General features: G+C 42.3%; 43 protein-coding genes, 3 tRNA genes and 4 pseudogenes (2 of these 50 cut by a window edge). 27 read left to right on the plus strand and 23 right to left on the minus strand.

Features of this window, described 5'->3' with window-relative positions:
• Positions 1-802: the 3' portion of an NAD(P)/FAD-dependent oxidoreductase gene (locus GKR48_RS13145; protein WP_036951608.1), read on the plus strand. 614 nt of this gene lie to the left of the window's left edge; only the last 802 of its 1,416 coding nucleotides appear in the window; the start codon falls outside the window, past its left edge; its stop codon occupies positions 800-802.
• 156 nt (positions 803-958) lie between these two features.
• Here the strand turns inward: GKR48_RS13145 and GKR48_RS13150 are convergent, their stop codons facing one another.
• Positions 959-1,456, minus strand: a complete 498-nt coding sequence (locus tag GKR48_RS13150) for a hypothetical protein (RefSeq protein WP_154628395.1) — start codon at positions 1,454-1,456, stop codon at positions 959-961.
• Between the two features lie 201 nt (positions 1,457-1,657).
• Here GKR48_RS13150 and GKR48_RS13155 point away from each other — a divergent pair, with 201 nt between their 5' ends.
• The 4 genes from GKR48_RS13155 (at position 1,658) to GKR48_RS13170 (ending at position 16,138) form a co-directional block, all read left to right on the plus strand.
• Positions 1,658-1,981: a hypothetical protein gene (locus tag GKR48_RS13155; RefSeq protein ID WP_154628396.1), complete on the plus strand. Its 324-nt coding sequence runs from the start codon at positions 1,658-1,660 to the stop codon at positions 1,979-1,981.
• Between the two features lie 370 nt (positions 1,982-2,351).
• Positions 2,352-4,061, plus strand: coding sequence for a ShlB/FhaC/HecB family hemolysin secretion/activation protein (locus GKR48_RS13160; RefSeq protein ID WP_230088673.1), 1,710 nt, complete (start codon positions 2,352-2,354; stop codon positions 4,059-4,061).
• An 11-nt stretch (positions 4,062-4,072) separates the two neighbouring features.
• The gene (locus tag GKR48_RS13165) at positions 4,073-15,739 is read left to right on the plus strand and encodes a hemagglutinin repeat-containing protein (protein WP_305071511.1); all 11,667 of its coding nucleotides are present in this window, start codon (positions 4,073-4,075) and stop codon (positions 15,737-15,739) included.
• A gap of 6 nt (positions 15,740-15,745) precedes the next feature.
• Positions 15,746-16,138 carry an SMI1/KNR4 family protein gene (locus tag GKR48_RS13170; RefSeq protein ID WP_154628398.1) on the plus strand — a complete coding sequence of 131 codons (393 nt, stop codon included), beginning with the start codon at positions 15,746-15,748 and terminating at the stop codon, positions 16,136-16,138.
• A gap of 3 nt (positions 16,139-16,141) precedes the next feature.
• Here the strand turns inward: GKR48_RS13170 and GKR48_RS13175 are convergent, their stop codons facing one another.
• Complete coding sequence (locus tag GKR48_RS13175; RefSeq protein ID WP_154628399.1) at positions 16,142-16,684, minus strand: RNA 2'-phosphotransferase; 543 nt, start codon at positions 16,682-16,684, stop codon at positions 16,142-16,144.
• A gap of 461 nt (positions 16,685-17,145) precedes the next feature.
• Between GKR48_RS13175 and GKR48_RS13180 the strand changes: the two are divergent.
• The 4 genes and pseudogenes from GKR48_RS13180 to GKR48_RS13190 form a co-directional block, all read left to right on the plus strand.
• Positions 17,146-17,554 (plus strand): annotated as a pseudogene (locus GKR48_RS13180) (GTPase family protein); the annotation flags it as partial.
• Between the two features lie 11 nt (positions 17,555-17,565).
• Positions 17,566-18,519 carry a hypothetical protein gene (locus tag GKR48_RS17925; protein WP_230088674.1) on the plus strand — a complete coding sequence of 318 codons (954 nt, stop codon included), beginning with the start codon at positions 17,566-17,568 and terminating at the stop codon, positions 18,517-18,519.
• Between the two features lie 28 nt (positions 18,520-18,547).
• Positions 18,548-19,639 (plus strand): VENN motif pre-toxin domain-containing protein, encoded by a 1,092-nt coding sequence (locus GKR48_RS17930; protein ID WP_230088675.1) that lies wholly within the window; start codon positions 18,548-18,550, stop codon positions 19,637-19,639.
• Between the two features lie 9 nt (positions 19,640-19,648).
• On the plus strand, positions 19,649-19,993 hold the full coding sequence (locus GKR48_RS13190) for a DUF6572 domain-containing protein (protein ID WP_154628400.1): 345 nt from the start codon (positions 19,649-19,651) through the stop codon (positions 19,991-19,993).
• Positions 19,994-20,002: 9 nt separating this feature from the next.
• Here the strand turns inward: GKR48_RS13190 and GKR48_RS18310 are convergent, their stop codons facing one another.
• The gene (locus GKR48_RS18310) at positions 20,003-20,197 is read right to left on the minus strand and encodes a SymE family type I addiction module toxin (RefSeq protein WP_442959383.1); all 195 of its coding nucleotides are present in this window, start codon (positions 20,195-20,197) and stop codon (positions 20,003-20,005) included.
• 64 nt (positions 20,198-20,261) lie between these two features.
• On the opposite strand from GKR48_RS18310, the pseudogene GKR48_RS18315 reads away from it, so the two are divergent.
• The 3 genes and pseudogenes from GKR48_RS18315 to GKR48_RS13215 form a co-directional block, all read left to right on the plus strand.
• Positions 20,262-20,766, plus strand: a pseudogene (locus tag GKR48_RS18315) (hypothetical protein); the annotation flags it as partial.
• A gap of 177 nt (positions 20,767-20,943) precedes the next feature.
• On the plus strand, positions 20,944-21,627 hold the full coding sequence (gene can, locus GKR48_RS13210) for a carbonate dehydratase (RefSeq protein WP_154604216.1): 684 nt from the start codon (positions 20,944-20,946) through the stop codon (positions 21,625-21,627).
• A gap of 270 nt (positions 21,628-21,897) precedes the next feature.
• A pseudogene (locus GKR48_RS13215) lies at positions 21,898-22,325 on the plus strand (TOBE domain-containing protein).
• A gap of 88 nt (positions 22,326-22,413) precedes the next feature.
• On the opposite strand, the gene GKR48_RS13220 reads toward GKR48_RS13215, so the two are convergent.
• Positions 22,414-23,013 (minus strand): TetR/AcrR family transcriptional regulator, encoded by a 600-nt coding sequence (locus GKR48_RS13220; RefSeq protein ID WP_154628403.1) that lies wholly within the window; start codon positions 23,011-23,013, stop codon positions 22,414-22,416.
• A gap of 2 nt (positions 23,014-23,015) precedes the next feature.
• On the minus strand, positions 23,016-23,570 hold the full coding sequence (locus GKR48_RS13225; protein WP_336431166.1) for a dihydrofolate reductase family protein: 555 nt from the start codon (positions 23,568-23,570) through the stop codon (positions 23,016-23,018).
• Between the two features lie 271 nt (positions 23,571-23,841).
• On the opposite strand from GKR48_RS13225, the gene GKR48_RS13230 reads away from it, so the two are divergent.
• From GKR48_RS13230 to GKR48_RS13255, 6 genes are all read left to right on the plus strand, one after another.
• Positions 23,842-24,108 (plus strand): DUF2798 domain-containing protein, encoded by a 267-nt coding sequence (locus GKR48_RS13230; protein WP_154628404.1) that lies wholly within the window; start codon positions 23,842-23,844, stop codon positions 24,106-24,108.
• A gap of 62 nt (positions 24,109-24,170) precedes the next feature.
• Positions 24,171-24,494, plus strand: coding sequence for a YnfA family protein (locus GKR48_RS13235; protein WP_154604211.1), 324 nt, complete (start codon positions 24,171-24,173; stop codon positions 24,492-24,494).
• A gap of 351 nt (positions 24,495-24,845) precedes the next feature.
• The gene (gene fdnG / locus GKR48_RS13240; protein ID WP_154628406.1) at positions 24,846-27,893 is read left to right on the plus strand and encodes a formate dehydrogenase-N subunit alpha; all 3,048 of its coding nucleotides are present in this window, start codon (positions 24,846-24,848) and stop codon (positions 27,891-27,893) included.
• Positions 27,894-27,904: 11 nt separating this feature from the next.
• Positions 27,905-28,792 (plus strand): formate dehydrogenase subunit beta, encoded by an 888-nt coding sequence (gene fdxH, locus GKR48_RS13245; protein WP_195848254.1) that lies wholly within the window; start codon positions 27,905-27,907, stop codon positions 28,790-28,792.
• Positions 28,785-29,441, plus strand: coding sequence for a formate dehydrogenase-N subunit gamma (gene fdnI, locus GKR48_RS13250; protein ID WP_154628408.1), 657 nt, complete (start codon positions 28,785-28,787; stop codon positions 29,439-29,441). The genes fdxH and fdnI overlap by 8 nt, the downstream gene beginning before the upstream one ends.
• 133 nt (positions 29,442-29,574) lie before the next feature.
• On the plus strand, positions 29,575-30,108 hold the full coding sequence (locus tag GKR48_RS13255) for a GNAT family N-acetyltransferase (protein WP_230088677.1): 534 nt from the start codon (positions 29,575-29,577) through the stop codon (positions 30,106-30,108).
• A gap of 8 nt (positions 30,109-30,116) precedes the next feature.
• Here the strand turns inward: GKR48_RS13255 and GKR48_RS13260 are convergent, their stop codons facing one another.
• Entirely contained in the window at positions 30,117-30,554 is a 438-nt protein-coding gene (locus GKR48_RS13260; RefSeq protein ID WP_154628411.1) for a GNAT family N-acetyltransferase, read from the minus strand.
• A gap of 237 nt (positions 30,555-30,791) precedes the next feature.
• Here GKR48_RS13260 and agp point away from each other — a divergent pair, with 237 nt between their 5' ends.
• Complete coding sequence (gene agp, locus GKR48_RS13265; RefSeq protein ID WP_154628412.1) at positions 30,792-32,045, plus strand: bifunctional glucose-1-phosphatase/inositol phosphatase; 1,254 nt, start codon at positions 30,792-30,794, stop codon at positions 32,043-32,045.
• Between the two features lie 224 nt (positions 32,046-32,269).
• Here the strand turns inward: agp and GKR48_RS13270 are convergent, their stop codons facing one another.
• The gene (locus GKR48_RS13270) at positions 32,270-32,707 is read right to left on the minus strand and encodes a universal stress protein (protein WP_036951577.1); all 438 of its coding nucleotides are present in this window, start codon (positions 32,705-32,707) and stop codon (positions 32,270-32,272) included.
• 210 nt (positions 32,708-32,917) lie between these two features.
• Entirely contained in the window at positions 32,918-33,520 is a 603-nt protein-coding gene (locus GKR48_RS13275) for a tetratricopeptide repeat protein (RefSeq protein ID WP_154604205.1), read from the minus strand.
• A 731-nt stretch (positions 33,521-34,251) separates the two neighbouring features.
• Between GKR48_RS13275 and GKR48_RS13280 the strand changes: the two genes are divergently transcribed.
• A complete protein-coding gene (locus GKR48_RS13280) occupies positions 34,252-35,580 on the plus strand; it encodes an amino acid permease (protein ID WP_154628414.1) in 1,329 nt (442 codons plus the stop codon).
• 93 nt (positions 35,581-35,673) lie between these two features.
• Here GKR48_RS13280 and GKR48_RS13285 read toward each other — a convergent pair whose 3' ends face one another.
• From GKR48_RS13285 to ttrS, 7 genes and pseudogenes are all read right to left on the minus strand, one after another.
• On the minus strand, positions 35,674-36,081 hold the full coding sequence (locus tag GKR48_RS13285; protein ID WP_036951567.1) for an acyl-CoA thioesterase: 408 nt from the start codon (positions 36,079-36,081) through the stop codon (positions 35,674-35,676).
• Positions 36,082-36,221: 140 nt separating this feature from the next.
• Positions 36,222-37,028: a PhzF family phenazine biosynthesis protein gene (locus GKR48_RS13290; RefSeq protein ID WP_154628416.1), complete on the minus strand. Its 807-nt coding sequence runs from the start codon at positions 37,026-37,028 to the stop codon at positions 36,222-36,224.
• 145 nt (positions 37,029-37,173) lie between these two features.
• Positions 37,174-38,706, minus strand: a complete 1,533-nt coding sequence (locus tag GKR48_RS13295; protein WP_154628418.1) for a peptide MFS transporter — start codon at positions 38,704-38,706, stop codon at positions 37,174-37,176.
• Positions 38,707-39,084: 378 nt separating this feature from the next.
• Positions 39,085-40,308: pseudogene (gene mdtG, locus GKR48_RS13300) on the minus strand (multidrug efflux MFS transporter MdtG).
• 378 nt (positions 40,309-40,686) lie between these two features.
• A complete protein-coding gene (locus tag GKR48_RS13305) occupies positions 40,687-41,634 on the minus strand; it encodes a Kdo(2)-lipid IV(A) acyltransferase (protein WP_154628419.1) in 948 nt (315 codons plus the stop codon).
• Positions 41,635-41,701: 67 nt separating this feature from the next.
• Positions 41,702-42,298: a tetrathionate respiration response regulator TtrR gene (gene ttrR / locus GKR48_RS13310; RefSeq protein ID WP_006657911.1), complete on the minus strand. Its 597-nt coding sequence runs from the start codon at positions 42,296-42,298 to the stop codon at positions 41,702-41,704.
• Between the two features lie 113 nt (positions 42,299-42,411).
• Positions 42,412-44,157, minus strand: a complete 1,746-nt coding sequence (ttrS, locus tag GKR48_RS13315) for a tetrathionate respiration histidine kinase TtrS (RefSeq protein WP_442959381.1) — start codon at positions 44,155-44,157, stop codon at positions 42,412-42,414.
• 261 nt (positions 44,158-44,418) lie between these two features.
• Between ttrS and ttrB the strand changes: the two genes are divergently transcribed.
• The 4 genes from ttrB (at position 44,419) to trhO (ending at position 51,074) form a co-directional block, all read left to right on the plus strand.
• Positions 44,419-45,156, plus strand: a complete 738-nt coding sequence (gene ttrB / locus GKR48_RS13320) for a tetrathionate reductase subunit TtrB (protein ID WP_154628421.1) — start codon at positions 44,419-44,421, stop codon at positions 45,154-45,156.
• Positions 45,156-46,184 (plus strand): tetrathionate reductase subunit TtrC, encoded by a 1,029-nt coding sequence (gene ttrC, locus GKR48_RS13325; protein WP_195848255.1) that lies wholly within the window; start codon positions 45,156-45,158, stop codon positions 46,182-46,184. The genes ttrB and ttrC overlap by 1 nt, the downstream gene beginning before the upstream one ends.
• Complete coding sequence (ttrA, locus tag GKR48_RS13330) at positions 46,177-49,266, plus strand: tetrathionate reductase subunit TtrA (RefSeq protein ID WP_154628423.1); 3,090 nt, start codon at positions 46,177-46,179, stop codon at positions 49,264-49,266. Before ttrC ends, ttrA begins: the two co-directional genes overlap by 8 nt.
• 761 nt (positions 49,267-50,027) lie before the next feature.
• Positions 50,028-51,074, plus strand: coding sequence for an oxygen-dependent tRNA uridine(34) hydroxylase TrhO (trhO, locus tag GKR48_RS13335; RefSeq protein WP_154628425.1), 1,047 nt, complete (start codon positions 50,028-50,030; stop codon positions 51,072-51,074).
• A gap of 46 nt (positions 51,075-51,120) precedes the next feature.
• On the opposite strand, the gene GKR48_RS13340 is transcribed toward trhO, so the two are convergent.
• From GKR48_RS13340 to GKR48_RS13370, 7 genes are all read right to left on the minus strand, one after another.
• A complete protein-coding gene (locus tag GKR48_RS13340; RefSeq protein WP_154628427.1) occupies positions 51,121-51,714 on the minus strand; it encodes a LuxR C-terminal-related transcriptional regulator in 594 nt (197 codons plus the stop codon).
• A gap of 240 nt (positions 51,715-51,954) precedes the next feature.
• Positions 51,955-52,209, minus strand: a complete 255-nt coding sequence (bssS, locus tag GKR48_RS13345; RefSeq protein WP_154628429.1) for a biofilm formation regulator BssS — start codon at positions 52,207-52,209, stop codon at positions 51,955-51,957.
• A 218-nt stretch (positions 52,210-52,427) separates the two neighbouring features.
• The gene (gene pyrC, locus GKR48_RS13350; RefSeq protein WP_154628432.1) at positions 52,428-53,477 is read right to left on the minus strand and encodes a dihydroorotase; all 1,050 of its coding nucleotides are present in this window, start codon (positions 53,475-53,477) and stop codon (positions 52,428-52,430) included.
• A 190-nt stretch (positions 53,478-53,667) separates the two neighbouring features.
• Positions 53,668-53,743, minus strand: a tRNA-Asn gene (locus GKR48_RS13355).
• 307 nt (positions 53,744-54,050) lie between these two features.
• Positions 54,051-54,126: transfer RNA gene (locus GKR48_RS13360), tRNA-Asn, on the minus strand.
• 326 nt (positions 54,127-54,452) lie between these two features.
• Positions 54,453-54,528: transfer RNA gene (locus GKR48_RS13365), tRNA-Asn, on the minus strand.
• A gap of 136 nt (positions 54,529-54,664) precedes the next feature.
• Entirely contained in the window at positions 54,665-55,168 is a 504-nt protein-coding gene (locus GKR48_RS13370) for a YlaC family protein (RefSeq protein ID WP_154628434.1), read from the minus strand.
• Between the two features lie 480 nt (positions 55,169-55,648).
• Here GKR48_RS13370 and cspE point away from each other — a divergent pair, with 480 nt between their 5' ends.
• Entirely contained in the window at positions 55,649-55,861 is a 213-nt protein-coding gene (gene cspE / locus GKR48_RS13375) for a transcription antiterminator/RNA stability regulator CspE (protein ID WP_004909801.1), read from the plus strand.
• Positions 55,862-56,003: 142 nt separating this feature from the next.
• On the opposite strand, the gene GKR48_RS18025 is transcribed toward cspE, so the two are convergent.
• Entirely contained in the window at positions 56,004-56,132 is a 129-nt protein-coding gene (locus GKR48_RS18025; protein ID WP_255425044.1) for a hypothetical protein, read from the minus strand.
• Between the two features lie 211 nt (positions 56,133-56,343).
• On the opposite strand from GKR48_RS18025, the gene GKR48_RS13380 reads away from it, so the two are divergent.
• Positions 56,344-57,042 (plus strand): MgtC family protein, encoded by a 699-nt coding sequence (locus GKR48_RS13380; protein ID WP_036951537.1) that lies wholly within the window; start codon positions 56,344-56,346, stop codon positions 57,040-57,042.
• 146 nt (positions 57,043-57,188) lie between these two features.
• A protein-coding gene (mgtA, locus tag GKR48_RS13385; protein WP_154628436.1) for a magnesium-translocating P-type ATPase crosses the window boundary here: on the plus strand, positions 57,189-57,671 show its 5' portion. Its footprint extends 2,220 nt past the window's final position; 483 of the gene's 2,703 nt are visible here — the first part of the coding sequence; the start codon lies at positions 57,189-57,191; the stop codon falls past the right edge of the window.

Below are 57,671 nucleotides of genomic sequence, written 5' to 3' on the forward strand. Positions count from 1 at the left end.
TACCGCATTCGTTATGGCAGAGTATGCGAAGAAAATTGGTATTAAGATCTATACCAACTGTGCAGCACGTGGCTTAGAAACTCAAGCGGGTGTGATCTCTGATGTTGTGACTGAGAAAGGCGCAATCAAAACTTCTCAAGTTGTTGTTGCGGGCGGCGTTTGGTCTCGTCTGTTCATGCAAAACCTGGGTGTAGATGTTCCAACATTACCAGCTTATCAATCACAACAATTGATTAGCGCGGCACCAAATGCACCGGGCGGAAACGTTGCTCTGCCGGGCAATATCTACTTCCGTGAACAAGCCGATGGAACCTATGCAACTTCTCCTCGCGTGATCGTGGCGCCTGTTGTTAAAGAATCCTTCACTTATGGCTATAAATATCTGCCATTGTTAGCATTGCCTGACTTCCCTGTTCATATTTCATTAAACGAACAGCTGATTAATTCGTTTACTCAAGAAACCAGCTGGAAATTAGATGAAGTTTCTCCATTCGAGAAAAACCGTGATATGACGGCATTACCAGACTTACCAGAACTGAATTCATCTCTGGAAAAACTGAAAACTGAGTTCCCTGCATTTAAAGACTCTAAATTAATTGACCAGTGGAGTGGGGCGATGGCTATCGCACCAGATGAAAACCCAATTATTTCTGAAGTTAAGGAATATCCGGGTCTGGTTATCAACACAGCAACTGGTTGGGGTATGACTGAAAGCCCAGTTTCTTCTGAAATGACCGCAGATATTCTGTTAGGTAAAGAGCCAATCATTAACCCGAAAGCATTTAGCCTATATCGTTTCTAAGTACAGTTTGTTGTTGACATTAATGTTGATATAAAAATACTAAAGCCCTCATTTTTAGGGCTTTTTTGTATCGACAGAAAGTTAAAATTAGATCAAAACAGTGCAACCGTTCTTTTATCATTTCTCGACGATATTAGGTTTGACTGAAAAGCAACCTTACTCTAAATCACCAAAATGCTGGGTAAACTGCGTTTCATATTGACCAATAAATTGCTCTAGTTTTGCTGGGGCATCTCTAATGTTGGCTTCTGTAATCCCTGCTTTTGCCATTGCTGCTTTTAATTTGGCTTCAGTTCCTTCATTAATATCAATATTCGCAATAACAAGGAAAATGGTTTTTAAATCGTCACAGCCGCTTTTTGTTTCACAAATCTTCGCAATTTTCTGCTCATTAGACATATAAATAGAATAACTAAAGGCATCTTTGGTGCACACAACGTCATTTCTCTCTTCTGAGGTCATATATTTAGCTATGGCACTGAAAACGCTATTAGTGACCTCGGTATAATTTGCAAAAGAGGTACTATTTTTAGGGGTTGGCAAACCGCTTTTCGTTAAACTTTGATTAGTTATAGGCAAACAGGTTGAGTTAGCCATAGCGCCAGAAACAACCGTACCGCTTAAAATAAGGGATAAAAGTAATTTTTTAAACATAACAAACCTTTCATTTTTGAACTGATAAAGCAACGTACAATTTAAGTGCAATAGAGGATATAGGATTAACGGTATTCTTTAGATTTTATTTAGACTTTGTAATTGATATCTAATTATTTTGCATGATTAAGCATTTTTGGTGTCTATAAGGATTTTTTGAGCATGCCATTGACGCAATATTTTTATGAATAAAATGAAACTATGTTAGCAAAATACATATTAGGCACGATGGAAAAACAGGCTGTATGTGACGTTATCTTGGATCAGCGTCAGAAAGACACCCTGTCAGAAATTATGCAAGTTATTCGGCAGTGGCGTTTTCATGATGGTGTTATTCTTCAATGTACTGAAGAAATCGAGCTTTCCATTCCAGATAATGATAGCCAATGTCCTGAGCGCTGGATTATTTGGCAGGTTATTGATTCCGCGGAGTGTTCTGTTTTACCTCTCAAAAAAGAGTTTTTTAACCTATGCCAACAAACCTTTTGGTTAAAAATGCAAATGGCGAAAACGTTGAAAGATTGATATCTACCATCCGTACCTTCTTGAGAATATTCTGAGATACGCACGCTTTTATTAGATAAAACTGCGTAATTTTTCTTATATTTTAAATAAAAATAAAATTTATAATTTATTGAATTAGTTTAACAAGACGATAAGCAATCGGTTTTTTTTATATCCCGAAAATGGATTTTAAAACAGTGATTTCCATCAGGGTTTTGCTCTAACTAATTGAAAATAAACTTTAAATTAAGTTTATCCAAATTCCGCATTTAAGTTTCCTTTTTTCTTATTCCTTTAACAAAAAATGTGAATTTAGCTTATTGCCATTTGTAAGGATTAATGTAAAGTTTTGTCGTTTTTTAATAAACTCGACATGGATGTAAAAAAATTAATGATTAAGACTCGCTCAATATTTGTTGGATTAGTGTTTTTTCCATTCTGTTTTCCTACACAAGCTACAGCTTCATTGTTAAAACCAGACAACACAGACAACTTATTTAACCATCAGAATCAACAGCAGCAGGCTCAGCAGCAACAGTTTGAGGCTAAAGCCCCTGATGTGAGCCTGTCGGCTCCAATAACCCAGACGCAACTGCAGTTTCCACCGGAAACTCCGTGTTTCGTCATTCAACAGGTATCCATCACTGGACAAGAGGGATTGCCTCACTGGGTACCTGTTCAGCGCTTAGCCGATCAAGGTGTGGGTCATTGCCTTGGTGTCGATGGGATCAACCTGTTGGTCACTGATATACAGAATCGCCTGATTGGTCATGGGTGGATCACCAGCCGTGTTCTTGTTCCTGAACAAGACTTATCAACGGGTACCCTTAAGTTGGTGGTGATGCCGGGACATGTTCAAAAAGTGGTGTTCAAGGATGGCTCATCCAAATACAGTACCTTGTACACCGCCATGCCTGCGCGTGAAGGAAACTTGCTGGATTTGCGGGATATCGAACAAGGACTTGAAAATCTGCAACGATTACCGACGGTGCAAGCCTCTATGGAAATGGTACCGGGGGATGGCCCAGGTGAGACCCAAATCGTGATTAATCGCCAACAATCCCGCTTTTGGCATGCAGGCGCATGGGTGGATAACACGGGGACTAAAAGTACCGGAAAATACCAATCGGGTGTGATGTTGGCACTGGATAACCCAACGTCACTCAGTGACTTGTTGTATGTGACAGCCACCCGTGATTTGAGCTTCACAGACAGCAAAAACACCACTAACTACAGTGCCCATTATTCGGTTCCGTTTGGTTATTGGCAATTTGCGGCGACGGGAAGTGATTATGAATACACCCAATCTATCGCTGGGTTGAATGGGGACATTAAATACCGCGGTAAGAGCAAGAGCCTTAATTTCCAGCTGAGTAATGTGCTGTATCGCGATGCCACAGCAAAAACTACGGCATCCTATGACCTGTTTATGCGAGAGACTCGCAACTTTGTCCGCGATACCGAAATTGAAGGGCAAAAGCGCCGTACAACCGCATGGAAAGTGGGACTAAATCACCGTCAGTATGTGGGGCAATCAACCTTAACGGCGGGGGCAAGTTATCAAAAAGGAACCCGTTGGTTTGGTGCGATGCCGGCATTTGAAGAAACTAACGATCCCAATTCATCCGATTATGCGACTGCACTTGCTGAAATTATCCAATTCTCAGCCTCTGCTAGCGTGCCATTTAAAATCGCAGACCAATCCCTGCGCTTTGACACTCAATATCTACGCCAAATCAGTGACACGCCACTGACTCCACAAGACCAATTCAGCATGGGTAACCGCTGGACGGTACGTGGTTTTGATGGTGAACGAACACTCAGTGCCAACCGCGGATGGACGCTGAGAAACACGTTGTCATGGGTAACCCCAGTGCCTGAACAAGAACTCTATTTAGGCGCGGATTATGGGCAAATTGGTGGTCACGGTGCGCGTGACAGCTTAGGCACCACATTAGCAGGCGGTGTACTGGGGTTACGCGGCGCGATTTCGCCTACCAACCTGAGTTATGACTTATCCGTGGGTACCCCGTTCTCAAAACCTGACGGGTTCAAAACGGATCCGGCGACATTGACTTTTTCTGTTAATTGGAATTATTGAGGTCTATCACGATGAACAAATTATTTTATCGTTTAATTTTTAATGCTGCGCGCCAGATGGTGATGGTGGTTGCAGACATTACGCGTAGCCATCGTGCGGGACCAGCATGCCAAACAGATCATCCAGTTGCCGATGAAAGCCATTGTCGTATTCGTTGGGCTGTAAAACCTGTCGCCGTGACCTTATGGCTATCTCTGGGGATGGTGAATTTCCACGCACAAGCTTCGGAGATTAAAGCCGATGGCAGTGCGCCGGGAAATCAACAGCCGACGATTCTAAATACCCAAAACGGCTTGCCGCAGGTCAATATCCAAGCACCCAATCGTGATGGGGTATCGCGCAACCAATACAGCCAATTTGATGTGGACCAAAAAGGGGCGATCCTCAATAACAGCCGCAGTACCACCAATACACAATTAGGCGGGTTGGTTCAAGGTAACGAATGGCTGGCAAAAGGCGAGGCGTCCATCATTCTGAATGAAGTAAACAGTCGTAATCCAAGCCAACTTAATGGTTTCATTGAAGTGGCAGGAAAGCGTGCGGACGTCATCATTGCTAACCCAGCGGGGATCACTTGTAATGGCTGCGGGTTTATCAACGCGGATAAAGCTTTATTGTCAGCGGGTAAAACCCTGATTGAAAACGGTAAAGTTAAAGGCTTTGACGTTGATAAGGGCAACATCAATGTTGTTGGTAAAGGCTATAACAGCAACGGAACCAACTATACCGCGCTGATTGGGCGCTCGGTGAACATTAACGCCAAATTGCATGCAAAAGATTTAGTCATCACGACGGGAAAAAACACTGTCGGTGCAGACGGTCAAACCATCATCAAAACCGATAATAGCCAAACGGATGATGCCCCTGCATTTGCGTTGGATGTCTCTGCACTCGGCGGTATGTACGCCAACACCATCAAAATGCGCGGAACTGAGCACGGCGTCGGTGTTCGTAACGCCGGGCATATTGGGGCTGAAGCGGGCAATATCACCTTATCGGTAGACGGTAAAATCGGTAACACAGGGGGGATCACCGCGAGCCAAAACGTTGATATCCAAAGCCAACAAACAATTAATAACCAAGGTACCGTTCTAGCTAACCAACATGTCCAGCTCACCGCCAAACAGGCAATCACCAATACCGATAAAGGGCAAATTGTTGCTGGGCGTGATACTTCACTCAACGCGAAAGCGGTGACGAGCGATAACAGCGCACTACTGGCGGCTGGGGTGGATAGCAAAGGTAAACTCACATCATCCGGTCACTTAACGGTGACAGCGAATGAAAATGCCGCACTCAACGGCGAAATTGTAGCGAAAGATACGTTTACGGTTACCGCGGAACGTGTCGACCTCTCGAATTCCAATACCCTAGCGCACGATATTGTTGTGACGGCAACCCAATCGGATATTGCCACCAAAGCTGCGCATATTTTGGCGACGGACAATGCAACATTAACGGCCCAAAAAGGCCTGAATAATCAGTCCGGGGAAATTGTCGCGAATAATCTGACCATTACGGCACCCGATTTTATCAACAACCAGCAAGGTAAATTGGTTCAAAAAGGTCACTCCGCGAATCAGTTACACACGCAAACATTGAATAACCAGCAGGGTGAAATCAACCTTGCGGGTGACACCTCCATCAAAACCCAACAGCTTGATAATCAGTCGGGCAAGGTGATTAGCCGTGATGGCAAGCTCACAGTACAGAGCCAAACGGTGAATAACCAACAAGGCACCGTGTTGGCATCGGGCAAGCAAGGGATTGAGATAGCGGCTCAAAAACTGGATGGGCAGAAAGGGGAAATTCTAACTAACGGCGGACTGAATATTACGTCGTCGTCATTAAACTTAGACAATGCCACGACGCAAGCAGCCCAAGTGACGATGAAAGCCGATGATTTTTCTCATCGTGGTGGAGATTTACTGCAAACAGGAAGCCAGAACACGCGAATCGATGTGGTAAATCGTATTGATAACGCACAAGGTAAGATAGCGACGAAAGGAGACTTAACTCTTCAAGCGCAACAAATTGATAATTCAAAAGGTAAAATTTTTACCCATGATAATCATCAAATAAAAATCACCGCCAATAACAAACTCGATAATACCCAAGGGACAATCCAAACGGATAAAAACCTTGCGATAAACACGCTCAATCTTATTAATAAACAAGGGACGTTAAATGTTTTATCGGGTAATAGCCAATTAACGGCGAACAATATTGTCGGGGATGAGGGGGTTATTGCTGCAAAAGGCAATTTACGTATTGAGAGTCACCAACTTGACCTAAGTCGTGGTTTAACCCAAGCCAGTCAGATTACCGTGATGGCAGGGCAGTTTATTCATAACGGTGGTGTACTACTTCAAAGTGGTGAAGATAAAACAATCTTAAACGTTAAAGGTGCTCTGGAAAACAATAGCGGTGAAATTTCCACTCATGGTGAACTAGCGATTAATGCCAACAGTGTCAGCAACCAAGATGGCAAAATCATCGCCGCAAAATTAGGGAAACTGACTCTCAATATCCTACACAAATTTGATAATACCCAAGGCACCTTATTGGGGAATCACGGTATTCAACTCACCACTCAGCAGCTCAATAATCAATCTGGGAAAATCATTGGTAGCGAAGGCGATAACGTCATCACAACGCAGCAACTTAACGGGCAAAAAGGTGAAATTTTATCTAACGGTAAGCTGGTACTCCGTGGTGAACAGCTTAACCTTGATAATGCAATAACACAGGCAAGCCAGATAAATATTGAAGGTAAAAGTTTATCTCATCAGCATGGTGAAATGCTGCAAACTGGCTCATCGCAAGGCGAAATTAGCTTGATGGAAACCCTTGATAACCAATTAGGAAATATTAGCAGTCAAGGTACGTTGGAGATTAATGCCGAGCAGATTAATAACCAAAAAGGAACACTGGTCGCCTCAAAAGTAGGGGAACTGATTCTTGCAGCAAAACGAGGGGTCGATAACCAACAAGGCACACTGTTTGGTGAAAAAGGGCTGACTATTACATCGGCAACCCTAAATAACCTTGATGGTAAAGTGATTAGCAAGCAAGGTGATACGGTAATTACAACCCAATCGCTGGCAGGCAAGACGGGAGAAATTTTATCTCAAGGTCGCCTGACATTAACAGCAAGTGATGCCGATTTATCTCATGCCACCACTCAAGCGGATAATATCCAAATTACTGCAGAGACATTAAACCACCAAGATGGCACGCTGGTTCAATTGGGCGAGCAACAAGGCAACATTAATGTTAAACAAGGCTTGAATAACCAAGCAGGCGATATTAGCAGCAATGGAGCATTATCTATTTTTGCTCAGCAACTCGATAACCAAAGCGGTAAAATTTTTAGTGCCAAACAAGGGCGTCTAAACCTCGAAATTAAACAAGCGCTCAATAATACCGATGGCAGTTTGATTGGACGCCATGGCGTGTTTATCGAAACACAATCACTGATTAACCGTGCAGGTAAAATCATCAGTAATGTGGGAGATATAACCCTAAACAGTGAAACACTGGAAGGCGAAAATGGTGAATTGCTGGCTGGGAAATCGCTGAATATTCAAGGTAATCAGCTGATTTTAAACCAAGGCATAACCCAAGCTGAGCGTATTCAAATCACAGCAAACTCGCTTGATCACCAAGGCGGAAAACTGTTACAGACAGGCAACCAATCTGGTGTGATTTCCTTGACTGGTAATCTAAATAACCAAGAGGGTGAAATCGGAAGCAATGGTGATTTGCAACTGAAAGCCGCTGTATTGGATAACCAACGTGGCCAAATTATAACAGCGCAGCAAGGTCAATTATCGATTGATGCCAAAAATGAATTAAAAAACCAGCAGGGCGCAATTGTTGCAGAAAAGGAGATCAATCTCACGGCAAAACAGGTTGATAACCAACAAGGGAAAATTGTTTCTCGCCAAGGACAGGTTGATATCACGAGCGCACAAGCCGTGAATAACCAAGCTGGGTTAATTGCAGCGGCGCAGCTTTTACAGTTGAGTAATCAACTGATAAATAACCAAAAAGGTTATCTGCAAGGTGGACAGATTGATATCGACACCCACCAAGCGCGTTTTGATAATACAGATGGATATGTGTTAGCGACTCAAAATCTCACACTGAATTCAGGTAAAATCGACAACCACCAAGGCACCATTCAATCTGGCGGAAATTCCGTCATAGATACACACGGTACTGCGCTGATAAATACACAAAGTGGTGAAGATAAAGGTATTTATGCCCAAGGTAGCCTGTCACTGAAAACCGCCAATCTTGATAACCTATCTGGTCGAGTAGTGGCGAAACAGCAATTAACGCTCAAGAGCCAGCAACTGAATAACCAAAATGGCTTAGTGGGCAGTCAGGCTGACCTGCGTTTAGACGTCACTCAATTAGATAACACGGAAGGCGTTATCAAAGGTAAAAACGTTTCCATTGATACTCAAGGTCATCGCTTAACCAACCAAACTAAAAATGCGGGTCACGGTATTTTTGCGGGACAACATTTGGCGCTGATGGTCGGAGAAATCATTAACCGCCAAGGGCAAATTCAAGCCAATACGATAAGCCTAGATACTCAGAAAAAACAGGTAGACAACACACAAGGGGAAATTCTTGCGGCAAATAGTTTATCTGTACAGTCGGGGGAGATAGATAACCAGCAAGGGCGTTTACAAGCGGGCAATCAACTCAGTTTAAATACCCATGGGCAGCAAATCCGTAACCAAAACACGCAAAAAAGTGGTGGTATTTTAAGTGCTGGAAGCCTGACGGTAAATTCGGGTGACTTACATAATCAGCACGGTCAAATCCAAAGTGCGGAGGCATCGCATCTCACGACGATGCAATTTGATAACCAAAGTGGGCAAGTTTCGGCTGGCAATATCGTTATCAATACACAGAACCAAAACTTACTCAATCAGCAGGGTGTGATTGCGGGAAATGATCGCGTTGAGTTAAAAACGGCGGGTCTCGAAAATACCCAAGGCGCGATTCAAGGGAAATCAGACCTTGCGATTACGGCAAAGCAGGTGACTAACCAGCAAGGCACCGTATTAAGCCAAGGAACATTAAGCCTTACCAGCCAATTACTGGATAACCAAAAAGGCGTTATTCAGTCGCAAGGTACTCATCAACTTAATCTTACCCAGAGCCTGAACAACCAGAATGGACAGGTGTTATCAGGTGGCAAGCTGGCGATTAATGCGAATGAAATAGAAAATACGAGCGGTGTTTTGCAGAGCTTGAATGATGCAACGCTGGTGGCGAAACGCAATATTCTCAATCAACAAGGTTGGATCAAGGCGAACGAGTCTCTCGCCATCACAGCAAACCTGGTTGATAACCAAAATACCCATCAATCAGCTAAGGGGATTGAAGGGAAAAATGTTGATATACAAGCAAACTCACTGAATAGCCAAGCTGGTGCTATCCGTGCTGGGCTTGCCATTCGCGCTATTGTCACTCAGCAGATAAACAACAACCAAGGTATGTTATCTGCGGGATCATTATTGGCGCTAAATGATAATGCTAAAGGCAAGTTGCTGGATTTAACCAATCAGCAAGGTGTGATTGTCAGTAACGGTACTGCCGCGATTAATGCCAATCAATTGACAGGCGAAGGCAAAATCATTGCTCAGAAATCACTGGCATTAGATATTAATCAACAGGTTGAAAATACAGGTCACATTCAAGTCGGTGAAAGCCTCACTGCTAATTTTAGACAAGGTTTTACGAACAAAGGGCTGTTTTCCAGCTTAGGCGAGCTCGCCTTAACCACCACAAATATGATCAATACATTATCCGGTGAAATTAGTGGGCAAAAAACACACATTACCGCCAGCAGCAATACCCTCAACACTGGGCTAATTGACGGTGTTCAGACCTATATTCAATCACAATCGCTAAGTAACTTAGGGACTGGGCGCATTTACGGTGATGAATTGACGATTGCCACCAAGCAGTTAATCAATGACAAACAAGATGATAGAGCTGCGGTGATTGCGGGGCGTCAAAGTGTTAACTTGGCGGTTGATGACTTACTTAACCGAGACCATGCACTGATTTACAGTGATGGTGATTTAGTCATTGGTTATGCGCTTAATGACCAGCTACAAGCCTATGGTCACGCAAAAAGCGTGAAAAACCACAGTGCCAATATTGAGGCGGATGGCAATCTCACTCTACGTACCGATTTGTTGGAAAATAAAGATCTTTACTTGAAGCTGACAGAAAAGCCCGTTGAAGTGAGCCGTGAAAAATTTGATTGGTATGATTGGGGAAATGGGCGCCGTTATAAATTACAGCCACGTAACGGTAACCGCACTCGTTATGCTATTAATGAAGACGGTACAATCAATAAAAATGTGGGTATTCACTATGAGAAGTCAAACCGTTGGCGGATGTTTGAAAATGGTAATTGGACAAAAAATTTCTATGAGTACCAATATGACCGAATTATCTCTGAAACGCAGGTATTAGAGCGTGATGCTGCATTAATTACCAGCGGCAAGAATTTAAAGCTGGAAGGTCAACAGTTAAATAATGAAAACTCTCGCATTGTTGCTGGGCAAGATCTCATATTAACAGGGTATAAGCTGACTAATGATGAGGCTAAAGGGATCCGCCATACGCTTGATAAAGGCAATACAATCGAGCGTTATAAAGGGGGTAAAAAATGGAAGACGAAAACGCATACGTCTAAATACCAAGGACTTAACATAACTGAAGAGCTGCCTTTGTTCTTGTTAGAGGTCACCAAAAATGCAGGGGATATTGCTAAAACTGAGATTGGTAAAATTAATCTTCAGCAGCTGGGGGGCACTGCTTCCTCTGTTTCTGATTCCAATATTCAGAACAACCAAGGTGCTTTAGTCACACAACAAAGCCTCAAAAGGGGGACAAATGTTCCTTTAGAATTACAGGCTGGCCAGCAAGTTGAAGTGGCGCAATTGCCGAATATCAGCACAAAAGTGGATGTTAAAGACAATCAACATGTCGATAAATCAACGGATATTCACGGTGCTGATGTTAATCATGGTCAAGTGATTGGTGCGCAAAACGATGCGGGGCAAATACAAACCATAACGCCAGAAACGGCGTCTGAAACCAAAGATAATCTCAATACGGTGATCAGAACGGTAGGCCCAAACATCACGCTACCGGACAACAGTCTGTTTAACATCACACCTTCAAGTGATAGCAAGTATTTGATTGAAACCGATGCCCGTTTCACTAACTACAAAAAATGGTTATCCAGCATCGATATCGTCACTCATGATCAGCTCCATAAGCGCCTAGGTGATGGCTTCTATGAGCAGCGTTTAGTGCGTGACCAACTCATTGCCACCACTGGACAGCGCTTGCTAGGAAACTACCAAAGCGATGAAGAACAATATCGCCACCTATTAACCAACGGCGTTGCGTATGGCGAGAAGTTTAACCTCACGCCGGGGGTTGCACTGACACCGGAGCAGATGGCAAATCTGACAAGCGATATTGTCTGGATGGTGAACAAAGAAGTCACGCTTCCTGATGGGCGAGTCGAAAAAGTGAGTGTCCCACAAGTATACGTCAGAGCGCGTCAAGGGGACTTAAACGGCAATGGAGCTCTGTTGGCTGGACGCAATGTTAGTGTTGATATGGCAGGGGATATTCTCAACAGCGGAGAGATCAGCAGCCGAGAATTCACTGATTTACGTGCAGAAAACATTCAAAATAGCGGTAGCATTCAAGGCAAAAATGTTCAATTGAATGCATTAAAAGATATCCACAATGTTGGCGGAGCCATTCGTGGGTTAGATAACGTTTCGCTTTCTGCGGGACGCGATATCATCAGTGAAACTGCGCAGCGTACAGAGGGGGATGCCAAATGGCTCGACCGCCCAGCCAGTATTTATGTAACGGGCGATAATGGTCAACTAACCCTAACAGCCATTCAAGATATTAACTTGATTGCCAGTGATTTGGGCAATTTAGGGGTAAATGGTAAAACTCAGCTGATTACAGGGAAAGATATTAGCTTAACTACCCGTGAGGTCGCATCCTCTTTTGATTACACTCGAAATTCCAGTAACTATTATCGCGGAAAAACATCCGCGGAAGTCGGAAGTCATATCCAAACTCAAGGTGACTTGACGCTGAGCGCAGGCCAAGACTTATCTGCGAGAGCGGCTGATATTTCCAGCCAGCAAAATTTATCTGTCAATGTTGGGCGTGATATCAATATTACCGCTGGGGAGCAAACTGGGGATTTCGTCAAACACACGAAGAGTACTGAAAAAGGATTCTTATCGAGCAAAACGCAAGAAACTCATGATGCCGTGACGGATAACACCGCTATCAGCAGTACGTTGAGTGGGGATAAAGTCAATATCACAGCAGGGCATGATGTGATTGTGAGCGGCAGTAATGTGCTGGGCACTCAAGATGTGGCCATCAATGCGGGTAATCAGCTGAATGTCACGACAGTGGACGAAACCCAAGATGAAACTCATATCTCGAAAACGACAAAATCGGGGATAATGGGCACCGGTGGTATTGGCTTCACGGTGGGGAAAACGTCAGAAAAAGTGACCCAAGAAAGTGAGAGTAACCAGCAAAAAGGCAGTGTGATAGGCAGCACTGCGGGGGATGTGACATTAACGGCGGGTAACACGGCGAATATTCACGGCAGTGATGTGATTGCGGCGAAAGATATCAAGGTGACCGCCAGTGATATTCATATCACAGCGGTGGAAAATAGCCGAACCGACCTGACCAAAGTGGAAACAAAGTCCAGCGGACTGACTGTTTCATTGGGCGGTACCGCAGGCGCGGCTCTCGATAGCATGGTGCAGACGGCACAGTCAGCCAAAAGTGAAGATGATAGCCAGTTAGCCGCACTCAAAGGCATGAAAGCTGGCTTACAAGGCACACAAGCCGTACAAGGCGTTCGACTCTCTGAGGCTCAAAATAAGGCCCCCTCCATCGGCGTAAATGTCTCTTACGGCAGCAGTTCGTCTTCTTCAACCACCAAAACCGAGCAGCATACCGCTTCGGGTAGCAGCTTAAGTGCGGGGGACAATATCACCCTCACGGCCACAGGTAATCAATCCGGCAGCCAAGGTAATCTTGCCGTGCAAGGCAGCCAATTGGATGCAGGAAAAGATATCACGCTGATGGCAAAAAATGATATCGATTTAAACAGTGCGAAAAACACTCAAACTGTGGATGGTAAAAACAAAAGTTCTGGGATGTCTGTGGGGGTGGGTTATGGCACCGATGGATTTAGTGTTAACGCCAGTGTGAACCAAGGTAAAGGCTTTGAGAAAGGCAACAGCCAGTTCTATACCGACACCGAGGTGACGGCGGGTAAACAACTGACGTTAGAAAGTGGTAAAGACACCACACTGACAGGGGCACACCTCAAAGGCGAAACCGTCAAAGCCACGGTCGGCGGCGACTTAACCCTGTCGAGCCAGCAAACCACCGACCAATACGATTCCAAACAGACCAGCATGAGTGCCGGCGGCAGCGTTAGCCAAGCGGGTGGTGTGAACGGCAGCATCAGTGCCAGTAAAACCGAGATGCACAGCGATTATCAATCGGTGGACAAACAAACGGGTATCCAGGCAGGCAAAGGCGGCTTTGATATCACCGTCGATAAACACACCCAACTGGATGGGGCGGTTATCGCCTCGACCGCAGACAAAGACAAAAACAAGCTCGACACCGGTACGCTGGGCTTTGGGGATATCAAGAACCAAGCCGACTACAACGTTGACAGCCAAAGTGGCGGATTCAGCACGGGCAAAGTGCCTATCGGCGAGCAGTTTGTCACGAACGCGGCGGGCTCTTTATTGACCAATGTGAACGGCAGTGGCTCGGCGAGCAACACCACACACTCGGCGGTGTCTGAGGGTGAAATTGTTATTCGAGATAAGGATAATCAGCAGCAAAATGTGGCGGATTTAAGCCGCGATACGGACAATGCCCATGAAAAACTCAATACGATTTTTGACAAAGAAAAAGAGCAAAAACGGATTGAGAAAGTACAACTAATTGGGGAGATAGGTCAGCAAATTACCGATATTGCGGTAACGCAAGCGACAATCGATGCGACAAATGATGTGAACAAAAAGCACCCTGAACTGACTGGGCAAGCGCGTGAAGAGGCAATCCAAGCCGCGATTCAAGGTTCAGGCTGGGGTGTCGGAGGCGATAATCGTCGAATGGTGGAAGCGGGCACGGCACTGGTTCAAGGGCTTGCTAGCGGCGATGTTAACAAAGCCATTGCCAATGCCAGCGCGCCGTATATCGCCAATGAAATCGCCAAAAATATTGGGGAAGACAATAAAGCCGGTCGCCTTGCCGCCCATGCGATAGCGAACGTTGCATTAGCGCTAGCAAAAGGGGAGAATGCGGGAGCCCAATCGTTAGGTGCTTTTACGGGTGAAGCGGTTGGGATGTTATCCGAGAAGCTTTACGGTAAAGAGCCAAGCCAGCTGAGTGAAAGTGAAAAAGCGACCGTCAGCGCGTTCGCGAGTTTAGCAGCAGGCATTGCCGGTGGTTTAGTTGGCGGTGATACGTCGACGGCTGCCAATGCTGCGCAGGCTGGGAAAACGACGGTTGAGAATAATTTATTAAGTCCTGATGATAGAGATGCAAGAGATAGAGCACTTGAAGATCAAAAGGCGGGGAGAAACTTAAAGAAAGCCTCTCAAGATATTATTTATCTATCGGATAAAGATGCTTATACCGATAAGTTAGTCGATCTCTATCGTAAGGGAGAATTAGACAGTAAAGGACAACTTGAATTAACCGAGTACCTTGATGCCATTGGGATACAGCTACAATTAAGAGGCATGAGTGAAAGCGATGCGAAAAAACAGATAGAAATTATCTTAAAGTATCCTGGTGGGTTTAAAAATGATCGCTCCGCTTATTATGAAGCCTTAGGTCAATTGAGTGCGGAAGAAAGGCATGCATGGCAAGCGGCGATAGGTACGGATGCTTTATTGGCGGGTCCGGGTAGAGCTAGCCAAATAATGCGGTTGGCTTTGATTTCAGGAGGCTCTTATCAGACTGGAACTGGTCTTGCACAAATTGCAGATGGAAAAATAGCTGAGGGTAGTATCAATGTTGGTCTTGGTGGATTGGCGGTATCAGGTGGTTATTTAGGAAATAAAGTTACAGGTAAGCCGAATGTGAAACCTGATGTGACTCCACCAAAAGGAAATGCAATCTCATTTGACGCTAATGAAATTCGTTTTTCGCAAAATACAGTTTCATACAATAAAACAGAACTGGGTACTGGTGTGAAATATAATTACGATGATCTTGTTTCCAGCATGAAAAAAGATGGTTGGAAAGGTGCTCCCGTTGATGTTGTTAAAATGCCAGATGGAAAAATGACTAGTATAGACAATACTAGAATAAATGCGGCTAGGGATGCTGGTATTAAAGTTGAAGCTAATTTACGTAGTTTTGATGAAAAATTAACAGCCGCAGAATCAGCGCGGTTTTCCGATCCGAGAAAAGGGTTTGAGCCTAAAACTTGGGGCGAAGCCATTACAGGAAGAATTGATAAACAAAGCGGTGGTTTTAGTAAAAATAATCCATATGGCTCTAATGAGCCACCTAGGGTAACTGGAAAGCCAAAGGATTAATATCGTATGTCATGTTATATTTATTCATTAGATGAATTACCAAAAGGATTTCAATTTCCGCATACTTTTTTGGAAATCATAAATCAAGAGGTTATTTTAGATTTAGATCCTTGGTGGTTTTTATGTGAGTTTGAAAAATTTGCGAAATATTGGTTGCTTGAAATGAAGAATCAATACCCAACAAGAAAGCTAATCCCATTCGCAAAACTATCTTACTCTGATGATATTGTTTGCTTTGACGGGGATGATACTTCGGGAGATCCAAAGGTATTTTATGTTCATGCATTCGCCTCTGCTGGCTGGGAAGATAGAGGATACACTGATAATTTTACAGAATGGCTGAAAATAGCTCGTCTTGAGTCAGCCCGCTATAAAGCAGAGCAGGCAAATGATGAATAGTAGTTATTCTTGGATGAACTCATAAGGCACTTGTTCTGTTAACCAAACTCCATTATCAGCTTGATAAAATTTAAAGCCCTGTTCGTACATGTTCAGGGTTTTTATTTTCAGTAGAACTGGTTTTCCATGACGTTGACCTACTGAAATAGCAGTATTTTCATCAGGTGAAAGGTGAACATACTGTCGTGACATAGGGAGTAAACCTTGCTCTCTTATTGTAGGTAAAAATCGTTTAGTTGTTCCATGATATAAAAAAAATGGAGGGGCTTTTTCCTTATAATCAATATTTACTTGCTGAGAGGAATGCCCTTGCGAGGCTCTAATACGTGATCCATCATCTGAGATTGTAAAGCGCTTTTTATCACTATTATCAACGATATTACGAATAAGAATCTTATCAAGTACATATCCTTTTTTTGCAGAACAAAGAATAAGGTCATCTATAATTGCCCATCCTTCTTTGTCTAAAAATAAACCTATGGTTTCTGGTTGGTGACGTAATATATAACTTAAAAACTTACTAATATCTGTATGTTTTTCACTCATTTAACAACCTTAAACAATCTCGAATATTGCGGAGCTAGTCGGTGTCTATTATTGAATGGTACACAGCTTCATCAATATGTTATTGGTGTGGCAAAAGGAGATCCCAGCTCTACGCGGAGATCTCCTTAGCCATCTTATTCGCTCTCAGCTAACCGGATAATCAACTGGCCGGCTTGGCGAGTGAGGGTGTAGTGCGCGCCCACCTAAAACCATAACTCTTTCAGCTATTTACTGCTGATGATCATCTATGGACTGGGGTTGGGTCTTTGTCGATTCGGCAAGTATCCCACGGTATATCGTCTTGATTTTACCGTTTCTTCTTTAGCTCTCTGTGTCTTTACACTATAATCACGCTTAGACATCGTGACAACTCCTATTAATGAGTGCTGTTGTTGCAAATGATTTCAAATATATATTATCACCTTGATTAACTATGGTTTTATTTTATTTCAAGGAGTAATATGTCTCAGAACTCTCACTTTAAACCCCTATTATCTGCTCTACCCAATTCATTCCAAACCTCTTTTTTCAACCAACTCAACCACTTAATCAACTACTCCCCCACCATCGGTCTGATGGGCAAAACGGGAGCCGGAAAATCCAGCTTAATCAATGCCCTCTTCCAATCCCAGCTATACGATCACCTTTGTGGATTTACCCGGTGTCGGGGAATGCCTTGAACTAGATAAAGAGTACCACTCGCTATACCGCAACTTATTGCCAGAACTAGATTTCATCATCTGGGTACTCAAAGCCGACGACAGAGCGTGGTCTTCCGATGAACAGTGCTATCGTTTTCTCACGGAGCAATGTGGCTATCATCCTGAACGCTTTCTATTCGTACTGAACCAAGCCGACAAAATAGAGCCACTGTCGCTAGTGTGAAAGAACAAACCGGGATTTTTGCCGGCAAAGGCGGCTTTGATGTCAACGTCAAAGAGCACACTCAGCTTGATGGCGCGGTTATCGCGTCAGCCGCGGACAAAGATAAAAATCGCCTCGATACGGGCACATTAGGCTGGAAAGATATCGATAACAAAGCCGACTTTACCGCCGAGCACACGGGCGATTCGATTGGCACTGGTGGTCCGATAGGCAGTCAGTTGGTGACCAATGCCGCGGGTGGGTTACTCTCTAACGCCAATAACAGCAGTCATGCGGAAGGCACCACGCAATCAGCGGTCAGTGACGGTACTATCATTGTTCGCAATGACGACAAACAAAAACAGGATGTTAACGAGCTCAACCGCGATACCGAGCATGCCAATGACGGCAGCATCAACCCGATATTCGATAAAGAGAAAGAACAAAACCGCTTAAAACAATCCCAGTTGATTGGTGAAATCGGCAACCAGACCATGGATATCATCCGCACCGAAGGGGAAATTGCGGGCTACAAAGCCCAAAAAGACCCCGATGCATTAGCGGTCGCGAAGCAACAACTGGAAGCCGCAGGGAAAACACCCACCGAGCAGGCCATTAAAGACCAAGCTTATAACAACGCCATGGCACAATATGGCACGGGCAGCGACTTCCAAAAAGCGGCTCAAGCCGTCACCGGGTTGCTGCAAGGGCTAGCAGGTGATAACTTAGCGGGGGCACTGGCGAATGCCTCATCGCCGTACTTAGCGACATTGATAAAACAGCAGGTTGGCGAAGATAATAAAGCCGCGAATGCGATGGCACACGCAGTATTAGGTGCTATAGTCGCTGAGCTAAATAACCAATCTGCTGCTGCAGGAGGATTAGGTGCCGGTGGCGGTGAGCTGTCCGCTCATGTTATCTTGAACACCCTCTTCCCCGGGCAAGCAGGTTTCAGACTTAACCGAAAGTGAGAAACAGCAAGTCAGTGCACTGAGCCAATTGGCTTCAGGATTAGCGGGTGGTCTTACTACGGGTGATGTGGCGGGGGCAATTACTGGCTCGCAAGCAGCGAAGAATGCGGTTGAGAATAACCATCTATCAAATAAAAATGTCCTCGATTTAAGACAAGAATTAATTAAAGCAACAGAAACGGGTGCGGATAAAGATAAGATATTTGACCAGTTCCGCGCACTTAGTAAAAAGAAACGAGACGAAGCAGTCGCTGATGCGAAAGCGGGTAAAATTACTGATTCTATAGAGTCTTGGGGAGAACTCCTTGCCGGTGTAGATCAAGCAGACTCACTAAAATGGGCTGCATGGGTAGATTCATTAAGTGCTGAAGACAGAAAAGAACTGGTTAACTTAGTTAAAAATGAGAATGAGTTAACAGCCTCAGCAATTTTTAACGCAGCGACACCAGAAGTTAAAATTGCTTTAGGTGGTAAAGAAGGCCTTGATCAAATAGGGATAGCCGGTGTAGGCAAGAACACAGGTATTACTGTTATATCAACGGCTGTTAAAGGAAATAAAGGTAATACGGCTAATGAACAAGGAAAAGGTTCTAAATTACCGACAGGTTACAGTGCAAAAGATAATGCAATAGTAGGTCCGAAAGGAAGTACATATAGCAATACTGGCAAGACAGATGTATCAGGAAACACGGTTTATAGTAATAATGGTGGATACTATACCTTTGAAAATGGTGTTAAGACGAAAGTAGCATCACCAAATCCGCCAACAAATGTTCAGCAAAATAGTGAAAAAGGTAAGGAGTTTGAGAGCTCTATTTTTGATGAGATAAAATCAAATCCTAGTTTAAAAACGCCTTCAAGAGAAATCACTATAGAAACAAATAAAGGAACTAAAGTTAGAATTGATATAATGGCTAAAGATGAAAATGGAAATATTAAGTGTATAGAATGTAAGAGTTCTCAAACGGCTCCATTCACTAAAAACCAAGAAAAAGGTTTTCCTGAACTTAAAGCTGAAGGCGGAACCATTGTTGGAAAAGGAAAGCCTGGATTTGAAGGTGGAACTAAAATACCACCGACAGAAGTTGAAGTTGTTAGACCAAAAGCAACTGATAATTAAGGATATTACATGTCTATAGAAGATTTAAATAAAATCGATTTAATTACAGTTACTTGCGAAGACATAGTGCCTCCACAAGTTATATTAGTTATTACAGATCATTTACAGTGGTCAGAATATACAAATGAGCATTTATATAAATTACAAGAAAAAATTAATAAATATATAGAATTTGTTGAAAGTGGAGATATGTTAGAGAAATATCCAGATGCCTTTGGAAAGGAGGTTATGTTTAAAATTTACTTTAAGTATAGCATTCCTCATGAATGTATTGAGTTTATAAATCGAGTTAGTGAAATTTTGTCGTCTATTAAAATTCAACTGACATATGAAGAAAAAAATATTAAAGATTAAGTATTTGTACTATTTTAAGAACAGGAGATCCTCGCCACACACTAGGATCTCCTCAGCCAGCCGGATAATCAACTGTCCGGCTTGGCGGGTGAGGGTAAAGTGACTACCCACCTCAAATCTAATTTCCTTCAACCACTTACCGCTGAGTATCAGTTGTGGACTGGGGTTGGGTTTACCTCTGTTTGGGGGTAATCCACTGAATATCGTCTGGTTTTAATCGCTTCTTCTTTAGCTGTCGGTGTTTTACTTTGCCATCGCGTACAACTTTCAATCCCAAGGCAGCACCTTAAATGCCGGACAAAATCTGTCGATTACCACAACGGATAAAAATAAAGACAGCAGCCCAGACAGCACTCACACCGAAACCACACTGGATGCGAAGCAACAAGATATGAGTGCGGTAGGCAGCTTTACCTACGGTTCAATGAGTGGTTCAGCGAACATCAGTGCCAGCTAAGATAAAATCAAGAGCAACTATGACAGTGTGAAAGAACAAACGGGTATCCAGGCAGGCAAAGGCGGTTTCGATATCACCGTCGATAAACACACTCAACTGGATGGGGCGGTTATCGCCTCGACCGCAGACAAAGACAAAAACAAGCTCGACACGGGTACGCTGGGCTTTGGGGATATCAAGAACCAAGCCGACTACAAGGTTGACAGCCAAAGTGGTGGATTTAAGCCGTGATACGGACAATGCCCATGAAAAACTCAATACGATTTTTGACAAAGAAAAAGAGCAAAAACGGATTGAGAAAGTGCAGCTAATTGGATGGAAGTCAAAAAAACACCTATATTCAGAAAATAAGCTATCTACAGATTACTTTTTGCATATTTACCGATTGAGAGTAATCTTCTGGTAAATTTAGGGACATTAATTAAATTAACTGCGTTTTTATAAATAAGTTTTAAATATCATATATAGCAAGATTTGTAAGTGAGCGTGCCACATGGCGATGGATAAAATTAAAGAACTATTTGTGAATAACAGAGAATGGGCAACGTCGATTAAAGAACAAGACCCCGGCTTTTTTCGACAATTATCAAAAGACCAACAACCTAAGTTTTTATGGATTGGTTGCTCTGATAGCCGAGTACCTTCTGAAAAATTAATTAAAGTTGGCCCCGGCGACCTGTTTGTTCATCGAAATATAGCGAATCTCGTGGTTCACACTGATCTCAATTGTTTATCTGCTATCCAATATGCTATTGATGTGCTTAAAGTGGAGCATATTATTGTCTGTGGGCATTATGGCTGCGGTGGTGTTGAGGCTGCGATTAACAATAAGGAATTAGGTTTAATTGATAATTGGCTGCTGCATATTCGAGATATTTGGTTTAAACATAGTCGAATGTTAGGTGAGCTTAAACCAACAGAACGTATTAATCGTTTATGTGAATTGAACGTGATTGAGCAAGTTTATAATCTGGGCCACTCCACCGTATTACAATCTGCTTGGAAAAGAGGGCAGGATATTATGGTTCACGGTTGGATCTACGGTATTAATGATGGTTATTTGGTGGATCTGGATATTACGGCGGATAGCAGAGCAAAACTGGAGCTTTGTTATCGTGAAGCGATAGCGGCTTTAACCACAAAGGCACCGTTTACGACAGGCTGCTCCGCGGACTAATATAATACTTATAAATTAATTTTACGAAAAAGCCCCATTGATAAATGTATATCAGTGGGGCTTTTTTAAGTGTATTTATTAAAAAATAAGAATTCAATATTTAACAATTGAGTCTTTTTTCATGAGAACAATAGAGTTTATGGCTTCAAAGCCTAAATGTGATTCGCCACTCATTTGTAAGGGTCAAGAATTTTGACTGTTTGTAAACAATATTTAAAAAGCTTACTATCGCTTCAATATTCACTGGTCTTCCATTAAATGAGGTTTTCTATGTCAATTTCAGCACGTAATCAGCTTACAGGAACGGTCGAATCAGTTTTGGCTGGTGAGTTAATGATGAAGTGGTTTTAAGCTTAGGTAATGGTGAAACAATTTCTGCAGTGATCACGAAAAATAGCACCCAGCTGCTAGGTTTGGCAAAAGGCAAGCAGGCTGTTGCCATTATTAAAGCGCCATGGGTTGTCTTAGTTTCGGATGATCACGAGTATCTCTTTTCGGCTCGTAACCAGTTCACTGGGCGTATTGATGCGATTGAAACGGGCAGTGTGAATGCAGTTGTCCATTTGACGACTGGGGCAGGCACTAAATTATCTGCAGTGGTAACAAATAACAGTGTTGCTGAGATGAAATTGGCGGCAGGCAGTAAAGTCACGGCTATCGTGAAAGCGTCTAGTGTGATTTTAGCAATGAAAAAGTAAGTTAATGAGATGAAGAGAAAGAGGAAACCGCTCTTTATCTTTATCTTTATCTTTATCTTTCTCTTTTAATTTTTATTCTTTTATTCTTTTATTCTTTTATTCTTACCAATAAATTATCAATAGCTTGATGATAATAGATCAGCTCATTTTCCTCTCTATTTTCTTCTGTATTAGTTTTCCTTTTTGCTACTGCTAGTGCAGAACCATGAGTAAAATCAACCAAAATATGTACCCAAAGTGTGGCTTGCTCTAGAGAGTATTTTAATTCCATCGCAAGCTTGATAAGGGTATTGGTTATTCGCAGCGCCTCTTCAGGAAAAGAATTTGGGTGATTAAATATTGATAACGTTAATTCAGGATAACGCACAATACGTTCTCGGTATTCAGTTAATAGGTACTTTATTTGTTCGATGGGTGTTCCCGATAAACAAGGCATTACCTCAGCGTAAACCTGGTTGGCAATCGCTTTGACTAAACACTCTTTGTCTTCAAAATAGTAATAAATTGTCATAGGGTTAATGCCCATTTCTTTGGCGAGCGCTCGCATACTGAGTGCTGAAAATCCATGGGAATCAATAAATATTATTGCCGCACTGACAATCGCCTCTGCTGATATTTTTGGTTGTTTCTTATTTGGGCGTCCTACCGACCTCACTGTTTGTGTTTTTGCTATCAATGCGTGATCCATTATTATTGGCCTTCATTAGAGGACTGTTTTATTTCATAGTGGGATTGGATAAATCCAGAATCAAAGATTTTAGTTTGTGTATGGTATAAGTGAATATCGTTAGAAATTTTACCAAACAATGGGCGACCAGCACCCAATAAAATGGGGACCCGAGTGATGATCAGGTCACTGATCAATCCTTCAGAAATAAAAGATTGAACCACTTTTCCACCATCAATATAGGCGTGATGATATCCCTCTGCTTTTAGCATCTGCATGACTTCTTTAGGGGATAGGTCAACGAAGCGTACTTTTTCTATTAATTCTTCAGGGATAGCTTCTTGAGCGAGTATTTTTGATAGCACAATGACCGGACGATTATAAAACCAAGGTTGAATATGTTTTATTGTCTCGTAGGTGCCTCTACCCATAATAATCACATCAATATTAGCAATAAATGCATCATAACCGTGATCTTCTCCAGTTGAATCTAATTCAAGTAACCAGCTGATATCGCCGTTTTCACGGGCTATAAAGCCATCAAGGCTGGTTGCAATAAAAACATGTCCAGTAGTCACCACTGCATTCTCTCTCTAATTTATTATACGGCGTATAATAAATGGGTAGGTAGAATTTGCAATAGTGAAGTGCTTAATTTTTTATCAGGATAATCTGCATAAAATTGAGTAAATAAGATGTTAAAAGGTGTATTGACAAAATATCATTAAAGATTAGAATGATTCTCAATTGGTCTCTATGACTCGTAAGCGTTTACGTTAATCAACGCATATAACTTTGTTGCACCAACAGTTATATGCTGTTGTGTATCCGCTGATTAATGGAGACTGTATGTCCTTTCAAGATCGTAACTATATTTTAGGTATTCCTAAACTTCCTATGCGCGCCCTGTTTTTTCTGGTGCCTTTCTTTTTATCTTTGGTGATGAGCGGTATTGTTTCACTAATAAGTACTCTTCGTGCACTGGGATTCACCTCCGAAATTTATGCGCCTTGGATGAGTTCATGGGCTATTTCATGGATGATTGCATTCCCAACCGTATTATTTGTTTTGCCTATTGCAAGACGCGTATCACTGCTATTTGTTAAGCAAGCTTAAACAATATGCCGCCTCTTATTAGGTGGCATAAATAGTGATTTTATTGAGAAGAAAACATTTTTATGTCATTAAAAATTATTGGATTATTTTTTTTAACTGCGCTAGCAGAAATTTTAGGTTGCTACTTCCCTTATTTATGGATGAAAAAACAGGGGAGTATTTGGCTGTTAGTACCCACAGTACTCAGCTTAATGCTGTTTGTTTGGTTGTTAACGTTACACCCGGAAGCCAGCGGACGTATTTATGCCACTTACGGTGGAATTTATATTGTCACGGCATTGATCTGGCTAAAAGTCGTTGATGGTGTTTCTCTTGCTGCTACAGATTGGATTGGTGCGCTGGTCGTTTTACTTGGCGCGGGTATTATTATTAGCGGTTGGAAATAATAACTACCCATATATTAAGTTAATTTTAAATATCTAGCTTAATATATGGATTGGTTATTTATTTTAATGTAGGTATAAACCACAATATAAAAAACATTTTCTAATCTAATTAAAATTCATTTGCATTATCTTTATTTAACTTAATTTGTTACTTAATTCAAATAATCTATCTAATTGATCCAAATCAATTTAACAATAATTACTCATTAAGTAGTATTTTTAATGGCTAATTAACTACCTAAATGATATTAATTAACCTTTATTTTCACTTTCATTGATTTTAGGCAATATCTAATTACAAGTGACTGATATTCTCTCCCGCGAATATACAAAAATAAAAAGAGGTTAATAATGAACGTCAGTCGCAGAAAGTTTTTTAAAATCTGCGCCGGCGGGATGGCAGGTACAACTGTAGCTGCGTTAGGTTTTATGCCAGGAATGGCAATGGCTAATGTACGTGAAAATAAATTATTGCGTTCGAAAGAAACGCGTAATACTTGTACCTATTGTTCCGTGGGTTGTGGATTGCTGATTTATAGTATGGGTGATGGGGCAATGAATGCTCGCTCTGCCATCTTCCACGTCGAGGGTGATGCCGATCATCCAGTGAATCGCGGTGCTCTGTGTCCGAAAGGGGCAGGGTTACTAGATTACATTCGTAGTGACAGTCGTTTACGTTATCCTGAATATCGTGCACCAGGCTCGAATAAATGGGAACGCATTAGTTGGGACGATGCCTTTACGCGTATTGCCCGCTTAATGAAAGATGACCGTGATGCCAACTTTATTGAAAAAAATGAACAAGGCGCCACTGTCAATCGCTGGTTATCGACAGGGATGCTTTGCGCCTCTGCGGCTAGCAATGAAACGGGGATGTTAACCCAAAAATTCGCACGATCGCTCGGTATGTTAGCGGTCGACAACCAAGCGCGCGTCTGACACGGACCAACGGTAGCAAGTCTTGCTCCAACATTTGGTCGCGGTGCGATGACCAACCACTGGGTTGATATTAAAAACGCCAATGTGATTATGGTGATGGGCGGTAATGCCGCTGAAGCTCACCCTGTCGGATTCCGTTGGGCGATTGAAGCGAAAAACAATAATGATGCAACTCTGATTGTGGTAGACCCGCGTTTCACGCGTACCGCATCGGTGGCCGATCATTACGTGCCAATTCGTTCAGGAACGGATATTACCTTCCTTTCTGGTGTTCTACTTTATCTAATTGAAAATAATAAGATAAATGCGGAATACGTTCAGAACTATACCAACGCATCTTTGATTGTCAGAGATGATTTTGACTTTAACGATGGCTTATTCAGTGGTTATGACGCTGAAAACGGTCGTTATGACAAAACCAGTTGGAACTATAAGTTTGATGAAAATGGTCATGCATTACGTGATGACACGCTGCAAGATCCGCGCTGTGTTTGGAATCTGCTAAGAAAACACGTTTCCCGCTATACCCCTGAAATGGTTGAACGGATCTGTGGTACATCGCAAGCAGATTTCTTAAAAGTGTGTGAAATTCTGGCAACCACGAGCGCCGCAGATAAAGCGGGGACATTCCTGTATGCATTAGGTTGGACTCAGCATACCGTGGGCGCACAAAACATTCGTACCATGGCGATGATCCAGTTGCTTTTAGGCAACATGGGGATTTGTGGTGGTGGGGTGAATGCGCTGCGTGGACACTCAAATATTCAAGGTTTAACGGATTTAGGTCTGCTATCGACGAGCCTTCCGGGCTATTTAACACTGCCATCAGAAAAACAGTTAGATGTTGATAGCTATTTAGCCGCGAATACGCCAAAAGCCACATTACCTAATCAGGTTAACTACTGGAGCAACTATCCGAAATTCTTCGTCAGCTTGATGAAGTCATTTTACGGTGATGCTGCTCAGCCAGAGAACCAATGGGGCTTTGATTGGCTACCTAAATGGGATCAAGCTTATGATGTCATGAAGTATTTCGACATGATGAGCAAAGATAAAGTCACCGGCTACATCTGCCAAGGCTTTAACCCAGTAGCCTCGTTCCCAGATAAAAACAAAGTGGTTAGCTGTTTAAGTAAGCTGAAATATCTAATCGTGGTTGACCCATTAACCACCGAAACAGCGAATTTCTGGCAGAACCACGGCGAAATGAACGATGTTGACCCTGCTTCCATTCAAACGGAAGTTTTCCGTCTACCTTCAACCTGCTTTGCGGAAGAAGACGGCTCCATTGCTAACTCTGGTCGCTGGTTACAGTGGCACTGGAAAGCAGCGGATGCCCCGGGTGAAGCACGTAACGATGGTCAGATCTTAACGGGTATTTTGCATAAAATCCGTGAGATGTATGAACAAGAAGGTGGTAAAGGTCGCGAGCCATTGCTGCAAATGCGTTGGGATTATAAACGTCAATTCCATCCGGAATCGGAAGAAGTGGCGAAAGAGAACAACGGGGTTGCACTGGTCGACTTATATGATGCGGATGGCAACTTACAAGCGAAAAAAGGCGAGCTTCTGAATTCATTCGCACTGCTACGCGCTGATGGTTCAACGGCGTCTTCTTGCTGGATCTACACTGGTAGCTGGACTGAGAAAGGTAACCAGATGGCGAATCGCGATAACAGCGACCCATCCGGTATTGGTAATACATTGGGTTGGGCATGGGCATGGCCATTAAACCGCCGTGTTATCTATAACCGCGCCTCTTGTGATACCAAAGGTAAGCCATGGAATAAAGATCTGGTTCTGATTGAGTGGAACGGTAAGAAGTGGGTCGGAAACGATGTGCCTGACTTTAACGCGTCAGCTCCAGAAGTTGGTACAGGGCCATTTATTATGCAACCAGAAGGTTTAGGTCGTCTGTTTGCGATTGATAAAATGGCAGAAGGTCCATTCCCTGAGCACTACGAGCCATTTGAAACGCCATTGGGAACTAACCCTCTGCATCCAAATGTGGTCTCTAACCCTGCTGCGCGAATTTTTGAAGATGACAAGAAACGTCTTGGCGATCATAAAGAATTCCCGTATGTCGGAACCACTTATCGCTTAACGGAGCATTTCCACACTTGGACGAAGCATGCACGCTTGAACGCCATTGCTCAGCCGGAGCAGTTTGTGGAAATCAGTGAAACCTTAGCGAAATCCAAAGGCATCGCTTTGGGTGATAAGGTTAAAGTCAGCAGTAAACGTGGCTTTATTAAAGCGATTGCTGTGGTAACACCACGTCTGCAAACCCTGATGGTAGACGGTAAACCGATTGAAACCGTCGGGCTTCCTATTCACTGGGGCTTTGAAGGTGCAACGCAAAAAGGCTTTATTACCAATACGTTGACGCCATCTGTGGGGGACGCTAACTCTCAGACTCCTGAGTATAAAGCGTTTTTAGTTAACATTGAGAAGGTGTAAGGGAGGGAACTATGTCCATGCAATCTCAAGACATTATTAAACGTTCCGCGACCAATAGCATTACGCCTCCACCACAGGCGCGTGACGATAAATTTGAAGTTTGTAAGCTCATTGACGTGTCATCCTGTATCGGTTGTAAAGCCTGTCAGGTGGCATGTTCGGAATGGAACGATATCCGTGATGAAGTCGGGCACTGCGTTGGGGTTTACGATAACCCAACCGATTTAAGTGCTAAATCTTGGACGGTGATGCGTTTTAGCGAAATCAGTGAACAAGGTAAATTGGAATGGCTTATCCGTAAGGATGGCTGTATGCACTGTGCCGATCCTGGCTGCTTGAAGTCATGCCCATCTGCGGGTGCGATTATTCAATATGCTAACGGTATTGTGGATTTCCAATCGGAACACTGTATTGGTTGTGGTTACTGTATCGCGGGTTGTCCGTTCAACATTCCTCGATTAAATCCAAAAGATAATCGAGTGTACAAATGTACGTTATGTGTTGACCGTGTCGCAGTGGGACAAGAACCCGCTTGCGTGAAAACCTGCCCAACAGGTGCGATTCGTTTTGGTACTAAAAACGAAATGCTGGAATACGGCGCTGAGCGTGTTGAAAAACTGCAAAAACGTGGTTATGCCCAAGCTGGCATTTATGATCCGGAAGGGGTTGGGGGAACCCATGTGGTGTATGTGTTACATCATGCGGATAAACCTGAGCTGTATCACGGGTTACCAAAAGATCCACAGATTGATACCCCAATTAATCTATGGCAAAGCATCCTGAAACCATTATCGGTAGCGGGCTTTATCGCCACATTTGCGGGGCTGATTTTCCACTATGTGGGTATTGGTCCAAACAAAGAAGTGGATGATGAAGAGGAGAAAGATGACCATGAGTAAAAAGAGCAAAATGATCGTTCGGACGAAATTTATTGACCGAGCGTGCCACTGGACAGTGGTTATCAGCTTCTTCTTAGTTGCATTGTCAGGGATTGCGTTATTTTTCCCAACCTTAAAGTGGCTAACCGAAACATTCGGTACGCCACAAATGGGTCGAATTCTGCATCCTTTCTTCGGTGTGCTGATTTTTGTCGTACTGATGTTTATGTTTGTGCGCTTTGTGAAACACAATATTCCAGATAGAAAAGATATTCCTTGGATCCTGAATATTGTCCAAGTTCTCAAAGGCAATGAACATGAAGTGGCTGATGTGGGCAAATATAACGCGGGTCAAAAGATGATGTTCTGGAGCATCATGAGTATGATTTTTGTACTCTTGGTCACCGGTATTATCATGTGGCGCCCTTATTTTGCACATTTATTCCCAATTTGGATGGTGCGTTGGAGTATTTTGGTTCACGCATTAGCAGCGATTATTCTGATCCATGCAATTTTAATCCACATGTATATGGCATTCTGGGTTAAAGGATCTATCAACGGCATGATTGAAGGTAAAGTGAGCCGTCGCTGGGCGAAGAAACATCACCCACGTTGGTATCGTGATGTTGAAGCGAAAGAAGCCAAAGCGGAAGCTGAAAAAAGCCAGTAATTTGGCTGTCAATTAAGTAATATAAGCCACTGTTGTTGACGTTACCGAAAAGGTTACACAATGACAGTGGCTTTTTTATGTTTAAAGAATGTCATGTTTTAGATTGATTATCTTGAGTGATTTCGGAGGGAAAATGGTTGAACTGGTAAGAATTTCTGCAAATGATAAACACGATAATGAATTAATTAATGCGCTATACGATATTTCCTTCCCTGACCACGAACAACGTTCTTATGCAGGAAGAGCGGCATTACTTCCGCTAGAACAATACTATTTATATAAAATTACTGATAATAATCAGTTTGTTGGGTTTATCGGGGGGTGGGCTATTGATGCCTTTTTCTACATTGAACATTTTGCTATTGACCAACACATTCGTGGGGCAGGTTACGGTCAAAAATCGTTGACCGCACTGTGCCAGTTGTACCCACAGATAGTGTTAGAGATAGACCCATTAGTTGATGAGGTTGCGAAAAAACGCCTTCATTTCTATGAAAAAAATGGTTTTGTTAGAAATGACTATGTCCATCATCACCCATGCTATAACACCCAGTATTCACCTCATAAGCTGGAAATTTTAAGCTTAAATACGCCTTTCACACAGAGTCAGTATGACGTATTTAACCATTTTCTGGTGAATACAGTGATGAATAGTCAGTATCTATAAATCTGTCGCTATTTAGCTAATCGCATATGCAGTAAAGGAAATGGATTTCCTTCCCCATCAAGTTCAGAACGCGCATATTGAACAAATCCCATATGTTGATAGAAACCAACCGCTTGCGGATTTTGTTCATTCACATCGACTTCATTAACACCTAGCTGCTCAATGGCGTAATTCAGCAACTGTTTACCGATGCCAGTTCTTCTCGCTTGCGGGGAAATAAACAGCATTTCGAGTCGATTTTCCCCAGCCCCTAAAAATCCAGTGACTTCACCTTGTGGATTTAAAGCGACAAAAACAGACAAATTAGGTAAGTATTGTTCCCTAATGGGTGTTTTTAGCATTTCAATATTCTTTTCTGGCAGAAAATCATGGGTTGCTCTTACTGAAGCTTCCCAAACACGCATGATTTCATCGTAATGATTAGCGGTAGCTGGTTGAATATTCATTGCATTTTATCCTTATATAGAGAATTTATCTTAGATTGTCAGGCTTGAAAGTTAATATTTGATGGCTATTTTAGTTAAGGGGCGTTTTTGGGATATTACTCTCAGAAAAAAAAGATAACTGCTTCATTATTAGAGGATATGTCCCCGAAATTCATATAAGCACTATACTTTATTTTATTGCAGTGTTTATTGCTTGATTATGTTAATCAATTTAAAAACCATGGTAGGAGTATGCTGATGAAATATAAAATGCTAACAGTGTGTTTATCGGCGGCGTTATTCGCACCAATAGCCCCCGCACTTGCAAGTACAGATAATTCACAAAATATGGAATTAGACCAAGTTTTAGTCCTAAGTCGTCATAATTTACGTACTCCTATTGTTAATACAGGGATCCTGACTGAAATAACGAATAAAAAGTGGCCCGCATGGGATGCAGAAAGTGGCTATTTAACGACAAAGGGCGGGGCGCTCGAAGTGTATATGGGACACTATTTTAGAGAGTGGCTCGACAGCAATAAGCTCTTTGCTAATGAATTATGCCCAACCAGCAGCGATGATGTTTATGTTTACACCAACAGCCTACAAAGAACCATTGCAACAGCCCAGTTCTTTACTGCGGGAGCATTCCCTGGGTGTAAAGTGAATATCCATCACAAGCCAGAAATTGGCACGATGGACCCTGTATTTAATCCAATTATTACTAACAGTTCTCCTGAGTTTAAAAAGCAAGCAATCGATGCGATGGAGTCCCACCTTAAAGGGTTAAACCTGAAGCCAGGTTACGATGAGCTTGGCAATATTCTCAATATAAAAGATTCGAAGAAGTGCGTGACGGACAAACTGTGTAATTTAGCCACGCCAAAAAATAGCTTTATCATTGAAGCCGATAAAGAGCCGGGTGTGAGTGGGCCTTTGAAGATGGCTAACTCTGCCGTCGATGCAATTGACCTGCAATATTATGAAGGTTTCCCTGAGAAAGATGTGGCATGGGGAATGGTCAATAGCGATGAAAAATGGCAAAAGCTGAATACCTTAAAAAATGGTTATCAAGAAACGTTATTTTCACCGAAAATCATCGCAAAAAATGTGGCACATCCAATTTTGAGCTATATGGATAAAGGTTTTGTTTCTGTCAATAAAGGCGAAACTGCTAAATTTATTTTCTTAGTGGGACATGATTCAAATATTGCTTCAGTGCTGTCTGCGATGGATTTCAAACCATACCAATTACCTCAACAATATGAGCACACACCGATTGGCGGTAAATTAGTATTCCAACGCTGGACAGATAAAAAAGAGAAAAAGGACTATGTGAAGATTGAGTATGTGTATCAAACCGCAGATCAGTTGCGAGACAATGCTTACCTCTCTTTAGCAACTCCGCCAAAACACGTTACCCTTGAATTGAAAAACTGCCCGATTGATAAAAATGGGTATTGTTCATGGGAAGATTTTGAAAATGTGATGAAATCGGCGTTGAAACAGTGATATTCAATGGCCAATAATGCTTGAATGAGGCATAAAAAACCCTGCTCTGAGGAGCAGGGTGTGAAATAGTCACGAAAATGTTTATGAGCCTCTAATCTACCTTAAGTATCGAATGAATGGGCTTGTAAATTGTATGGAATTGCCCTTTAGTGTAACAAGCTTTAACCCTAACCATTCGACGAGTTAAAATAGAGTTTTCTGTGGTTGTTAACCCTTTATGTGGATTAGCGAACCACTAATACGCTAGTTTTCGCATAACGTACAACAGAGGCCGCATTCGAGCCTAATAAGTAGGTAGACATACTTGGGCGACGTGAACCGAGTAGAATAACATCCGCTTTAATATCTTCAGCTGTTGCCAAAATTTCATCTTTAACTGAACCTACAACCGCTTTTACTTGCACTTTATCTGCAGGGATAGAGAACAGTTTAACTTTCTCTTGCAGCTCTTTCAGAATGATATCAGCTTGTTTTTGATCATCTGGAAAGTCACCTGGCAAAATAGTGCCGCCATAGCGTAAGTAATTGGAAATGGGTGCAGTCACAGCTAAAAAATGAACAGTAGAATTGTTTAGTTTCTGCATTGCATTAACATGCGGAACTAACATTTTGGTGAGGTCGTCTTCGGTAACATCAATAGGAACTAAAATTGTATTGTACATAATATCTCCTTTTTTCTTTTATATTATAAGTTTAGAACATTTTAATCATTTTTCATATTGATTGTTAATAAATTAATATTAACTGAGTTGGATTAAAAATGATGTGAGCGGGAGTACGCAATTGACGGGAATAAAAAATAGATAATAGAAATAATGACAATAGAAAACGGCAATACATGAGGGGGGTATCACCGCTTTTCAAGGAAAATATTATTTTTTAGGCGCTTTAGGTTTTGTGGTTTCTTTTTCTGGGCAGGCAGGTTTTAATCCACCTTTACACGCTTTATCAATATATTCAGCACCGAGTTTTTCATTAAACTCAGTTCCTTCACCATTTTGTAGCATTTTTCCTAATTGATATTCAGCGGGTGGGAACTTTTTATCTGCTGCTTTTTGAAACCACTCAAAAGCCACGAGATAATTTTGTTTTACGCCGGCACCTTGGTAATAGAATTGGCCCATATAGTTTATGGCTTCAGGATTTCCCTTATTCGCCGATTTCTCAATCCAACCATAAGCTGTTTCAAAATCAGATTGAACGCCATTACCATTAAGATACATATCACCTAGAAATAGTTGAGCATCCGCATTGCCTTTATTGGCGGCCATAGTAAGCCATTTCTTGGCCTTCGGATAATCTTGCTTAATTTCGTTACCGACATAGTAACCAATGCCCAGCATAACCTGAGCCTTAACATCCCCTTTTTGTGCTTGTTGCTCAATTTGCTTAATAACTTCGGGAGGAACAGGGGCAGCGAAAGTTAAATTCGTTGAAAATATAAATAAAGAAATGAAGGTCAATAATCGTAACATAAGGCTTTCCGTATCTTAAGTTGGCTATGAATATCCTTATTTCAAGATAAACTCGAAACGGTGTTAACAGTTATTAACGACAGGATATAACCATCAACGCATTAAATACTCTACTTCTATAATTTATAAATATCAACGCTCCATCGAAAATACAGAGTAAACGAGCTTTTTACTCTTCAGGAGTGAATATTCAAAATGTTTTTCTTCATTAATAAGCCTGCAGCGATTCTCTTTGACGCGATAAATGGGTAAAAATTAAATATTACTCTCAATAGCGAACTAGTTATTTATATCGAAAATTAACAAGAGAAATACAAAATACGGAATTATTGCAAAGAATAGTAGTGGTTATCATGGTGTCTTGTGATGTTTAGCACGAAATAAAAGGATAATTGTTGAAATTGTTAATAATCACTAATGGGTTATTAAAAGGCTAACACCTTTAAAAACAAAGAGTTATAATTATTGAGGTCAAAAACAATTAATAGGGATTATTTCCGTCGATAGATAGAGATATTTACGTCGGATTGCTCTTTTTAGAGAAAATTATTCTCTTTATTGGGGGTTTTATAGGTTAATAAAGAGATAATTTTTCTCTCACATATCCTCTATGATGGAATCATTATAATAGCCTGCAAATAATTAAGGTTATTGAAAGAAATAACCACTTAAGTCGCATCTAAAACAAAAAAATTCTCTTTTAAGAGTTCAACAATATTAAGTGAGTAATTATGGCTACGATCCCTACAATAGATAATGTCGATGATGGAAAAGCTTCTACGGCTGCTTCTCGCGCAGGTATGACTCAAGAACAATGGCGTGCTGCCACTAAGTTTGATGGCACAGATGTTGGTTGGGTGATTATGAGTATCGGGATGGCGATTGGTGCAGGGATTGTTTTTCTCCCTGTACAAGTTGGCTTGATGGGCTTATGGGTATTTTTGCTCTCATCCGTTGTCGGTTATCCTGCAATGTATTTGTTTCAACGTCTGTTTATTAACACGCTGGCGGAATCACCAGAATGTAAAGATTATCCAAGTGTGATCAGCGGATATTTAGGTAAAAACTGGGGTATGCTGCTTGGCGCGCTCTATTTTATTATGCTGGTGATTTGGATGTTTGTTTATTCAACAGCAATCACGAATGACAGCGCATCTTATTTGCAAACTTTCGGTGTAACGGATGGGTTATTATCTGAAAGTCCTTGGTATGGCCTAGTTCTGATTTGTATTTTAGTCGCCATTTCTTCTCGTGGTGAAAAACTGCTCTTTAAGCTTTCAAGCTTTATGGTTCTGACTAAATTATTTGTGGTTGCTGCATTGGGTCTTTCCATGGTCGGGATGTGGCACTTATATAATGTGGGTTCATTGCCGCCAGTTGGACGCTTGTTTAAAGAGGCAATCATCACATTACCTTTCACATTAACATCGATTCTGTTTATTCAAACATTAAGCCCAATGGTGATTTCATTCCGTAGCCAAAACGTGAACCGCGAAGTAGCACGTTATAAAGCCCTGCGTGCAATGAATATTGCGTTTATTGTTTTATTCTGTACCGTCTTTTTCTACGCAGTATCATTTACGTTAGCGATGGGTCATGACGAAGCAGTGAAAGCCTATGAGCAAAATATTTCTGCATTAGCCATCGCGGCGAAATTCTTCCCGGGTGGTTGGGTGACTGTCGTCAGTGTCATGTTAAATATCTTTGCCGTCATGACCGCGTTCTTTGGGGTTTACTTAGGTTTCCGTGAAGCAACTCAAGGTATTGTGATGAACATATTACAACGCATGATGCCGGTTGAGCGTATTAACGAAAATTGGGTGAAGAACGGCATTATGATTTTCGCTGTGTTATTAGCTTGGGGTGCGATTATCCTGAACGCACCAGTGCTGAGTTTCACATCCATCTGTAGCCCAATTTTCGGGATGGTAGGTTGTTTGATTCCAGCGTATTTAGTCTATAAAGTCCCAATGTTGCATAAATATAAAGGTATCTCTTTATATCTGATTGTTTTTACTGGGATTTTACTGTGTATCTCTCCATTCCTAGCATTCGCTTGATGTCGAGAATATGAATAATGTGCGCTCTATCTTAATGATCGGGCGCACATTTTTTATTTACCAATGAGAATGGTGGTAAATAGAGAGCCGTGATTACTGTTCAAATAACGGGGTTGGTTTGCCATTTTCATCAATAGCCACGAAATTAAACTGCCCGTGGATCACTTCTTCTCGTCCCTCAGCGTACATATCTTCTAAAAAGATAGAGACATTAACGGTAAGGCTAGTGCGACCAACTCGGATCACTTCCCCAACTAATTCAACGATGGTGCCTGATGGGATAGGGTGGGTAAAATTGATTTTTTCTGTGGAGACGGTCACCAATCTTTTGCGGCAAAAACGGGTCGCGGTAATGAAGGAAACTTCGTCCATCCATGCTAATGCAGTACCACCGAATAGGGTGCTATGGTGGTTAGTAGTGGTTGGGAATACCACTTTAGAAACATGGGTAACAGATTGTTCAATTTTTTGTTTGATTACATCATCAACATCGGAACGCATATTTAAGCCTTACTTTCTTTGAATTCTCACTATTTAAAAACTTGAACCGGTAAAAATAATTACTTACCGGAACATTTATGTACATATCATTAATGTTGCCGATAAGTGTAATCCCGATCACAAATAAATACAGTGATTAATCAAAATTGAATCGTTCCGGCTAAAAAGAGTGTTGCTTTTCCGGTCATCTTGACGCGATTTTGTTCAATTAAGCAGTGTATTTTTCCACCTCGAGCCGAAATCTGGTGACCTAATACGGGGTTTTTCTGTAATCGTTTAGCCCAAAGTGGGGCAATCGCGCAGTGAGAGGTGCCAGTGACGGGATCTTCATTAACACCTTTGGCCGGTGCAAAATAGCGAGATACAAAGTCACACTGTTCGTCGTGAGCTTGGTTATCGGCGCTTTTCGCGGTAATGGTTAATCCCTGCAAAGGTAATTGTGCAAGGCGTAACATATCTGGATGGCAATTCTGCACTTGCTCTGGCGAATCAACAAAGCAGATATAACGGTCTTTGGCTAAATACAATTCGGAAATAGGGGTACCGAGGATCTCGCTTAATTGTGGATACTGGCTTATATCGGCAGGTTCACAATCTAAAATAGGGAAGTCTAACGTGAAGCCTTCTTGATTTTTATGAACCGTCAGTTCTCCAGATAAGGACTGAAATACAATAGGGTTTGCCGGGTGCTGCTTAAACTTGTTTAGAATATACGAAGCGGCTAGGGTCGCATGACCACACAATTTAACTTCCATTACGGGTGTAAACCAGCGGATATGTTCACCGACCAGAAAGGCCGTTTCAGATAAGTTAATTTCGGCGGCGATAGCGATAAGCTTGTCATCAGGAAGCCACTCATCAAGTAAAACGATAGCGGCTGGGTTGCCATGAAATAGGGTATCAGTGAACGCATCGACATAATAAACCGGAACAGACAGTGTGCTCATCGTAAAAGATCCTTGAATGGAAATAATTCATTATGATTAGAAAAGTGAGGGAAGAGTAGCACGAGATTTGCGGTATTGAGGAGAGGTTGGCGCAATAATTGTTGAGATTATTACGCCAACAACGACTATCTAATAACGAATAATATTATTTCGCTTTTGCTTCGTTTTTATCTGCGTTTTGCAGCATTTTTCTGACTGGAATAATCAGGGCTGCTAGCACAACAGCACAAATAACCAGTGCGATAGAAACGTGGGAGAACAGGTCTGGCATTGAATCCAGTTGGTCTTTACGGATATTACCACCCATGATACCTGCAGCTAAGTTACCCAGCGCACTTGCACAGAACCATAATCCCATCACCTGACCGCGCATTTTTTGTGGTGCAAGTAATGTCATGGTTGCCAGGCCAATTGGGCTTAAGCACAGTTCACCTAATGTCAGTAATAAAATACTGCCGACTAACCAGAATGGTGAAACGCCAGTTTGTGTTGCCAGAACGTGGTTAGCTGCAACCATCATGACCGCAAAGCCACCCGCGGCGAACAGGATACCAATAACGAACTTCGTCATGCTGCTTGGGTTCAGATTACGCTTAGCCAAAGAAGGCCAGAACCAGCTGAAAATAGGCGCTAACAGAATGATGAATAAGGCGTTGATTGACTGGAACCAAATCGTTGGGATTTCGAAGTTACCCCATTGGCGATCGGTATAGTCACGCGCAAAAATGTTAAATGATGTTGGCTTTTGTTCAAAGGCAGACCAGAAGAACGCCGCAGCAATTAACAGAATTAAACATGCCAGTAAGCGAGAGCGTTCACTGCTGTTCAAACCTGCACAGAAGAACATGAAAATAAAGTAGATGCCCACACAGGTTGAGATAATGTAAGCCGAGCTTTTTGCGATGACTGAAGGGTTGAATGGGATGGTACCGTTATTGATTAACACCACCAGTACAGCCAGTGCAGCCATGGCAACTGCAACCCATTTACCGACGTTTTTACGTTGAACGGTAGGGTGATTCCATGTGGAATCTAAACCGACTTCTTTGTCATAACGACGCATTTGTGGAATAGCGTAGAAACGGAAGATAAGCAGGGCAACTAACATACCCAAACCACCTAAACCGAAGCCTAAATGCCAGCCATATTTTTCATGTAATGGGCCGATAATTAATGGGGCAACAAATGAACCCATATTGATACCCATATAGAACAGAGAGAAACCACCATCACGACGTGTATCTTCTTTCTTATATAGGGTTCCAACCATGACGGTGATACAGGTTTTAAATAAACCCGTACCTAATACGATCAATAGTAGTCCCACGAAGAAGAAGGTATTGGTAAATAACGCAGACAGCGCTATCGACAAGTGACCCAATGCAATGATCAAAGAACCATACCAAACGGCACGACGCTGACCTAACCAGTTATCCGCGAGCCAGCCGCCCGGTAATGATGTGATATAAACACCACCCGCGAAGATACCCACGATAGCAGAAGCTTGTTCAATCGGCAGCCCCATGCCACCTTGCAACAAAGTTGCACTCATAAAGAGGATTAAAAGAGGACGAACACCATAGAAAGAAAAACGTTCCCACATTTCGGTGAGGAAAAGCGAACTCAACGGGTAAGGATGCCCGAAAAAAGTTTTAGTTTTAGTCGCAGAATGACTCATCTGTGAACTCCAGTACGTTGTGACTTAAGAGGTTGTGCCGAATTGTGAATGTGGAGCAAAAGCGCCATCACTGTTTTTTATTGATATGTTAATGCTGTGTTGCAAACATATTTTCGGCATACATTATTATAAAATTGCTAATAAGCAGAATGAATTTATCGTAAGAAAGTCAGTTTTAAGATGAAAATTCGATGTAACTCTCATTCTTACGATAAGGGGGCACAGAATAACGGATTTTTATTGACAATAAAAGAATGTTTTTTGAATCGATTAAGTTGATTAAAAACAGTATGTTACAAAATATTTTTTGCGCTTATAAACTTTTCGTGGAAAAGATAATAAAAAGTTATATTTTGGTGTAAAAGGGATACATTAACATTACTCTTTAGAGGGAGATGCTCTTAGACCATCAGATTGTTTTCTAATGATAAGCCAAGAGTAAATGAGGTTGACCAACACTAATACGGCTGTGAAGAAGAACACGGCTCTAAAGCCGTATGTTGCTGCAACAAAGGAACCCATTAAAGGACCCGTGACATTCCCCACATCCCGTAATGCTTGGTTGTAGCTAAATATGCGTCCAGTGATTTGGTGAGAAATATTATAAATAATTAAGGTTTGTACGGCAGGTAATAGCGCGGCGTTAAGGGCGCCGAGTAAGAAGCGCAGGGCGCCTAATTCCCAATAGCTACTGACTAATCCCATCGGGAATAAGACAAAAATGGATGCGCCAAGTACTGCCAATAGAACGCGGTCGGGTCCAATTCGGTCACTCAGTTTACCGAGCATAGGGGCACTAATCAGCGCGGCAACGCCGGGAATGGATGCAATAATCCCACTGATAAAAGCAAGATTATCAATCGAGTCTGAAAGCTCCCGAACATACAAAGTGATCACCGGGTTAATCGAACCAATTGATGCTTGGATGATCATCGTGGTGAAAAATAGGCTGATCACTAAATTTTTATTACGTAAAGAGGCAAAAACTTGTTTTCCGGATAGGGCATCTTTGCGTGAAACAGGAGTAAAACGCTCACGAACGTAGAAAAGTGTGACAAAAAAGCAAATAAACAACACGCTAGCGGTAATAAAGAATACTGGACGCAAGCCATATTGGTCGGCAAGTAATCCACCAATCAGTGGACCAATCAATGCACCGCTAACCGCACCGGTTGCCAAAACACCCATTGCCCATCCGCTTTTATTCACGGGTACCTGTGTTGCAATTAGTGCATTAGCATTCGGGACAAACCCGCCAAGTAAGCCTAAAAGGGCGCGCAAAGCTAAAAGTTGCCAAATATTCTGCGCAAAGCCAATCAACACCATCACAATCGCCATACCAAGGGCAGAACGCAGCAACATTAATTTACGACCGCGGCGGTCAGAAAGGCGCCCCCAAAAAGGGGCGGCAATAGCGGAAAAGAGAAAAGTAATACTGAAAACAGCACCGGTCCATAAATTCAATGAAGTATGGTCAGTAACGCCAAGCTCTTCAATATAAAGAGGGAGGAAGGGCATGATCAGGCTGAAGGCTGCGCCCGTTAGAAAGCAGCCGAACCAGACAATGTAGAGGTTTTTTTTTCAGTAAGTACTTTTCTTCATACATTCCCTTCATACTTCGTGCCGTAGCGTTGTTGGCTTCACTCCCGTCATATTTTCGTGCCGCAGCGTTGTTGGCTTCATTCGCGGACCCCAGTCACATACTTGTGTATGCTCCTGGGGATCCACTCATTTGCCGCCTAGCTGCAACACGAACTATTTTGGGGGGGCTCCCTTCATATTTCGCGCCGCAGCGTTGTTGGCTTCATTCGCGCACCCCAGTCACATACTTGTGTATGCTCCTGGGGATCCACTCATTTGCCGCCTAGCTGCAGCACAAACTATTTTGGGAGAACCACCTAGCTACTATATGAGTTGTTTCGAAAATGTGCAGCTATAGGGTGATTCACCACACACCAACAATGTCGGGAATTACATAGCCTAGCGGTGGTGGATTTTATCTAAATCGCCGTACAGGGACGGTTCTCCCTTTGGACGCGTTTTAAAACGGCGGTGCATCCACATATATTGCTCTGGCGCCCGTAAAATTTCTTTCTCAATGACCTGATTCATCATCGTCGCGGTGGCGACGTTGTCGTCCACAGGGAAATCGTCCACGGCAGGCTGGATCAGCAATTTATAACCTTTACCATCGGGTAAGCGGATAGCTGAAAACGGCACAACGAGTGGATTGCCAAGAGATAATAAGATCTGTGAGCCATTGGTGGTTGCCGCTTTTTCCACCGCAAATAATGGCGCGAATGAACTGTTTCGAGGACCGTAATCATGGTCAGGGGCATACCATAAAATTTCCCCTTCTTTTAATGCGCGGATCATGCCTTTAACGTCTTTACGGTCGAGCATGTATTTATTAGATTTCAAACGTCCACGAGTTTGTAGCCAATCCATCAGTTTATTATCGTTAGCGCGATAAACACCAATGCCGGGGTTCAACATACCAAATGCACGACCGCCGATTTCCAACGTTAAGAAATGGACGCCTAACACAATAATGCCACGACCGGTTTCTTGAGCGGTGAGCATATTTTCACGACCTTCAACTTTAAGCCAACGGCGCACTCGCCAATCAGGCCAGAACCACGCCATTCCTGTTTCAAAAACGCCCATACCAACGGATTCAAAGTTTTGATCAACTAGTTTTTTACGCTCTTCTTGGCTCATTTCGGGAAAGCACAGTTGTAAATTGCGATCGGCAATGAGAACGCGTTTCTTTAAAAAGCGCTTGGAGAAACGCCCCAAACGGGTGCCTATCCAATAAATGGCTGGATAAGGAAGTAGGACTAGCAGGTATAGCACGCTAATGCCAAACCAAACTAACCAATAACGGGGATGTAATAAACTTTTCTCAAATTTTGGTGCTGGGATCATTGTTTTTTCGGTTTCTACTTTAGTGGATTTCAATTAAAAATAGCTTGTTAATCTGAATGATATCAAATTAATCAGCAAAAAGTTGCGCGGCTTGCATCGTGCTCATTAATTCCGCAAGGTTTCTAACTGCCATTTTTTCCATCACTCGAGAGCGGTGGACTTCGACGGTACGTACAGAAACACAAGCAACCTCTGCAATTTCACGGTTTATCAGCCCCTGAAGCACATAGCCACACACATCTTTTTCTTTGGGGGTTAACGTTTCATAGCGCTGTTGAATTAGAAAACGCTCAGTCGCTTTAATAGTTTGCAGACGAGCTTGCTCAAGAGTTTCAGCAAGTTGCTGGCTATCAATAGGTTTCTGTAAAAAGTCGATAGCGCCTAGTTTCACTTGCTCTACTGCCATTGGGATATCGCCATGCCCAGAAAGAAAAATGACGGCAAGTGTACTCTGTTGCTCTTTGAGATATTGGTGAACTTGGCGTCCATCCAGTTTTGGCATCCGCATATCGAGCAATACCACACCTTCTTCATGTAAAGGCGCTTGTTGAACAAACTGTTCACTGTCGTTCCAAACAGTGACGCTATAACCTAGCGTTTCAAGTAAAAACTGACAGGAATCGGTGACATCGCTGTCATCGTCGACAAGGTGAATGACAGGCATTAACTCATTCCTCGTAGCTTATTTCTTATTCATATAAATGGTTTTGAAAGCATTGTCACATATAGTTATTGGGAATGTTATCTTTTGTGTGGCAAAACATGCGCTATTTCTGATTATCCCGAATAATTAAAAATCAAAGTAACGCGCAGACCATCTTTCCCATCTTCATTACGTTGATTTTCAATATGAATATCGCCACCTTGGCTTTGAATTAATCGCTGGCAAATCACCAAGCCTAGCCCCAATCCCTCTGGTTTCGTCGTAGCAAACGGTGTGATCCCTTGACTGAGTTGTTCGTCGGGCATTCCACCAGCATCATCTTGTAATACGAGCAAAAATCGGTTTTCAGCAAAGTGGAAGCTAAACGTTAATGTGTTGGCTCCTGCTTGGAGGCTATTACTAATCAGATTGGATAATAGTTGGTCGAGTAGGGTATCTGGCAACAAGAGTTGCACATCAGGGCTATCAGGTAGCTGTAAACGAGCCATTGGGAAGTGTTGCTCAACTTGCAACAGTTGCCAAATGTGATTGATGGTTTGTTTGACAGAGTGCTGGCGAAGTGTCAGAGGAGACTCTTGCCCTGGCTTCCCTGCCCATAAACGGAGGTTTTGAATAATATCAGCACCCCGTTGAGCCTGTTCATCAATCTTACTGATCGCACCAAGAAGCGGGTGGCTTTCAGACTCTTTTTTTAATCGTAAAATGGAGCCTTGGGCATAGTTACGGATTGCCGATAGGGGCTGGTTAAGTTCATGGGCAAATCCAGATGCCATTTCACCTAATATATTGAGTCGTTGCGCTTTTTGTAGGTTAGTTTCTTGCTGTCGCAAGCGGTTATGCGCGACTTCCAATTGTTGACTGCGGCGGCGAACTAAGAAAGCAATCCAGACGTGATTAATGCCCAGTAGCACAAAAGCTAAGGCGATAATTCCAATGGTAATTTGGTGTTGGATGGTCCAACTGACGATATCTTGCCAAATTTCTCTTTGTTGTGGGTGTTGGTTAACGTCGCGCAGTAAGTTTTCAACTTGTGTGATGGATGCGGGAGCTCCCCAGCGCATGCTTGGTGCATCGCCAGATAATAAAACCTTGGTGACTTTATCCACCAAATTATCGGGCACTTCACTTAACGCGGCAAATGACCAGTTAGGGTATAGCTCAGTGCTTGTTAAGCAGGGCAATGCACTCTCTTTTTGAATCAGTGGTCGGAATTGGTGTTTATCAATCAGTCCTTCGCTATCCATGTTTTCTAATAAACAAACAGGGACAATTGCCGCAGTCAATGATTTATCCCGTAAGGCGTATAATAGTGCGTCGGCAGGAAAGCCTAAAAATTGCATTCGAAAATCTTTTTCCGCGTCATACCCCAAGTCTCGTAGCACTTTATAACCCAATAAATATCCCCCAAAGGCATCCGTCGAAATGGCACCGACCTTTTTACCAATGAGTTGGTTTGCATCGTGAATATCGCTGTCATTGCGTACCAAGATAAGGCTACCAATCACGTTGCGGGTTGTACTGTTCGGTTCAACATCAGAACGCAAAGAGAGCAACCAACGCAGATGGTAACGGTTATCAAGCTGAATAAATTGTGCAGGATTAGTCAGCAAAAAATCGATTTTGCGATTGGAAATCGCCTCTTTCATTTCTTCAAGATTCAGGGGCTTTAGGATAAAGCGTTCATCCGGAATGGACTGATTAAGCGTATCGACCAAAGGCTGCCAGTGCAACTGTGTGAAATTCGGTCCACGTAAGGCGAGAACACCAATGGTCCATTGTGCCGCGCCCGCGGGTATGCACCATAGCAGCAAGGTCATTAAAAGTATGTGATACAACGGCATAGACGATTTTTTTAACATTTGGGGTTTATTCGTTGCGTTAGATCAATATCCCTTCGGGTATGTGGTAAACCACAATAGGGGTACAAGGCTTTTATTCTTACTATGGCATCAGAATCATTCGAGTAGCACAAAGATAACACACCGATTTTAAAGAGAAATAAGAATTTAGTGGTTATCAGACATCGGTAACACGGTGTTACCCAAACGTAAGATAAACCAATAATAGATTGATTATTAACTTTTATTTTCGCATTAGCAATGTCAATACTGGAGCCGATTATGGATCTGAGTAAACGAAAATTCCTACAACAGATTGGAGCCGTCACTGCGGGTGCATCGCTGATCCCAATCGCTGAGGCGGGATTGAGTCTTTCCCCAACTCGCCGTGAAGGCAACCCTGAAAAACGTTATGGAATGCTGATTGATTTACGCCGTTGTGTAGGGTGTCAATCTTGTACGGTCAGCTGTTCCGTTGAAAACCAAACACCTCAAGGTCAATTTAGAACGACGGTTAACCAATATCAGGTCTCCTTAAAAGGGGAGGAAGGGTTCACTAACGTTCTACTGCCTCGCCTGTGTAACCATTGTGATAACCCGCCTTGCGTACCAGTTTGCCCAGTGCAAGCAACGTTTCAACGTGAAGATGGCATAGTGGTAATTGATAACGAGCGCTGCGTAGGTTGTGCGTATTGTGTACAGGCTTGTCCGTACGATGCTCGCTTTATTAACCATTCAACGCAAACCGCAGATAAATGCACGTTCTGTGCGCATCGTTTAGAAGTCGGTTTATTGCCCGCATGTGTCGAATCCTGTGTGGGTGGCGCCCGTATTATCGGTGACTTAAAAGACCCTAACAGTACTATTCGCAAGATGCTTTCTGAGCACGAAGCGCAGATCAAAGTCTTGAAACCAGAAAGTGGCACGTTGCCGCAGGTATTTTATTTAGGGCTGGATGATGCGTTTGTGGAACCGTTGCAAGGTAAAGGGCAACCGGCATTATGGCAGGAGGTGTTCTGATGAGCGAACAAGTGACCTATATTTCCGAAATCATGGCACAGCCGCAAGAGTTTTTCTGGCTTCCTTGGGCGGTGCAATACTTTTTCTTTATTGGAATTGCTGCCTGTGCGGTGCTGTATGCCTGCTATCTTCATTGGCAAAACCGTAGTGGAAACGGCCGATTAGAAATGATCGCCGTGTTTATTGCTATCACTATGGGAATAACAGCGCCGTTAGCATTAACGGCAGACCTGCACCAAACCGCGCGTGTATGGCACTTTTATGCACATCCAACAATGTGGTCTTGGATGTGGTGGGGCTCTGTGTTGTTACCGCTATTTACCACGTTTGTTGGGTTGTACTTTGTAGCGCTGTTGGTCAAATTGATTTGGAAGAAAGAATATAAAGCGACTCGCTGGGTCGCCTTACTCAGTGCGTTATCATCCATTGGTTTACTGCTGTATACCGGTCGTGAAGCTTCAGTGTTAGTCGCTCGTCCAATCTGGTTTAGCTGGTGGATGCCTGTGTTGATGTTCTTAAGTGCAATGCAAGTGTTGCCTGCACTGATTAGCTTAGGCGCGCGTCGTGAGCCGCAATATCAAAACCGTTTGGCGCGTTTCCAAGTAATTACATTACTCCTGTTTGCAGTCTGTTTTGCATTGTGGATCTCCGGTGATACCACGTCAGGTATTGCAGTTCGTCAACAGTTAGATGTCGCAAGCCCGGGCTGGTGGATGTTAATGGGGGTTTGTGCACTGTGGGCAATCACATTTGTAATGGCATTGAGTAACGTGAAAGCGGTGCGCTCAGTCCCTTACATTACGGTTTTAGCGTTAGTGTCGATGGCGTTAGCGTGGGTATTACGCTGGATTTTCCTGATGGAGATCCAAGCGGTACCAAAATACAACATCATCACCAATCCATACCATTTCCCATTAGGCAATGATGGACTACTGGCGATTGTCGGTACATTTGGATTGTGGATTGCATTAACAATTATTGTTCGCGAAGGTGTTCGCTGGTTTGCGGGGAGAGTGCAACATGGCTAAATTCTCAAGACGTCAATGGCTTAAAGGTGGCTTAGTTGTCGGTGGTCTTGCTCTTTTTGGTGCAAGCTATCGTGAAGTTGCCAAACGTGCAGTAGATGGTTTAGTGGATGGCACCTCTGGTAAAGTGACGCTGGATCGCATTAATGGTAATTCGCTTATTCCTGAAGGAACGGCGATTGGTGGTTGGAAAGAGAACCCTGCGCAAGTGGTTTCAATGACTCAATGCTTTGGTTGCTGGACGCAGTGCGGTATTCGTGCCCGTGTGGACAGTGCGAAGAATGAAGTTCTGCGTATTGCAGGGAACCCATACCATCCTTTATCCCATGAAAAGCATTTCCCATATGGAATGCCGTTATCCACTGCATTCGCCAAAATGGGCGGTGAAAGTGGTTTAGAACATCGTTCAACGGCATGTGCCCGTGGCGCCACGCTGATGGAAGGGTTAACCAGTCCATTACGTATTCTCGAACCGATGAAGCGCGTTGGTAAACGTGGTGAAGGGAAGTGGGAGCGTATTAGCTTTGAACAGTTAATTAAAGAAGTGGTTGAAGGTGGGGACTTATTTGGTGAAGGTCATGTGGATGGTCTGCGTGCTATTCGTGATTTAGAAACGCCACTGGATCCATCTCAACCAAAATTAGGGCCTAAAGCCAACCAGTTACTGGTGACTAACGCAGGGGATGATGGTCGTGATGGTTTTATTCGTCGCTTTGCTCAAAATGCGTTTGGTAGTAAAAACTTCGGGGCTCACGGGGCTTACTGTGGTTTAGCATATCGCGCAGGTTCTGGTGCGTTGATGGATGACTTGGATAAGAACGCCCACGTCAAACCGGATTGGGATAATACGCGTTTCGCGCTGTTTATCGGAACATCGCCAGCGCAATCAGGTAACCCATTTAAACGTCAAGGTCGCCAGTTAGCGAGCGCTCGTTTACGTGATTCGTTTAACTATGTGGTGGTTTCTCCGGCACTGCCATTGACCACAACTCTGGCCAATGACCATGGTCACTGGGTGCCAGTTCAACCGGGTACCGATGCCGCGTTAGTGATGGGGATGATCCGCTGGATTATCGAAAATGACCGCTATAACGCGGCTTATCTGAGTGTGCCAAGTGAAAAATCCATGGAAGCGGCTGGCGAGAAAAGCTGGACGAACTCAACTCACTTAGTGATCACCGATGATACCCATCCTTTGGCGGGTAATCTGTTACAGCAATCTCACCTAACGGGTGTGGTGGCTGAAGAGGGTGAGGACGAGAAAAAAGCCTATTTAGTTCAGGATGCAAACGGCGAGCTGAAACTGGCGGATGAAGTGACGAATGCGGAGCTGTTTGTGACTCGTCAAATCACGCTTCATGATGGTAGCGAAGTGACGGTGAAATCCAGCTTCCAGTGCCTGAAAGAAGCCGCAGATCGAATGACACTGGAAGAGTACAGTCAGCGTTGTCAAGTGCCCGTGAAAACCATTGAATCACTGGGTAAAGCCTTAACCTCTTATGACAGAAAAGCGGCGGTGATTTCTCACGGCGGCATGATGAGTGGTAATGGTTTCTATACTGCATGGTCAGTGATTATGCTTAATGCGTTGATTGGTAACTTAAACCTGAAAGGTGGCGTCTCTGTCGGTGGTGGTAAATTTAACGGGGAGAATGATGGCCCTCGTTACAATATCGCAGGCTACAAAGGCAAGGTGAAACCGAAAGGTGTAGTGCTATCGCGCAGTAATGAAGTGTATGAAAAATCGGATGAATTTAAGGCAAGAGTGGCGGCAGGTGAAAAACCGTATCCAGCGAAAGCTCCTTGGTATCCGTTTGCGAAAGGTCAGTTAACCGAGCAGTTGGCTTCCGCATTGATGGGATATCCATATTCCCTGAAGGCGTGGATCACTAATATGACGAACCCAGTTTATGGTATTGCGGGTATTCGTCAGGTGATGGAAGAAAAACTGAAAGATCCGAAGCATCTGCCACTGATTATCGGTATTGATGCTTTCATGAATGAAACCACAGCGTTAGCGGACTATATTGTGCCAGATACCCACAACTTTGAGAGTTGGGGCTTCAGCGCACCATGGTCAGGTGTACAGGTGAAAGCGAGTACCGCACGTTGGCCGATTGTAGAGTCTCGCACTGCAAAAACAGCGGATGGCCAGCCAGTTTCAATGGAGTCATTCTGTATCGCAGTGGCTAAAGAATTGAACTTACCGGGCTTTGGTGACAATGTCATTGCGGATATGGATGGCAACATGTATCCGTTAAATACCGCGGAAGATTACTATCTGAGAGTGGCGGCTAACATGGCGTGGTTAGGTGAAAAACCGGTACCAGAGGCGGCAACAGAAGACATTACGATCAGTGGTGTCGAACGTATCATGCCGCAAATTACTCGCACATTGAAACCTGAAGAAGTTCGCCGTGTTGCGTATATCTTTACGCGTGGTGGTCGATTCGCGCCTTATGAGAAAGCGTGGGATGGCGATGCGACGGGTCCACAGTGGAAGAAAGGGTTACAAATTTGGAATCCTACGGTGGCGATTAACCGTCATGCTATCACTGGTGAGCGTTTTAGTGGTTGCCCGACCTACTATCCGCCTCGTATGGCGAATGGTGAAGATGTGAATGTGGTATTCCCAGAGAAAGAGTGGCCATTAAAAATGATGTCCTTTAAATCTCATGTGATGAGCAGTTCCACAACCATGATTGAACGTTTACGCCATGTGAAACCAACCAATATGGTGGCCATTCACCCTGATGATGCGGCGAAGGTGGGCGTTAAACACGGAGATTGGGTCAAAATCACCACACCAGGTGGCCAGGCGGAAGCTCAAATCAGTGTGCTTGATGGGGTTATGCCGGGCGTTCTCGCGGTTGAGCATGGATATGGGCACACCGAAATGGGAGCCAAACAGCACTATTTAGACGGCGAAGCTATGCCGATGAATGCGGCAAATGGTTCAGGTATTAACTTGAATGATTTAGGGTTTGCGGACCCGACGCGTGAGGTCGCCAATACTTGGCTTGATTGGGTATCTGGTGCTTCCGTGAGACAAGGTTTGCCTGCTCGTATCGAGTTAATTGGTTAAGACAGAAGTCCATCCAGTAGGTTGTAAGTTAGTAAAGTGTAAGTAGTAAAGTGTAGTTAGTAATATAAGCAGTAAAGAGGTTTCTGACCTACTCCGTTGTGCATAGCGGAGTAGGGAAGCGCCTCTAAAAGCAGTTGACATTGCGCTCTACGATGCAGTTTACCCATCGTAACTTCGGCAAATGCCAGGGAGGGGGAGCCCTCCCTTTTTTCTTTTCTATTTAATACAGATAGCTAATACAAGTATTGTTATAAAAACAGTTTATAAAAATATTGCGCTATTTTTCTTAAGTGGATATTTCTTCCTGCGAGCCACTAGCCATTCAAACAATAAAACCGTTGTATTACTAATAATTTGTAGGGTTGCCTGCATTAATGTCATGGGTTCCATCCATAAAAAAGGCGGGGTCAATCCCACCTAGTTAAAAGTTTATTAGCTTAAAAGCTATTAAACTCGTCATATTTTGTTCTCATATATAACCTCTTTCAAGTGGGGGGATTTTTATTCAGAGGAAAATTAGCGCAATGGTATTTTTCTGTCAAAGGGCAAAGGGCAAAGGAATTTATCAGACTAACTTTTTTAATTTAGTGATTTTTTCTTTAACATTATCATTAAGAGTTTGTGATAAGTGTAATATCCACTAAAAAGAAATGGTTTTTTATTAACATAATAAAAGGGATAATAACCCACAATTAACGAGCAATTCTTTGCTGGTGATTTAAATTTTTTATATCAAAGCATTACATAGGAAAGCGAACACCATGCCAGTGTTACACAACCAAATTTCGAATAAAATCCTTAAAGAACGTATGTTGGCTGAAACTGAGCCGCGTACCACAATCTCTTTTTATAAATACTTCAATATTCAAGACCCTGTTGCATTTCGTAATGAGTGGTACCAACAATTCAAAGCGTTGAGTGTATTTGGTCGTGTGTATATTGCTAAAGAAGGGATCAACGCACAAATTAGCGTACCTGCCTCTAATGTAGATGCGTTGCGTGAACTTATCTACGCAACAGACCCGGCCTTAAATGATCTGCGTTTGAACATTGCTATTGATGATGATGGCAAGTCCTTCTGGGTACTACGTATGAAAGTACGTGACCGTGTTGTTGCCGATGGTATTGATGACGAAACCTTTAATCCTGCCAATACCGGACAGTATCTGAAAGCAGATCAAGTCAATGCGATGATCGATGACCCAAATACTATTTTTGTCGATATGCGCAACCATTATGAATATGAAGTCGGTCACTTTGATAATGCGATTGAGGTGCCATCAGACACCTTTAGAGACCAACTGCCAATGGCGGTTGAAATGCTGCAAGACCAGAAAGATAAAAATGTGGTGATGTATTGCACGGGCGGTATCCGCTGTGAAAAAGCGAGCGCCTACATGCTACATAACGGCTTCCAAAATGTTTATCATGTGGAAGGCGGGATCATTGAATATGCGCGTAAAGCAAAAGAACAAGGCTTGCCACTGCGTTTCAAAGGTAAAAACTTTGTGTTCGATAACCGTATGGGTGAGCGTATTACGGATGACACCTTAGCGCATTGCCATCAATGTGGGGAAGTCTGTGACACTCACACTAACTGTAAAAATGACGGTTGCCATTTACTGTTTATTCAATGCCCAAGCTGCGCTGAAAAATATGAAGGCTGCTGCAGTCATGCGTGTACTGAAGAGATGAAGTTGCCTGAAGAAGAGCAGCGTATTCGCCGCGCTGGTCGTGAAGTGAGTAATAAAATATTTAATAAATCTCGTCATCGTTTAGCGGACGGACTGTTAAATAGCGAAAAGTAGAATTATTTTAAAATGAAGAAAGCCCTTTTTAAAAGGGCTTTCTCTTTTAATAAAGATACTTAAAAACATTATAAATAAAAAATAATTCAATTCTGTTTTTAACAAAGACTTTTGATGTAATATGCCTTTTTTGTGAATAAACGGTACTATTACTTATGCCTAATTTTCTAGAGATAATATGATTAGGAATTTCATTCATCCAATTATTAATTATATTTTGCTCTTTCATCGTAAAAATGGATGAGTCATTATTATTAGCAAGCTTTGTTATTTGTTCTATTTGATCTGAATCAGTAATAACTTTGTCCAATATTTGAGTCATGATGTTTTTTGACATAATGAAAAAATTATCTTTTAGTAGTAAAGGCTTGTCTGTTAATGGGTATGCAGCATTGATGTAGATATAGAATCGAATGCTACTGGTTCTGTTTAGTAATGTTTTCAGGGTTGGGCAGTAACTCGAGTAATGACAATAGTATGTCAAATTAACTAGAACAATGCTGGGTGAATATTTGTTTATATATTTAATACCTTCATTAATGCACCCTGTGCTAATGAATTTTAATTTTCTATTAGAAGATAAATATTCAGTAATACCAAGGCGGGTATAATAACACTCATCAATAACTAATATTCTCATAGGGAACATCCTTGTCCGGAAAGAGTATTACAATAAATTGGAATTGATATTGAAGTCAATAAAGTAATAATAAAAATAATAAATTATCGCTTGTATTTGCAATTAAGTCATAACTTATAGTTTTTATTTTATCTTTAATAATAAACAGCAAAGAATCATTTATTAATGATATAAATTAGAGCAATGAAATGATAAGGAATGGATATTTGTTATGAGACAAATATCCATTCTGTTTACCTGCTAATGAGTTTTGAAATCAGATTCAAGATATTCGCCAGACTCAATCTTATCAATTCCAGCCTGAAGAATATTAATCAGCTGTTTGGCTACATCTGTTGTCAGCCACATGGTTTTATCAATTATTGCGCTATCCAGGCTATTGTTCTGTTCAGGGAGGTAATGTAAACGTAGCATCATCGCATCGTAGGCATCGACAGTACTGATATCCCAGCCAACAACAGGGTGAGTTTGGATTACATCGTTTTTTCTATTCATTTAGACCTCCTAATCAAACATCGTGATAAATAGTAAATATCTATTACTGACTAAGAGCAGGTGACTCAGAACGAGCTATATCTAGTATAAGAAGATTTTTTTAATATGGTAGTAGTAAAACTATTTTTTCTGTGAATTTTGATGAAAATTGACAAAATAGTTGGTGATTCTTTAAAAAAGAAGATGTGAAAAGGACAAAACCTTTCCACATCATAATGTTATTGGCCTACTTTGATAGTCCAACCGCAATCTTCACCCGCTAAGAATGGGATCAATTTATCTGTCCCACAGGCAATAGATTCACAGGTCATATTCTCAGATTTTGTCAGTGTAATGTGGCCTTCATTGACGGGTAATTCGTAAAATTTAGGTCCATTTAGTGAACAAAATGCTTCGAAATGCGCTAAAGCGCCTAATTCTTCGAATACAGTCGCATAGGCAGCTAGTGCGGTTGGTGCGTTAAATACGCCTGCACAGCCACAGGATGTCTCTTTACGGGATTGAACATGCGGTGCAGTATCGGTGCCTAAGAAGAAGCGATCACAGCCAGAAGCGACAGCTGCACGTAATGCTTCTTGATGAACATTACGTTTTAAAATAGGCAGGCAATATAGATGCGGTCGTACACCACCAACTAACATATGGTTGCGGTTAAACATCAAATGCTGTGGTGTTAAGGTCGCAGCTGTAAATTCGTTAGCCTCTAACACATATTGTGCGGCTTCTTTGGTTGTGATGTGTTCGAAAACCACTTTTAACTGAGGGAATTGAGCTCGTAATGGCAGCATGACTTGTTCGATAAACAGCGCTTCACGGTCGAAGATATCGATATGGCTGGCGGTCACTTCCCCATGAATGAGTAATGGCATTCCAGCTTGTTCCATGGCAGCAAGAACAGGGTAGATTTTTTTAATGTCAGACACGCCATGGCTAGAGTTTGTTGTGGCATTTGCGGGATACAATTTACAGGCCGTAAATACACCTTCATTGAAACCACGAATTAATTCATCAGCATCCGTTGTGTCAGTTAAATAGCAGGTCATTAGCGGTGTAAATTGGTGCCCAGCAGGTACCGCTTGTTTAATTCGTTCACGGTATGCTCTTGCGGCTTCTACCGTGGTAACTGGGGGTACAAGGTTAGGCATGACAATGGCACGACCAAAAAATTGGCTTGTGAACGGCACGACTGTATTTAACATTTCATTATCGCGAAAATGAACATGCCAATCATCAGGGCGGCGGATCGTTAGGGTAGTTACAGTTGTCATTAAACCGGCTCCAATAAGGGGGGAAGTGATGAGCAGATGCTCAAGCCGGGAAAGAATGATAAAACGAAAACGATTAAATAGCTATGATCAAGGACAATTAATATAGAAATTATTTTTCTGTGGTTTTTTTTAACATGTTGGAAAATAAAGGAATTGGAACAGAATAAAACAGGGAAAGGAAAGATTAAGTTGGCTCCTCCAGCTGGACTCGAACCAGCGACATACGGATTAACAGTCCGCCGTTCTACCGACTGAACTATGGAGGAACTCCCTTAACACGCAGAGGATATTAGCGTTCTGAATCGCTTATGTCAAAGGGGAAAATGATAAAATAAGTTCGTTTGCCTGTTATCTGCGCGAATCGATAGAATTTTGATCTGACTGATAAGATGTAAAAGGAATAAAGCCAAAAATAGCTTAAAAAAGAGTCAGTTAAAAAATGAGATATAAGATTATAGCGCGATTGTTATGTGTAAAAATTATTTTTGATAAGGAATTAATAGGAAGGATAAAAATGGCTGGATTAGAAAGCAAGAAGCCCGCTAGGATTAACCTGAGCGGGCTTCTTAAATTTGGCTCCTCCAGCTGGACTTGAACCAGCGACATACGGATTAACAGTCCGCCGTTCTACCGACTGAACTATGGAGGAATTGGTTGTTCTTGAGAACGAGGCGCATATTACCCACCGCGTACTCAGTTGTAAAGCATAAAATTAAAAAAAATGTTCAATAGGTTGCTAAATAAACAAGTTGGTGATTATTTATGCCTTATCAATAGGGTTTCAGGGATTTACCCGTTGTTTTAAGCAGAGCGGCTAAAATGTGAATAACGAGCAAGCAATAGGGATTATTCTATTAATGAATAGGACAGGAATAAATAAAAGTGGCTGGGAATAGGGTGAGTGTGCATGAAATGGTTAAAGGGACTAGAAAGCAAAAAGCCCGCAAGAATTAATCTTAGCGGGCTTTTTAAATTTGGCTCCTCCAGCTGGACTTGAACCAGCGACATACGGATTAACAGTCCGCCGTTCTACCGACTGAACTATGGAGGAATTGGGTTGTTCCTGAGAACGAGGCGAATATTAACGATATCACCTCGGCCTGTCAACGATAAAAATAGAAAATAAATCTAATTGCTCACTCACTAATCATTACGAATAAAAACTACGCTATATTATTGATAATGTTTTAATTTTGAGCAGCTAAAGTAACTTGTGTTGGCAACGAAACCTCTGGGTAAGCAATATGGTAAATATCGTAAAAGGAAATATTTCCCTTTAATGCTAATAAACGAGAAATTTCTTGCTTGATAGCTGAGCTGACTTCTTGAGATTCAAGAACTTTATTTAAAGCATCTTCAGATACGACTTCAGTGACAAACCATTCGCCGTTATAGCAAACGCGCAAATCAAGCACGCCAATGTCTTCAAAATGGTAAACAGGCTTAATGTCAAACAACAGAACGCTAGCAAGTATAATGAATAAGAGGGTTATACCGAGCGTCCAATAAGGGCCAAAGTAGGGTGCGTACCATAAGATCACGGCAAGCGGTAAATAAGCTGCAATCATGCCAATACATAAATAAGGATGATTGGCGAGAAATTGGCTATTAAAGTAAGGTTTGCCATCACGTTGCTCACGCTGATTAATGGCATCTAAATCATCTATAAGTATTTGTTTGATAATATCCATGGTAAGTGACTCTCTGTCAGATATCTATACTAGGAGGGTATCACGGAGGGAATGAATTGTTATATATCAGTTAAAAAAAATATTTAACTGGATTGTCATCATCTGGGATTAATCCTGTCGACTTTTGAGGCTTGGAGAGGGTTTTATTTAAAAAAAATCTTTAAAATATCAATAAAATGCAGTTTATTTGTTAACATAATCCCGCCTAAAAGTGACGAAATCGAAAAAACATCAATATTTTCGGGATTGAATGTATAAAATAGTTGCTATTATCTCAAAGTCATGAGTTAATGTGCATCGGCCTGTTTAGCAGTCCTATTTGATGTATGATTACTGAGTTAGTGTGTTCTAAAGAAAAAAGTTATCACAGATAGCCTTTTACCGTGACGCTTCATCTTGGTGTTTCCCTGATTAAATAGCTGACTCTGGCCCATATATGCCAAAAGGCAAGTTTTTTTGATGTTATATAGGAAAAGTCAAATGTCCGACAAAATGAAAGGTCAAGTTAAGTGGTTCAACGAGTCTAAAGGCTTCGGTTTCATCACTCCAGCTGATGGTAGCAAAGACGTTTTCGTCCACTTCTCTGCCATTCAGGGCAATGGTTTCAAAACTCTGGCAGAAGGCCAGCAAGTTGAATTCACCATTGAAAACGGTGCAAAAGGCCCAGCAGCTGCTAACGTAACTGCTATCTAAGCTAATTGCTTAACTGATTTTCTAAAGCCCGTCCTTTTTAAGGACGGGCTTTTTCGTTTCTGAAAACTAAAAAATATAGTGTAAAAATAATTAACATTTAAATCTTTACTTAATAATTAGCCGCATCTATACTCAGCTCACATTAACCTATTGGAGATAAATTACTTGGACAGTCAGAGTTGTAATAAAAACTTAATTTAATTGGCAAGTCATTAATAATCTCTTCTATTAACTGCTTGCCACTACGGCGGGCGGTGTCTGATGTTTCCATCAATCATACTCCCTGATTTATATAAGAAATTTTCATTTTTTTAATGAATTAATCACTGTTGCAGTGAGTGTGTATCATGCAAGTTTATATTTATTCTCTATTCCCTCCGGGCAATAGCCATTAATTACTGAATATTTATTTATTCAGCAATTTGGCATGGGCTTTTATTCTGCTCATTAATTGTTATCCATTATTTGATGGAGGGATCATTATGTTTTTCACACCGGATATATTAAATCTTTTATCTGCAATGTGCCTTGGTGCATTAATTGGCGCAGAGCGTCAATGGCGTCAAAGAATGGCTGGATTGCGTACGAATGCATTGGTTGCGACGGGCGCTGCCGTATTTATTTTGAGTTCAGTGACGACTTCACCAGATAGCCCTGGCCGAATTGCTGCACAAATTGTGTCCGGTATTGGCTTCTTAGGTGCTGGAGTGATCATGCGTGAAGGCATGAATATTCGAGGGCTGAATACAGCTGCAACACTATGGTGTTCAGCAGGGATTGGTGTGTTATGCGGGTTAGGACAATACTCACTGGCTACAATAGCTACCTTATTGATTTTATGTGCAAACATTCTACTGCGAGAAGCTGCAGCAAAAATTAATCGCCAGCCGCAACAGCAGGCATTAGATGTTGAGCAGCGTTATAAAATACGGGTGATGTGTCACCAAGGTGATGAAATCCTTGTTAGAACGTTGATTTTACAAGCCATTAATGGGCTGCATATTCGCTTACAGTCATTGAGTAGCGCAGATACATTGAAACCAGAACAGCTGGAGGTGTGTGCAGAGTTTCTTGCCACTCCAGTAGAGCAAAAAGAGATAGAAGCATTGGTTTGCCGGATTAGTCTTGAGCAAAGTGTCAGTGCTATCAATTGGAAAGTGGCATCTGAGCTACCCGCTTGATTGCTAAAAATTAACTGATTAAAGGAGCTTAAATGGACGAGCACCCCCCGTCTTGGAGATATAAACAGGAGCTATCTGGCTAAAATACAATATTTTCAGTCAGATAGCGTTTAAAAAGTACAACTGTACTCTATAGAGATAACGTTATGACTGAAATAAGGCATCAGCGCAAAGGCGCAAAAGCCCCTGCACGCCAAAAATTCATTGTTGGCGAACAAGCGAGCAAAAACATTGAGCAGGTTCTCAATGAATATCAAACTAACCTTTTGGGCTTATCTGAAAATGAAGCTCTCGACCGCTTAGTGGTAGAAGGTGAAAATGAAGTTGCTCATGAAAAAGCGCCTCCTGCTTGGAAGCAATTACTCACTTCTTTTAAAAATCCATTTATTTTTGTTTTGATGATCCTCGCGATTGTGAGTTTCTTTACTGACTACGTGATCCCAGAACGTCAGGGTGAAGAGACTGATTTAACAGGTGTTATCATCATTGTCACAATGGTTGTATTAAGCGGATTGCTACGTTTTTGGCAAGAATATCGAACCAATAAAGCGGCAGAAGCCTTGAAATCCTTGGTTAGAACCACGGCTACTGTATTCCGCCGCGATGATAGAACCGGACGTTCTATTCGT

The organism is Providencia sp. wls1943 (assembly GCF_009706275.1).
Classification (GTDB): Bacteria; Pseudomonadota; Gammaproteobacteria; order Enterobacterales; family Enterobacteriaceae; genus Providencia; species Providencia zhijiangensis.

Bases quoted from the DNA above. Each gene is read 5' to 3' on its own strand.
- GKR48_RS13150 (WP_154628395.1), bottom strand. From the start codon at position 1,456: ATGTTTAAAAAATTACTTTTATCCCTTATTTTAAGCGGTACGGTTGTT.
- GKR48_RS13155 (WP_154628396.1), top strand. From the start codon at position 1,658: ATGTTAGCAAAATACATATTAGGCACGATGGAAAAACAGGCTGTATGT.
- GKR48_RS13160 (WP_230088673.1), top strand. From the start codon at position 2,352: ATGATTAAGACTCGCTCAATATTTGTTGGATTAGTGTTTTTTCCATTC.
- GKR48_RS13165 (WP_305071511.1), top strand. From the start codon at position 4,073: ATGAACAAATTATTTTATCGTTTAATTTTTAATGCTGCGCGCCAGATG.
- GKR48_RS13170 (WP_154628398.1), top strand. From the start codon at position 15,746: ATGTCATGTTATATTTATTCATTAGATGAATTACCAAAAGGATTTCAA.
- GKR48_RS13175 (WP_154628399.1), bottom strand. From the start codon at position 16,684: ATGAGTGAAAAACATACAGATATTAGTAAGTTTTTAAGTTATATATTA.
- GKR48_RS13190 (WP_154628400.1), top strand. From the start codon at position 19,649: ATGTCTATAGAAGATTTAAATAAAATCGATTTAATTACAGTTACTTGC.
- can (WP_154604216.1), top strand. From the start codon at position 20,944: ATGGCGATGGATAAAATTAAAGAACTATTTGTGAATAACAGAGAATGG.
- GKR48_RS13220 (WP_154628403.1), bottom strand. From the start codon at position 23,013: ATGGATCACGCATTGATAGCAAAAACACAAACAGTGAGGTCGGTAGGA.
- GKR48_RS13230 (WP_154628404.1), top strand. From the start codon at position 23,842: ATGTCCTTTCAAGATCGTAACTATATTTTAGGTATTCCTAAACTTCCT.
- GKR48_RS13235 (WP_154604211.1), top strand. From the start codon at position 24,171: ATGTCATTAAAAATTATTGGATTATTTTTTTTAACTGCGCTAGCAGAA.
- fdxH (WP_195848254.1), top strand. From the start codon at position 27,905: ATGTCCATGCAATCTCAAGACATTATTAAACGTTCCGCGACCAATAGC.
- fdnI (WP_154628408.1), top strand. From the start codon at position 28,785: ATGAGTAAAAAGAGCAAAATGATCGTTCGGACGAAATTTATTGACCGA.
- GKR48_RS13255 (WP_230088677.1), top strand. From the start codon at position 29,575: ATGGTTGAACTGGTAAGAATTTCTGCAAATGATAAACACGATAATGAA.
- GKR48_RS13260 (WP_154628411.1), bottom strand. From the start codon at position 30,554: ATGAATATTCAACCAGCTACCGCTAATCATTACGATGAAATCATGCGT.
- agp (WP_154628412.1), top strand. From the start codon at position 30,792: ATGAAATATAAAATGCTAACAGTGTGTTTATCGGCGGCGTTATTCGCA.
- GKR48_RS13270 (WP_036951577.1), bottom strand. From the start codon at position 32,707: ATGTACAATACAATTTTAGTTCCTATTGATGTTACCGAAGACGACCTC.
- GKR48_RS13275 (WP_154604205.1), bottom strand. From the start codon at position 33,520: ATGTTACGATTATTGACCTTCATTTCTTTATTTATATTTTCAACGAAT.
- GKR48_RS13280 (WP_154628414.1), top strand. From the start codon at position 34,252: ATGGCTACGATCCCTACAATAGATAATGTCGATGATGGAAAAGCTTCT.
- GKR48_RS13285 (WP_036951567.1), bottom strand. From the start codon at position 36,081: ATGCGTTCCGATGTTGATGATGTAATCAAACAAAAAATTGAACAATCT.
- GKR48_RS13290 (WP_154628416.1), bottom strand. From the start codon at position 37,028: ATGAGCACACTGTCTGTTCCGGTTTATTATGTCGATGCGTTCACTGAT.
- GKR48_RS13295 (WP_154628418.1), bottom strand. From the start codon at position 38,706: ATGAGTCATTCTGCGACTAAAACTAAAACTTTTTTCGGGCATCCTTAC.
- GKR48_RS13305 (WP_154628419.1), bottom strand. From the start codon at position 41,634: ATGATCCCAGCACCAAAATTTGAGAAAAGTTTATTACATCCCCGTTAT.
- ttrR (WP_006657911.1), bottom strand. From the start codon at position 42,298: ATGCCTGTCATTCACCTTGTCGACGATGACAGCGATGTCACCGATTCC.
- ttrS (WP_442959381.1), bottom strand. From the start codon at position 44,157: ATGTTAAAAAAATCGTCTATGCCGTTGTATCACATACTTTTAATGACC.
- ttrB (WP_154628421.1), top strand. From the start codon at position 44,419: ATGGATCTGAGTAAACGAAAATTCCTACAACAGATTGGAGCCGTCACT.
- ttrC (WP_195848255.1), top strand. From the start codon at position 45,156: ATGAGCGAACAAGTGACCTATATTTCCGAAATCATGGCACAGCCGCAA.
- ttrA (WP_154628423.1), top strand. From the start codon at position 46,177: ATGGCTAAATTCTCAAGACGTCAATGGCTTAAAGGTGGCTTAGTTGTC.
- trhO (WP_154628425.1), top strand. From the start codon at position 50,028: ATGCCAGTGTTACACAACCAAATTTCGAATAAAATCCTTAAAGAACGT.
- GKR48_RS13340 (WP_154628427.1), bottom strand. From the start codon at position 51,714: ATGAGAATATTAGTTATTGATGAGTGTTATTATACCCGCCTTGGTATT.
- bssS (WP_154628429.1), bottom strand. From the start codon at position 52,209: ATGAATAGAAAAAACGATGTAATCCAAACTCACCCTGTTGTTGGCTGG.
- pyrC (WP_154628432.1), bottom strand. From the start codon at position 53,477: ATGACAACTGTAACTACCCTAACGATCCGCCGCCCTGATGATTGGCAT.
- GKR48_RS13370 (WP_154628434.1), bottom strand. From the start codon at position 55,168: ATGGATATTATCAAACAAATACTTATAGATGATTTAGATGCCATTAAT.
- cspE (WP_004909801.1), top strand. From the start codon at position 55,649: ATGTCCGACAAAATGAAAGGTCAAGTTAAGTGGTTCAACGAGTCTAAA.
- GKR48_RS18025 (WP_255425044.1), bottom strand. From the start codon at position 56,132: ATGGAAACATCAGACACCGCCCGCCGTAGTGGCAAGCAGTTAATAGAA.
- GKR48_RS13380 (WP_036951537.1), top strand. From the start codon at position 56,344: ATGTTTTTCACACCGGATATATTAAATCTTTTATCTGCAATGTGCCTT.